Origin of the sequence: Pseudovibrio sp. Ad46, assembly GCF_001623065.1 — a bacterium.
In the GTDB taxonomy this organism is placed as follows: Bacteria; Pseudomonadota; Alphaproteobacteria; order Rhizobiales; family Stappiaceae; genus Pseudovibrio.
Genome location: NZ_LMCG01000052.1, coordinates 1 through 41089, shown reverse-complemented (window position 1 = coordinate 41089; position 41089 = coordinate 1). Strand labels below are relative to the sequence as shown.

Here is a 41089-nt window from a genome sequence, read left to right as displayed (position 1 = left end):
GCTCAAGAAAGGCAGAGCCGGCGCGATACTTGTCAATCAGATTGCCGAGCGTGCCCGGCCTGCTGGTATCAGCCACTGACATCAAGTTTGTTAGTCGCTCGCATTCTGCCAGAAAGGCAGCACTGCCAATTGGCGCTTTTTCCAGATTGATTGGTTCACCAGTCTTGCGATGATAACACCGCAGCTTGCCATGCTGGTCATTGAAGATCTTGAAGCCTTTGACCCGGATTATCGTCATTTCAAGCCCCCAGCTGATTGAGGAGATCATCATCCGATGGACGGCTATCTTCCTTTAAGCCTTCAATCCAGCGATCCAGATCCTTGACGTCCCAGACCTTACGCCCTCCGGGAAGAAGAACAGCGGGAACCGGACAGTTGGCCAGGAAGCTGGTTGCACTTAGACCGCAATAGGAAGCCGCATCAGCTCTCTTCAGCATGCGATACGGCTGAATACTCAAGTTCAACTGCGCTCTCGCCATATCGATCTCCTCTCGATCTTTAGGCTATAGATGTTTTGATGCCGATAGCATGGGCCTGTGATTTAATGAGCCAAAGCGATTATTCGCTCTCCTCACGCACCTTTGTGCAAGACACCAGCACTTTCAAAAACAAAGCACCACAATCGACAATATGATAGGCAGGCTGACGTTTTGAACTTCGCATAATTTGAGTGATCGCCTCCAGAAGCTCTTCCAGTCCGAGATGCATCTCTATCTGAATATTTTCCTCATCCATTGCATTGTTGCAAAGGCAGAAAACACTACTTTCTGTGCCAAGAATACCAGACCATTTGTTGGCCAGCTGCTGTGAGACAGTCCCGGCAATCAGCTCTGCAATCGTATTTGTGCAGTGAGAGCGTACCATGTTGTGGTAGGTGGCAACGGCCATCAGATCATTAAAGGTATATCGGGTCCAGCCTTGGCGCTCGCCCTCAAGCACCAACTGCTTCCGCCGCCTCCAGACCCGCAACGTCTCAATATTCATCCCAATGATCTTGGCAACTTCGGAAGCCGTATATGTACGGCTATAAGTGTCACTATTCCCAATCATGCTCGACTCACTTTTTGAATTGGGTCAAGAGTACTATTTTATTTAAATGGGTCAAGTGAAACGAAAAACACCTTCTAACTGATTGGTTTAGATGAAGTGTTGTGCGTTGGGTGTTATGAAGAAGCTTAAGAAATGGATTGAATGCTTCGTTTGCGATGTACCACTAACCAGACGTTCGTGTATTTCTATCAAGGATTGAGGCAACGTCAGGGGGGCAGGCGACTGGTTTGTGGGATAGGAAGTTCTCTACTCGGTATTAATACGCTCATTGCTGACGTTGGTCAAAGCACAGAGCCTCGCTGGTGTAGCAAGTCGCTTGTGACCATTTGTGGACATTCGCCTTAATGCAGAGATATCCCTGTTTTACGTTCTTGCTATTTCTGATTGTGTGCGTTTTGAACAATCCAGAGGTGGGAATGGCAGCGTACTTAAGTTTGAGCGATGGACCCAGTGCGGATTAAGCTGCCATTCGCTGCACTGCGAGAACTTAGGTAAATGAAAAGTCGCAGCTAGCGTCGAGGGCCAACTGTAAAATTTAGCCATTTCAATCACAGATTACTACTGTTCACAAACGGAGAGAAAGCGAAATTGGCTACCTCTAGTTTTGAATACTCATTTATGAGAGGAAGCTAAATTAAGTCATCTTGTCTTTCTGCTGCGCTGTTTGAGTTTGTACCAGAGTACTGCACGGTAAAATGCAACCGGTAGTCTGATAATACTGGTTAGCATCCACCAGAATGACTCATATATGGCAATGATTTGCTCAGCAGCTGCTTGATTGCTATTAATACGCTCTGGAAAATGTTCATGTCGCAACAATCCTCGGTTGAAGAGAAATGCCCGTAAGGACTTGGTCACTCTCCAACTTAAAGAGGTAGTTATGCGTGTCAGGTTTTCCTCTAGTGTACTGTCTGTTGTTGTTTTCTTACCTGTAAGAATTTTGAAGTAATAAGCTTTAGAGCGATTTACTTCCTTCCATCTCTCCGAGAAACCCGCGTTTGACAGCCAATCACTCTCCTTGAATGCGTCTTTGTTACGTAAAGCCACCGTGTTCTGGTGAAGCAATTTCTGATTACGTATGATTGCTTTTGAGATACGATAAACATCTGCATTCATGCGATCTGGGTTTTCCAACTCCTTCAATAGACGTTTCTCGAACCCTGAACGATACTTAAAGTGAAGCAGATGACCGCATGTATCTCCCAACGGAACAGGAGTACACAAGTGTGTTGAGCGAAGGTACTGGAAGTCTGCTTGCCAGTACACAAGCGGTATTTTGTAAGATCTTACAAGATAATTCCTCCTGCCAGACATATCCGCTCGAGCAGAAGAGCGAAGTTCAAAAAAAGGAAAAGCTTGGGTACGTTCTGTATGAAATTTAGAAAAGGGGACATAGTTGGGTGTGTTGGTAATGAGCTCATCTAGATCCACCGCACATTTGGGCGCGCTGGTAAGATCATCACAGAAAAAATCTATTAGAGGAGTATAAAGTGCAAAGGCTAGCTCGCTTTGTAAGGCATCTGCCGTCCCGTGTATTGATAGTTGGGGAGGCTGTAGAAACTCGTCCGCATCAACAACTGTTGTCCATTTGTCTTTGCAATACTTACTGCCAATTTCATTGACCCAATCAATTCCGGCATTTGCTTGCGGGTAACCCCCATTTTTTTCAAAGAGCTGAACATCATTTTGCTGAAGCAAAAACTCACGAGAGCCATCTGAACTACCGGTATCAACAATGTAAAAACAAGTAACTCCAATTGAGCGATAATGATGCAGGAACGCTGGTAAAATGTCAGCTTCGTCCCGTAATATGCAGATTAATGGATAATCTGTTTGTCTGGACTTATTGGAGTGTTTACTAGGTCTCAAATTTTTACCCTAATAAAATTCTGCGCTTTTCGTATAGCCGAACTCACTTTCCCTGGTCGGAAACTTGCTTTTTCAGCATCGCGTTGGTTACTGATAAGCTGAGACGCATCAGGGCGTAGTAAGAAAAGGCTTTTATCTTCAGCATCCATATTGTCCAGAAACGGTAATACCTGCTTGAAATCAGCCTCTTCTTTAATCTGATTTTTCAGCTTCATACTATCTGTACTTTGTCGATAGTAATATAATGGATCAGGATAGTAAGATATTTTTCGATTATCTAATATTAGGCGATTGTAAAATTCAATATCATCTTTTCCAACTCGATATCCTTCAGAATACCCCCCAGAAGCTGAAAAGGCTGTCTTTTTTACAAGGCAGGTTGCATCGCCAACCACATTTACCTTTGTCGCCCATGCTTTTGCAGGGCCTACAAAGCGTATCTGCGTTCCGAGTACACTATTGGACGAATAAGGTTCTCCTTCACCACTGAAACGTAATGAACTGCAAGTTAAACAATCAAGCCCTGCAAAAGTTGCTGCGCTCACAAGCTTGTCGACCATTTCAGGCATCATGAAATTGTCGTCATCAAAGAAAAGCAGAAACTCACCTTTGGCAACTTGAGCGGCCTTGTTTCTTGCTGCCCCTACATATCTATTTTCCTGATAGAGGATGCGCCATGACTTATCTTTGTACCTTTGAGCAAGGGCCTTAAGCGTTGCACGTGCAAGCGGCGAACGACTACCATCATCAACGACTATCACCTCAAAATTTCGATAGGTCTGGCGTTCAATGCTCTTTAAAGCTTGGGTTAGAAGATGGGGGCGTTCAAAATGAGTAAGACAGATACTGACTAGCGGATGATTGTCTTTCTTTGGTCTGGCTGCCTTTGACATTGATTGGTTTTGGCGGTGCCAGTTCTCCCAGACTGTCAGTGATCTCTTCAATCTATCATGTCTCACTGCAGGGGCTGGGAGTCGTTTGGTATAATGCTCAAGCCGGCCTGCTAGTGCCAGATGATGAGGTTCAAATAAGACTCCTTCTCGTCCGTCTTCATCAATCAGTTCATACGTCCCACCGGTATTTGCAGCAATAAACGGAACCTGTGCAGCTAAGCATTCATAAACAGCCAATGGAGAGTTTTCCAGTAAGGATGGGATCACTGCTAACCGGCCTTCGACACTAAGGTATTCGATTGCTTGAAAAGCATTGCAATTGACTTTAAATGTGACTTTGGTTTGCCACTTCTTGCTGTTTTGCATAATGAACTTCTGAGCATCAAACCGATGAGAATAACCTCCGAGAAAAGTGATTGGGGGAATTGAAATGCCTTTTGCAGCTAGCGCATTGAGAGCATTAACAAATAACAAGATACCTTTCCGAGGTTCCAATCGGCCAAAAAACACCCATTCCCCCACGAGAGAGCATCGTTTTGGAGTAACGCTGCTAAGGTCTTCTAGGAACACGTTGGGCCAGTAAAAACTTTTTGCAGGAAGTTTATAGCAATTACGAAGCATCCAATTCAAAAGATGCTGACTGCCGCAGATGAGCGTATCAGCCATTTCCACGCTCTGTCGCTCCATAAAAACCCAACCAAGTTGACGGTATTCTTCCAGGAACTGCGAATTTCCCTCCGCAGCCCAGAGTGTTGGAGAGGAACCTTTGACAACAAATTGTAAATTTAGAAATGCAATACCCAGTTTCTTGGCTAATAAAGCAACATACCCCAAACCACGCCACTCTGACACGTGCACCATATCAAAATGACTTTCGTGCTCTCGCAACCATTCATAGGCTGCATATGGAGGTGCCATTGTCTGAGCCATCTCAGTTTTTGCAAGTACCTGAGGAGCAACAGCAGAAAATTCAATACCATGTTCAGAATAAAAATCGCGAGTGATCCGCATTTTTTGTTGGTTTTTGGCATGCCCATTTACAAAGCAAATGGTTACATGATGCCCGGTACGTTTTAAAAACACTGCCAAATGAAAATAAGCAGTACCAATACCACCATTTTTTATAGGCCCGAAGATATCAGCAGTAATAATGCATATGCGTTTGCTAAGCATCGGGGCAATCGCATTTATGTCCTGCTGTAGTTCGATCATTCAAACGATTTCCTCACTGCGCAACCAACATCTCGGCAAGGTATCTTAGCTTGCCGTTACGAACTATGCTGCCGTCCTCTTTAACCTTTACCGTGACTTCGGCATTCACATCTCTTGCTTCCTTGGGGACCAACAGTATAAAGCCATGCTGAGCAAGCTTCTGGTTTCTGCTGCCAAATCTAGCAATGTATCGATCAGCTTTGGCTTCAGTCATGGCAACACCATTAACTTCCAGAATAACTGTCAACTTTTTTGAAGTATCTCTTCTATCCCATGCCCATCCTTCAATGTGAGTGGGGTTTAAGGCAAAAAGCTCCTTTGGCGGTATAGATGCTTTAATCGGAGAACCTGAGTAACCACGGAACAAGCGAAGGAGTTTTCTCTTAGGCCTATGCAAAGAAATAAGGCTATCAGCTGTAAGAAATAGCTTCCTCTTTTCTCCAGAGTACGCTGTTAGCTTATCCTGTTTCAGCGTTCGCTTAGTTGCTTCCTTCAACTCCGAAATTGATTCTGGTTGCTTTTTTTTTGCGGCAATGCTTGGAATTTTGAAAAGAGTATCATGCTGGCTAAACATCCTTTCGGCTGCATCTCGGTTTAAGATCACACTGCCCGATACAGCTACAAAAACATTTCTGGAGAGCTTGATAACTCGGATGAACTGCGAGCGCGTCCTGTCTTTGTTCGCTAAATGAAACTTAATATTGTATCGGTCACCTTCCGGCCAATCCTTTGGAATGTCAAAGGCATGCAGCGTTGTTTCGCCCGTTTGATTTATGAGTGAGATTTGTTGCTTTGTTCCATTAGCAAATAAAGAACGTTCTCCTGAACCAATCGCAACACAAAGTATTCGCGATGCACTCTCATCCAGTCCAATCGCAACTTTGGACCATCTATTTCTTAGTTTGCGAGATCTGTCTGCGTGCACAAGCCAAACCGGTTCATCATCTTGTCGTTTTTTATCCCGATATAGCTTTGGTTGGAGTTTGAGACTTCCGTGACCTGTGTGGGGCAAAAGAGCTAATTTACGATATGCGATGTTATCATTTTCGATCAATGGCATTGAGCGCAAATATGACGCGTTTGAGTTGTTTTGTTGCTCTGTTAGTTCTCCTAGCTCAAATGCGCAGGCCAAGCGGCATTCAGGGATCACCATAAGGTCAGTATTGTGTTCGTTTTTCGCTCGGAGCACATACTCTTGTAAAAGCCCAAAGCGAAGGTCATACGGTTGCAGTCCACTCAATTGGGCTATGAGTTTCTTAGGAATACAGACTACACTTGCTCCAACCGAATTTCCGAATACGACTTCTGAGACAATATCGCTTCCCATCGGCATAACAATTTTGTTGTCTGGCAGCTTAACAAAGCTTGAAATGATGGCATTCTTTTGGTGCTGAATCGCAACGCGAATATCGTTACAAAAACCTGAAGCAAAATGAACGGCCGTACCATCGCATAAAATGCAGGCATCAGCAGAACATTCATCCATTATTCGATTGAACGCTTGTCCTGCCGGGAAACCAATAAACGGGCATAATCTGGAGCTTATGCCATTACGTTGCAAATATTCGACAATGCCCCGAGCTGTCTCTTCAAGCTCCGGTAACGTAACCAGAATGCTTACTTTATCTGGGAGCTCGCTCAGCAAAGCTTTTGCAAATGCCATTGCAGTACCGCTTTCACGCAGCAAAACAACTATCTCTAAGGTTCCAGCGACTGTTTCTTGCCTCTCTTTCGCATTCAATACTGCTAGCTTGTTAAGCGTTACTGTTGCTTCCTTACCTGAGTTCCTAGCGTATAAATCTCCTAGGTAGGCGTGAAAGCCGTACCAGGTTTTTAAGTTGTCTTGATTACTGAAACTGGCACCCGCGATGGGATGGCCTTCCATGAGTGCGGATTTCAAACGGCCGGCCAGCTCGTATGCGTTCGGTGGTATCAGGCAAGCAGAATGATCTTCTTTTGCGATCAGTTCAGGTGTCCCACCAACATCTGTTGCTATAAATGGAATGTTATGTTCAAGCGCTTCATAAACAGCCATTGTAGAATTTTCGATAAGCGAAGGCATAACTGCAATCATGTCTCTCGAGCACAGAAATGAAAGAGCTTCTGGTTGGTTCAGGTGAGTTACACAGTTGACCTCAAAGCTCCAGCTTTTGGCTTTTCTGTTAATAAAATCAACTACTTTTTCATTATTCTGGTTTGAAAGTGCTTCGCCGTATTTACCGAGAAAATTCACTGTCTTAGGGGGGGTACCTTCCCGTTCTAAAAGATCCAGAGCTGTACAGAATAACTCAATCCCTTTGCGCATCTCCAAACGGCCGAAAAACGTTAGTTCTTGAGCATGAATCCTATCCCCAGTTTTTCGAGGAGGCCTCTGATCGATAACATCAATTTCTGAAAAATCTAGAATATTTGGTTGCACATAAGTAGCTGCAGGCAGCTGATAACCAACATGCTTCATAAAACACAGCAAATGTGCACTACCGCCAATGACAATATCACCAAGTTCAACGCACTTCTGTTCAGCAAAACTCGCTGGCAAAAGGTCGCGTTTAGCAATGGGTTGCATCTGGTAATGGCGGTTCCATAGATGTGGAGAAGAAGTTTTAATGATAAAAAGGGTCTCTTGAAACGCAAGGCCGAGCTTTTTAGCCATCAAAGCGTAAATTAGGCCTCCTCGCCATTCTGAAGAGTGAACTACATCAAATTTTTGTTGTTCTTTTAGCCAGCGATAAGCCGCGTTGTATCGCCCTTGCCAATTTTGAGACGGACCTACGATAGTCTCGGTTGTATGTTGTAAGTAGTGTAGAGCGACGCCAAATTCAGCAAAATGCTTAACCCAATGCTGAGGTGTTTCGTTCTCAACACTTTCCCCTTTAAGGTAGAGAATATGAACTTCATGATCACGAGCAGCTAGCCCTTTGGCTAGATGGTAGTAAGTGGAAGCAATGCCACCATTTCTGACTGGCCCAAGGATCTCTTCTGTAGCAATGCATACGCGAAGTTTGTTGCCTGATGTATGGCTCGCGTAGCTATCTAGATTGGGGAAAGCTTCGATCGCAAATGTGTCAATCTGCATGCTGGGGCACTCCACGCTCATCACTGATTGGCAAAGCGCTCAACTTATTCTGAAAATAGTCCCATGTTCTCTGGATACCAGTAATTAAGTCAGTCTGAGGCATAAAGCCCAAGTCTCTCCGAGCTTTTCTAATATCAGCGAAGTTATGGAGAATTTCGCCTGCCCTAAAACCATGATAGGCAATTCTTAGCGCATCATTTTGGCCCGAAACTATTTTTAAAATGCCAATAATTTCGTTGATCGAAGTTGGCTTTCCGCTGCCAAGCTGAAAAACCCCATTATGTTTAGATTTCAGTGACTGAAGGATGCCCTGACAAAGATCTTCAACGAACACGAAATCTCTGGTTTGGCTACCATCACCATACACTTGACACGGCTCACCCATAAGAATTGATCTAACAAACATCGCGATTGCGCTGCCCTTATGGATAGAACGAGGCCCATAGACATTTGAAAAGCGTAGCGACGTGATATCCATTCCGTAACTCTGTGAATAAGCTGCACAATAAGCCTCAGCAGCAGCTTTTGATGCACCATAGGCTGAAGCTGGGTATGCTGGCATGCTTTCGTGGACTGGTTGGGGGCCATCTCCAATAATTGCGCCACCAGTTGACGCATTAACAAGGCTTCTAACACCTTGTTTTCGCATAGCTTCCAAAAGGTTCAATGTACCTTTTACATTGACGTCAAAGTTATAGGTAGGATCTTCAATGGAATCTATTACACGCGTATCAGCAGCTAAATGTATGACCGCGTCGACGCCTTTTATCGCATCCTCAAGAACTGATTGATCCCTAATGTCCCCATGGATAAAATAATGAGGTACGCCACCTAACGAGCTTGCGTTTCCTGTGACTTCACTGTCCAAAACCAAGATTTCGTGAGCTGCCACCTCAGATGCGAGTGTTCTGACCAGGTTCGAGCCGATAAAGCCACAACCGCCAGTGATGAGGATACGATTAAACATGTCTCTAAAAACTCGTCAAAACTAGGAGGTGGTTATGGGTTGCTTAGTTTTCTTGCTCCAATAGGAGACACAGCGAATTTTTGAATGATCGGCTCTCTCTCGGTAGCGTTCAGTGATTTCTGTGACCTCTCGAAACAGGCTATCCTCCATGAGAGTCGGTTGCCAACCTAATGATTGCAGATGGTCGTTCTTAACCACTAGATCATTCTTTTCCGCCTCATTTCGAGGATTTTGCACATAACTGATTTCACATCCCGTGATTGACTGGATGCACTTTGCTAGCTCTGAAAGGCTACAGGTTTCAGACATTTGATTCAGGATAGCCGGACGGCTGCCAAGAGGCGGAGGTGCCAAAAGCGCATATTCAATGCACTTACACGTATCTGAGATGTGAATAAACGCTCTTGTTTGCCCCCCAGTTCCATGAATAGTGAGCGGTAGACCAACTGCCGCTTGCATTAGAAAACGATTTAGAACCGTTCCATAGTCGCCGTCATAATCGAACCTATTAATCAGCCGTTCATCTAAACTGGTATGTTGAGTTTGAGTACCCCAAACAATTCCCTGATGAAGGTCGGTGATGCGCAGCTTGTCATTTTTTGCATAATACTGAAACATCTGAGCATCCATAGTTTTAGTCATATGGTACACAGAGCCGGGATTTGGTGGATAGACAATAGAGTCCGTTATTTGGCGGTTGTCAGATGTATTGATCTGAACATCAAGATATCCTTCGGGAATTGGAATTGGTTCGTCGTGGCCATATCCATAGACCCCCATGGTACCTAAGTGCACCAAGTGGATATCCTGCTGGACCTCTACAATTGCATTCAAAATATTGTGAGTGCCACATATATTGTTGGTGATTGTGTAGTTTTTTGAGTAGCAGTTTTTCATTGAGTAAGGCGCTGCGCGTTGCTCAGCGAAATGCACAATACTGTCGGGCTTTTCATTTCTTAACAAGCTTATTAGCTTGTCAAATTCATGAGCAATATCAATTTCTATGAACTGAATGATGTGTCCGGTAAGCTCAAACCAGGCATGGACTCGTTCATTGATGGTACGAATTGGGGTAAGGGATCCAACGTTTAATTCAATATCGATACGCCTGCGAGATAAATTGTCTATGATTATAACATTATGCCCAAGGTTACTTAGATGAAGGGCTGTAGGCCAACCGCAAAAGCCATCTCCTCCCAACAAAAGTATCTTCACTATTCAAGTCTCCAATGGGTGATCTTTAAAACGACTTAGCATTTCATGTACTTAATTATAATGGTTGCATTCATTATACAATACACATGATATTCACGTTCTAAAAGACGTGTCTAACTAATCGCAATATCTCATTTACCTAGTGCTTTAATAAAAGAAATATTAGGTTGGTGATATGCTTGATATCACGAGGACATTAATGTCAGTCAAAGTGCCCACCCGCTTAGATAAATTTGAGTTAGGGAAACAAGCTGCTCTTGATGGCGACCTAGATAAAGCCAGAGAGTATCTGCATCCTTTAGCTGAAGCCGCTCCATATCACCCGGCTGCTTTCTTTCTATGCCAGATCGAGTCGAAAAAAGGCATACTCAATAACTGTGAGAAATATTGTCTGACTTTTCTAGCTAAGCATCCTCAGCATGCAGGCATGCGGACGATTTCAGCGTTGCTTCAGATTGCAAAAGGAGACCTCAATCAAGCAGAAAATGAATTAAAAATTGCGTTGAACACCAACCCCAAGCATAATCGGGCTCTGAAAGTGCGCCAACAGGTGGGATGGTTGCGAAAGCAAGGAGAAGCTCGTGATGCTCTTGAAGTTCTCGATTCGAAACACCTCTCCAAACTTTCGCGGCTCAAAGCAGGTCGGCAATTAAAAAAAATCACGCCAGCCGATGATTGGGATAATCACGAACTACAGGCTAAAATAGCTTTTTTTCATAATAGTGGTGACATGCGGCGAGCCCTCAGGAATTTCGACCCAGAGTTAATCGAGAAGGCTGTTGAACTTGGGTATTGCACTTGGCCTAAGAAAATCCAGAATTATGTTAAAGGCAAGAACATCTTAGATGTCGGTTGTGGTTTTGGCGGGTATGCGTTTGGTTATCTGTGTGCTGGCGCTCGGAGCTATACTGGGATCGATCCTGCAATGTTGCTTGAGGAAAAACGAATGCGCAACAAGCGCATACGGCAATGGGTAGAAGTTCCAAAAACCGCAAAAGAAATCGCGAATGCTATTGAAGACATTGAATTACTTCAAACATCAACAAGTGATTTAGTTGGCCAAAACACCTACGATATTGTCTGCCTGCATAATGTCACGGAGCACCTGACAGATATAAGAAGCGTATTTGCTGATATATCCAAATTAGTAAATAAGAATGGTAAGCTCATCTTTCTTCATCATAATTTTTATGGATGGAGTGGACATCACATGGCACCTCATAACCCCTCTGTATTAGATACCAGTAATCCCGAGCATAAAAAATTCTTTGACTGGAATCACATCAGCATCCTCAAGGAGTTACCAGAAGATCATTATCTATATACCAACCTTAACCGCATTCGCATTTCAGAACTGCGAGAATTAACTCAGGAGTTTTTCGATATAAAAATTTGGGACCATCGCCCCTCTCCAGATAGTGTGTTGCAGCGCATGACTCCTGAAATTACTAAGAAAGTAGAGGGTATTTTACCCGATATTACGACGAATGAACTGGAAACCAATGCGGTTTTTTGTGTTGCTGGAGCGCGTTAGTTGATCCAAGCGGAAGTGCAAAAACTCCGCCATATTAATGTCAGGGATTAACATCATGATCGACTTTGCGATCAAAAATGCTGTAGTTTCTCATGGGTGTTATCTCCATCCAAGTATCTCATTTCTTGGATTAGGTTTGCCTGAGAATGTGCTCACAGCATCTGGCATGCTCTCTGTTGCTGAGCGGAAAATGCTCTATAATTTAGCATTAAAAAGCTACTCAGCGCATGGGGCGGTCATTGACGCCGGGAGCTTTATGGGATCATCCGTGGTTTCTCTTGCTCAAGGCCTTCGCGATAATCCTAAATCTCAGCAGTTTTTGTCGCCCTTGGGCTTTAACACAAAACCAATTAGCAGCTACGAACTCGGTTATCTACCAAAACCGCGAAATGGCTCCGACATTGTGAGAAAGTTTGGAGATGTCGAATATCGTTTTGGGGATTCATTCCTTGGAATTCTCAAAGAAAGTATTGCACCCTATGAAGAGCTTATCGAACTATACGCAGGCGACTTTTGTGACTTTGAATGGAGCGGCACACCTATCGAACTCTGCTTCGTTGATCTTTGTAAAACGCCTAATCTAAACAGACACGTATCTAGCCAATTCTTACCAAATCTTATCGAAGATGCCTCCTTCTTTGTGAACCAGGATTTTTTCTTTGACCGACTTCCTTGGATCAAAGTTACAATGGGTTACCTTCACGACTATTTTGAATGGTATGGACAAGTGTTCACCAGCTCGATTTACCGAAGCAAGAAAAAGATACCAAAAGAAGTTGCAGAGTTTGATCCCTTCACGGAAGCAAGCTTGGATGAGTGTCTTAGATTCCACGATATACATGCGAGCGCCCACCTAAAAGATGCTGATAAATTTAGAATGGGGCTTTCGAGGTCATATTTGATTGCGATGAAAGGTAAAACTGCACATGCACTTGATTACTTAAAATATGTCGAAGAAGAGTTCAGCCATATTCTGGATGATGAGGCTACAAATGACCGAGGCAACAATTTTAGGTTTAAAAGAGCATTTAGGCAGATTGAGAGAGAAGTTGTTTAGTTGCTTGATATTATTTCAAATGAATGAGCATTGTCTGCATTAAATGGCAAGTTGGATGTTAGCGTTGTATAGGGCTATTCCCTAACCAAGCGAATGTTCGTAATGGCAAAGCTACATGTTGCACCTGCGAACTCTCCCTCTGTTAGACGCAGTGTCGAGCGTCAGCAAAGGGCTCGCAAACCGATCTGACCGTCTTACTCAGGTAATCGCATAGAGCTATGAAGGGCTTCCCGCTAAGCTACTGAGAATGCCTTCCATGTAGATAGCATCAACTCTTGATAGAAACGTTCTAATGTCCGGTGTTGGCCCTCGACGCTAGCCGCCACCTCTCACTGATCAGAGTTTTCTGCGTTGCAGCGAAGGGCAGCAATGTCCGCATCTTACCAGTTCAAAATCACCAAACTTGGGTGAATGAGATTCAATGTTCCCTTGTTGTTGTTCGTAACGCCCAAATGTGCACGCTCGGTCCAGTTGGGCCTATTAGGCTGCTATAACTCAGATGATAATCGAATATTTGGGATTATGACTTGAGTAATAGGAAAGTAAATTTGCTGGGTAGGCTTCCCTCTCTCAGAGCTTTTGAGGCGATTGTGAGATGCGGAAACATAGCAGCGGCGGCGGATGAGCTGTGTGTTACCGAAGGTGCGGTCAGCAAACACATCAAAGCACTGGAAGCGGAACTAAGGGCCAAGTTGTTCATCCGCGTTTCACGCCGCAACCAGCCGACACCAGCCGGAGAAAGGTTATTTCAGGAGACTCGAAGCGCCTTTGCTTTACTGCGGCAGGCCGAACAGAGTTTTTCTCACGACCTTTCAAACAGACCCTTCGTACTAGCTGCTCCTTCTACCAGCCTGCTGCGTGTAATCATCCCAAACGCCCGTCTGATACAAGAGGCCATTGGTGATCGCCCGTTGCAGTTCGTAGCAGATGATACACATTACGGCGCAGTGGATGCTTCTTACTCCCTCAGCCTGAGAGTTGAGGAGGTCCCCGATGTAAGCAATATGCTCCTGAAACTTGCAGATGAATAGTTTGGATTGGTGATCTCACCGCTGCTGTTGTCGTCAGAAGCAAACGATCCAGCCCACACCCTCACTCACTACAATCGTCTGCTTCCAAAAGACAGGCCGCATATATGGGAGAACTGGGTGGAGGAAAGCGGCGTTTCTCTGGAGCCAGCCGAAAACACAATCTACTTCGATGAGATGTACTTGGCCCTTCAGGGCGCCGAAGCCAGCCTCGGTCCCACAATCGCACCTCGGCCCCTCGTCACAGAAGCAATCGAAAACAATCGCCTCTGCGCACCCTTCGGCTTCCATCAACGCAAAGGAGCCTACTTCGCCATAGCTCCGCTGGAGACCGAACTGGATCCGGACTTCCATCGTGTGGGGGACGTTTTGACGAGAATGTTTAAGTCAACTTAGGGGGAGGTTATTCTACCTGCAGATACCGCTAGCTTTCTTGCTGGTATGTTTAATTGTAGCAGCTTTCCTTTGTACTTTGGGATTTATAAAAAGGTAACTTCTTCTTCTCGATAGGGTGATATTTACAAGTTAGGCAGGACTTACTTCGTATCCAGAAGTTTACTATCAAATAAAACCTACAATACGCTCATCAGAATGAAAAATTCTGAGCATGGCATGAATTCTGCTCGTTTGCCGTCTTTACCCTGTGTTCCCATAGTTTCTGAACCATTAGGGAGGGAACAATGGTTCAGAAATTTTCATGTAGTCGCCGTTTGTTTATCAAATCAGGCGCGGCAGCAACCGGCGCACTAGCTATGCCCAATATATTGCGCGCTCAAACCATAACTGAGTTGACCATGTTGGCGTGGTATGGGCAGGCGGAGCCTGACGCTGTCGCTGAGTTTGAGGAATTAAATCGCGTAAAGATTACACCAAAGTACTACGTTGGCGGCGAGCAGATGTTGGCGCTGCTAAGCCAATCTCCGCGTGGCACTTATGATCTGGTCCATGCGGATGCTGAGTACGTGCATCAATTGGTAGCTGCTGATTTTGTAGAACAGTTGGACCCTTCAGACTACCCTCTCGATGATTTCTTTCATGAGTTCCATAAGTTCCCAGGCCACTGGGTTGATGACAAACTTTACGCCATGATCAGCCGGTTTGGCTTTCTGGGTATCTCTCACAATTTAGACGCTGTTTCTCGCAAAGAAGCTTCTAGCTACAAACTCCTATGGGATACAAAACTGAAGGATAAGATCGGTCATTTCGATTGGCATTTGCCCAATCTTGGCGTGCTTAGTCAGTACAATGGTAACGAAGCCCCTTTCAATCTTTCAGAGGCCGGGTGGAGTAAACTTAAAGAGACGACACTGGAACTAAAGCCGCAGGTGCGCGGATTTTATGATTACGGCGGTGTGCTCTCTTCGCTAAAGAGCGGCGAAGTCTCTGTAATGCCAGGTATTGGTGAATGGATCACCGGAGTTTTACGCCGCGATGGGGCCAATGTTACTACTACCATCCCAGAGGAAGGAGGCCTTCAGTTTACTGAGTCCTTCTCAATCGGCAAAGGTTCTCGCAAGGCAGAACTGGTTCGCAAATTTATCCAATATATGGCAGGGCCCGAAGGTCAATTTCGTCTAGCAAACTTGAATGTGTTCCCGGCAGTTATCCCAAGCAAACGTGGTTGGAAACGAATGATCGAGGAAAGACCTGAGGATGCCCGTCATCTGGGTATGTTTGAAGGATCAGGGAACGCTATGGACCTTATTCGGGCAGGTCGGATCAAAATCCGCAAACTGCCAGTGCAGCAAGATCTGGCAGACTGGAATGACTTCTGGTCCGAATACAAAAGCACCTAGAAACTCAGCGATAATCCCGGAATAACACCATGCAAAAACCCGCGTTATCAGCTCGGAGGTTGCTTTATAGCAGCTTCTGGGTCTCACCCTTACCGTTCTGGCTTACTCTTTTCTTTCTCGGCCCACTTCTTCTTCTGGTTTGGTTGAGTTTCTGGGATGTGCGGAACTTCGTGCTGCAGCCTGATTTCCAACTGGATAATTGGGTGAAAATCCTGAGCGCCAACTATTTCTGGCAGGCATACGGGCGGACATTTCTAGGGGCCTCCTGTGTTGCTGCCATTGCCAGCCTGTTGGCTTTGCCGTGTTCGCTGGTTATTGGTTTTATTTTGTCAACGCGTGCTAAATTAACAGTATTGGGATTGTTCGTAGTACCCTTCTTCACAAGTTACCTTGTGCGGGTTTACTCATGGCAAATCTACCTGACTGATAATGGGGTAATATCCAATCTCCTTGCCGCTTTTGGTCTCGAAACCGGAAGCCTTCTTAGCTCAAAGTTTGCGATGCAGGTCGGATACGTCACGCTTACGTTACCTCTGGTGGTAGTAATCCAATCGATCTCTATGCTGTCTTTTAACAGAACACTGATCAACGCGGCTTATAATCTTGGATGTGGCCCAGTAAGGGTGTTTTTCTCAGTCCTTCTGCCGGGTACTCGTGCAGGTCTTATTCTGGGGGCACTCTTTGCTTTCATCTTCAGCTTTGGCGACTTTGTTTCTCCGACCTACATGGGCGGCGGTAAGTTCCCAACTCTCGCAATATTGATCACAGACACCGTCAAATCAGGCCAGCAATGGCCACGTGCAGCTGTCATTGCAATCGTGATGATTGGGACACTGCTTATTGTCGCTTTGACGAGTCTTAAACTCGCGTACCGGAGGAAGTAATGCACCTTTCTCAAGCAACAAGAATAACGCTCATGGTCCTGTGCGCAGGTGCTCTTGCGTTTCTCTATGCACCGATTATGGCGAATTTTGTGTTTTCGCTCACGACTGATCGTTTCCCAACGCTTCCTATCTCCGGCTTCTCAACCCAATGGTATGAGCTGGCATTTGGGGATGACTTGGTTATTCGAGCATTGCTCAATACAGCGTTGGTTGCTCTTATTGTAGCGCCACTCTCTACGTTTTTGGGGTTCACTGCTGCCTATACTGACTACCGTTTCAATTTTGTTGGTAAGAAGCTGCTGATGGTGTTTGCACTGTTGCCGCCATTGGTGCCTCTTGTCGTCTCTGGTCTGGCAATGCTGGCATATCTTTCCAGAGTGGGCCTCTCGGGCAATCTCTCTGCAATCGTCATCTCCCAGATTGTCCTTGCCTCTCCCTTTGCCATGGCCATTATCCGACTACGCCTCTCTCAGATTGATGATGATCTTGAGTTTGCTGCTCAAAACCTTGGAGCATCAAACTGGAGGGCATTTTGGGAAGTCATCATTCCCTTAACCAAAACGTCCGTTTTTGCGGCATTTCTGCTGAGCTTTGCAGTGTCTTTTGATGAGTATGCCGTCACTTGGTTTGTTGGCGGCCTTAATGAAACAGCATCGGTCCGCGTTCTCAGCTTCCTTCAATCTGCAGTCAGTCCCCGCATCAATGCGATTGGTTCATTCACATTCGTTGTGTCCATGAGCTTAATCCTGTGCGCCCAGTTTATTACTCTGCGCCGGTTTTCAAAGGAGAAACTGTGATGACCGCAAAGATCCAAACAAACACTTCTATGCAGGCTGATGAAAGCCCATCGCAGGATGTACACATCAAGCTTTGGGATATTCGTAAGAACTACGGCAAAGCCGTGGCTATCCAGGACTTGAACCTGAACATTGATCGCGGTCAGTTTACCGCCATCATGGGGCCCTCTGGTTGCGGCAAAAGCACATTACTGCGTTGTCTGGCTGGTCTGGAAAGCATTACTACCGGTGACATTTTGCGCTCTGGCCGTTCCATCAGGCATCAGGAAATCTGGGAACGTGAAATGCCTATGGTATGGCAGTCTCTTGCTCTTTTCCCATTTTTGAGCGTGCTGGAAAACATTGAGTTCGGGCTGCGCATGAGCGGCGTCTCCAAAGGTGAACGCCATCGACGAGCTCATGAGTGGGCATCAAAACTGGGGTTGGATGAATATGTAAACCGTTCAATCGACCAGCTTTCTGGTGGCCAGAGACAACGGGTAGCGCTGGCCAGATGCTTGGTAACTGAACCTTCGATTATTTTGCTGGATGAACCACTTTCCGCACTGGATGCGCACCTCTCGTTGCAAATGCAGGCAGAGCTAAAACGCCTGCAGCGCGAGCTGGGAATTACCTTTGTTTATGTAACGCACAGCCACTCAGAAGCATTCTCTATGGCCGACAAAGTCGTGATTATGAACGAAGGCCGAGTTGAGCAGGAAGGCGCACCGCAGGAGATTTACCTCAAACCGGCAACCAGCTTCGTGGCACGGTTCCTTGGTGGCAGCAGCATATTGAGCTGTACGGTTAAATCTACTGAAACGGACGAAGTGCTTGTTGATGGAAAGGATGGCACTTTCAGATGTACCTCAGATGAGTTCAGAACACTTCAGGTTGGCAGCAAGATCAATCTGATTGTGCGCGCTGATCAGATCTCATTGTCACAGGAAAGCGGATGGGCGGACAACGAAGTTTATTGCCGGGTCGTAGGTGAGGAGTTTGTGGGAGCGCTCGTCAACCTACAACTGGAAACAGCCTCCGGATCCAAGATTTTCGTACAACTTCAACAGCGTGACTTGAAAACCTTAGACATCGAAGTAGGGGCGGGCGTTTTCGCGAATTGGCACCCAGAAGACTGTCACATCATCAACTGATAAGGAGAAGAAGAATGACCTATAACGTGCTCGTTTATGGTGACTCAAACACGTGGGGCTGGAAGGGAGTTGAAGTTGCCTTCCCAAGTTCACGTTACGCAGATAATGAGAGATGGGCGGGTGTGCTGGCTGCGGAGCTGGGTGATAAGTTCAAAGTAAGTGTGGATGGGTTGACTGTCCGCTCAACTAATCTAGACGAACCAGCCGCATGGAACAGTGTGCCGGCAGATGCCTTCAATGGTGGAAAAAACCTGCCTGCTGCCATCGCTCGCGAAATGCCACTTGATCTTGTTGTCATCATGCTGGGAACCAATGATCTTAAGAATGATCTGGCTCGCAGTGCGGAAGATATCGCTGATGCGATCATTGAAGTTGCCAAGGTTGCAAAGGGGACAGAAGGGGGAGTGGCCTATACCTACAGGGCTCCCGAAGTGCTGGTTATCTCTCCGCCACCTGTTTCGACGATGGCACACCCGGACTTTGCCTTAATGTTTGAAGGCGGACAAGAAAAGTCACGGAAACTTGGGGCAGCGCTGAAAGCTGCAGCTAATGCTGCTGGCATAGAGAGCTTTGATGCAAGCGTAGTCATCCCAAAGGCTGCCGGGCTTGATGGTCTCCATATGTCTGCTGAGCAGCACAAGGTCCTTGGAAGAGCCGTTGCCAAGAAAATTCATGTGATGGCTGACGCTGCCGTAGACTGATCAATAAAGCGAACTTGCTAATAACAACAATAACATAATGCAAGTCAATACAGAGGTGAAGCCTGAAACAACAATGTTTCAGATTGAAAGGGAGGACAAACCTATGAATCTAATCAAGAAAGTCGTCACTGCGGCAGTATTCGCAATACCGTTGGTAGTGGCGCATGGAGAAAGTGCAATGGCAACACAACTCAACGAGGCTAGTGTTTTGGAATATGTAACTTTCACTGCAAAAGCAGGGACTGATGCAGAGAAGTTGGCTCAGGTTGCTGCGAGCATTAACAATAACCTGACAAATGTTTCCGGGTTCGTCGACCGTTATGTTTCACTGCAGGATGACGGGATATGGGTTGAGGTAGTATTCTGGAAAGATTTGCAAAGTGCAAAAGATGGTCTTCAGACATTTTTGGCGGATGACCGAAACAAGCCATTTCTGGATATGGTGAACGCAGATTCCGTGAAAATTACCTATTCTGATCTGAAACATTAAACACAAGCGTACGCAGAGCTGCTTGTTTTTGAGCCCTGCGTACATGCTTTTAAAAAACTGATTTACAACATGCAGATACTCACCTGCTAAACATGGTATGCTTGCAGGTAGGAAAGCAAGATACAAGGTAACTGAAATGCGCAGACGCATTCCTCCGCTGATCGCTGTCAGAGCATTTGAGGCAGCTGCTCGTCATGGCAGTTTCACAGATGCTGCTGACGAGTTGGCTGTCACACCAACAGCGATCAGTCATCAGATCAGGCATTTGGAGAAGCTGCTTAACCTTCAATTATTCGATCGGAATGGGCGGAACCTTAGCCTGACAGAGCAAGGAAAGCGCATCCTGCCAGAGGTGACACGTGGGTTTGATTGTCTTGCTGCTGCATTCTTCGAAACATACGGGGAAAAAGACAATAAGTCTGTCTATGTTAGCGTAACACGAGAGTTTGCCCGTTATTGGCTATTTCCTCGCTTAAACAATTTTTACGAACGTTATCCCGATTACGCCGTGAATGTCATTGCTTCTGAAAAATGTACCCCGCTTGATAGTAGCGAGGCTGATCTGGTTATTCGGTATGGCCCGAAAGCCCCCCCCGATAGTGTTGAAATTAATCTGTACAGAGAGGAGTATCTGGCTGTTTGTTCACCTAGTATGTTATCGGAAGGCAATCAGATAGAGAACTTGACAAGCAAGCGCTTATTGGATGTGCGTTGGGAGCTATCCAGCCTCAACTCTCCGACATGGAAACGCTGGTTCTCTGAAAATAATAATGAAGGCTATGAGGACTACATAATTTCGAATGTGGATGCCTATAATCTTGCACTTGATGCTGTCATCAGAGGAAATGCTGCAGCGCTGATCAGTAATACCATTTTTGAAGCTCAAGAACTGAGTGATAAAACTGTAGTGCTCAATGGAGCAAGGCTACCCGGTTACTTTTACAGAGCAGTTCTAACTATTGGTGGCACTCGTAAAAAAGCAGCACAGAACTTTCTTAGATGGCTTCAATATGAAGTAGGCACTACTATATGAAATTTATAAGATTTGACAGCATTAACGAAGTCTCGATAGTTCGAGTGCATTTTAAAGTACGGAAGAAGGTCAGTCCTTCTCCCGTGTGTTATTAGGCTATAACTGGCTCAAGCTGCTCGCGGAGTGTGGTAGCCAGATTGTGAGTTTTCTCACGCGCAGCGGCCACAGATCTCTCCCAACGTTCATCCTTAAACTCTTCATAGTCTGCACTGATCAAGTGGATGTCCTCCTGAGCGGCGCCGAGGTAGTGTGCACAGGCTGCAATTGCTGGGTCGAGTGCGTTTATGTGGAATCTGATCCCTTCCTTCTCAAAACCAAATTCGCCACGACTGGAAAGGACTACTAGTTTTTTACCGGAAAGAAGTGGTGCAATTGGATAATCTCCGCGCGAAAGATCAAATGAGAAAGTTTCTCCGATCCGCGCAATCAGATCAAACCACGCTTTCAGGCTTGCTGGCATAGAATAATTGTACATTGGTGCACCAAGTACGATTACATCTGCTGCTTTGATTTCCGCAATCAATTGATCTGATAGGGCGAGCTGCCTTCTCATCTCATCACTACGTTCGGTGGGGGGAGTAAATGCAGCAGCGATCCAGGTTTCAGAAATAAAATGCGGTGGTCGTAAGCCGACATCGCGACGACAGATGACCTCATCCCCGGATTGTTTCCAGTTATCTGCAAACAGTTTGGTCAGGGAACGAGTGATGGAACGTGTTTCTCGTGCGCTCGAGTCAACAATGAGTAGTTCTGGTGCGGATGCCATGATCATCTCCAATTTTTGCATTTATAACTATTCGGAAAAATGGGGTGACGACAAATGATTGAAGATCATCTCAGCATGACATTTCTTCATTATGAACTTTGTTTTGTGGCAAATTAAATTTGCTCTCAACCAACATTCTATACTTTGAAAAAGTGCAGTTTTAAGCCTAAACGCAGCACCTTTAGTTCAGCAAATGCTCAAGATGCAGACCAGCTTGTAAGACTTCATCGTCTGTCCCGTATGCGCCGCAAACAGAGTAACTCAAGCCAGGATCAGCAGGTTTCATCGGTATGGCCAGGGATGGAACGTTAAGGAAGGCTGTGAGCATAGTCAGTTTAAGTACATCTGCATTCTTTCGCTGAAACGTCGCACTGCTCTCTTGGACTTCTGCAAGATTAGGGGGACGACAAGCTACCGTCGGCATCAACATCAGATTACCTGATAAAGTTTCTTGCACAAGTTGGCAGAGCTTGGCACGAGTTGTCATTATATGTTGCAGAGTATCAGCTGAAACTGGGGTAAAGTCCCGCAAGCGTTTTTTGATTTGCGGATCAATCAGCTTATCCTCGAGTGCTACAAGCTGTGTGATCTGCTCATAAGCTTCATGGCCTACAAGTGGCCCAAATTCTGCAAAAAGGGCAAGTGTCTTATCAAAGGCGGGGAATGGTCTGCGTTCGATATCTATCCCGTGATGTTCTAACAGATTCACAGTATCCTCAAATGCATTGGAAATATCTTCATCAAGAACAGGGTGAGAAAAGACAGGTAAAATGAATTTTTGAGTGAAGGGTGTTGCATTCACCCGTTCTGGCAATGTCCCCCTCATCGCACAGTCAAGGGCTATGATGCCCTCTACGTTGCGCGCCATCGGGCCTAATACATCAAGAGAGGGAGCTAGTGGTACGACACCTTCCATTGCATAACGGCCCATAGTAGGACGATACCCGCAAATACCTTGAAATGCGGCAGGGATACGGGTGGAGCCTGATGTATCAGACCCGATCGCAAGATCGCATAAGCCTGATGCTATGGCGCTTGCGCAGCCTGAAGATGAGCCACCCGGTACAAGTGAAGTATCTAAGGCGTTCTCAGCTGTTCCGAAATGCGGATTTAGCCCAAGACCAGAGAAAGCAAGCTCAGTCATGTTGGCATGGCCAACAGGCATGGCCCCGGCATTAATGATAGCTTCTATCACTGTTGCATTCTCACCTGCCGGTCTCTCAGAAAGCAGTTTCGACCCAGCGGAGGTTGCAAGGCCTTTTAGCGCGATGTTTGCCTTGATCGCGACAACGGCTCCGTCAAGCTGTCCATGACCGCTGCTGGTTATCTTTCTTGGTATTGCCGCCCGACTGAGTTCATGGCGCTGTGCCTTGTTGTCAGAAATAAAAATTGAAGTAAAGGAGGTTGTTGCAAGCTGTGCTTCAAACTCCTCACAACCCATGAATGCTCCCATTTTACTTTGCACCCAGATGAACAGGTTGGTTGTAATAAGGCAATTCTTCCACGCGAATAGACTGATTATCACGCACAAACTGATTATTCACATGCTCTGCAATCTCATGAAGTGGTGCAAACCAGATATCACCTCGCTCCAGAATCGTTTCAAGCCATCTTTCAACCAGTGTCCAGCGAGCAAGGCGCCCTGTCAGAAATGGATGCCAAATTGCCATCCAAAAACCACCATGCTCATATTGAGCTTCAAACTCTTCCCAAAACCCTTCCAGTCCCCTCGAAGGCCCTGCGACGGGCATCATGTAATCAATCTCTGAGTAGTGTGCGAAGGGTGGCCAATCATCTGTCCCCCAATGCACCGGCAGTTCAACAAGGGATCCTTTAGCTGTATGAATTCTATAAGGAATATCATCTGCCATCAGTGAACTATCGTACAGAAAGTCATTATCGACCAGGAAATCAATCACCCCTTGTGATGCGTTGTAGACTGGAGCGCGATACCCTTTGGGTGTGTTGCCAACAGTTTTTTTATGGGCTTCAAGAGCTCGCTCAAACCAATAACGGTGTTCCGCATCCGAAAGGTTAGTCGGATCTTCATGGAGATAACCATGGTGGCCTATTTCGTGCCCATCTTCCTGGATTAGATCCATAGCCTCTGGATATTGCTCAACCACCCAACCTGGCACAAAAAACGACTGTTTCAGACCTAATCTGCGATAAGTGTCCAAAATACGAGGTAAAGCAACAGTGGGACCATATCGTCCCATAGAAATTGGATACAGACGATCAAACCCGTCTTTTGGGCGAGAAATGTGGATCAAGCTATCTGCGTCAACGTCGAATGTTATTGCGCAGGCACATCTGGCTCCATTTGGCCAGACAATTGGGTTTTGAATCATGCGTTCCCCCAAAGGGTAACGCGGTAAGCAAGGTCGGATGGAGCACAGTTCTCACCGTTTACTGGAGTGACATCTTGCGGACAAGCAGACATTACAACCAGTACGTCGACCTCAGCACGAAACTCGATTTCATCGTCCGGTCTTGAAACCGGTGCTGCCCATTCTGTTCTGCGGGCTGAGGTGATAGGAACGTTCATCCAGAGGTTAAACGGGTCTGGAATTACCTTTGCTTCTAGGCCGATGGACTTCAATGCCTGGCGCAGATTATCTGTACAGTTATCGTGATATTCTTTGCACCCAAGCTGTTGGTAACGAGCATGATCACACGCGGCAATGACTGTGTCATGCACACCTGAGGACGTGTCACGTACCAACGTAAGCATGGATCGCCTTGCATTGGATACGAGGATATCGCCGACGGTTGGCACTAAACTTGCCAAAGCGGTCCGACAATGGCTCATGGAAAGGTACTCATACAAGTTGCTCGGATTAAACGCCCAAAAATCACAAACTTGCGTGCCTGTTGGATTCACCACGATGAGAGATTGTCCAGCCTCAAGCCTTACAGCAACCCCTGTTCTAGCAGGTAATGTATAATGCTTGTTGAGCTCTGGGCTACCATCACTGGAAATAGCCCCTGTTATGCTGTCGTTCAGACCTGTGGGCATATCTAGGTAAAAATTGGGCATCCGTCACCTCCTTTGATGTGCCCTAATTTTAACATCACATCTCAGGATCACATCAAAACGAATTACTCTCAGTTAGGAATGATGAAATCTCGTTTAGATGGGTCACAATGTATGGACCGCCTGCGTTTCGCGAGAGAGTTTTTACTTGGATGCTTGAAGTCACAAAAGCAATGTTGAAAGCTATCTCTTTGTAGAGCCCGCTGATTTTTGCAACAGCGCCACTTATTCAGCCTGCGCTAATGTCTCAAACCAACTTTCCGTTCGGATAATGCCCAGTCAGAGAAAATGTCGATATGTGCTTGCATTGATGACGGGACACGTTTGGATCTGATGAGATAGTAATCTGACCCGTAGGTCATTCGGCGGTCTGAGAGCTGAACTAGAGCTCCTATCTCCAGATCCGGCTGTACCATCGCAAGCGGGCAAAGAGCGACGCCTTGTGCCGATAATACGGCAGCCCTGAGTAGGTTGAAATCTTCGTAAGTTGTCCCCTGTAAAGGGCCGAGGTCTTCGTTCCCGTTGAGATCAAACCAGCGTTGCCACCCCCATGTATCACCGTCATGCAATAAACCAAGACTGCACAAATCCGAGATGTGATCCAAAGACTTTCCGTGTTGTTCCAATAGGGCTGGGCAGCACACCGGAAGGCTGTCACCACTCAGGAAGAATGACGCGTCAACATCCGCACCCTGCGGTTCGTTCGACAAAAAGGAGAAAGCGATATGTACGTCTGAATAGTCGATCTCGTAACCATGGATTGCATAGATAATACGCGTCTCAATGCTCGGATGGGCTTCTTTGAATTTGGCAAGCCGGGGTATGAGCCAGCACATGGCAACGGATGGGATTGCGGCAATGACCAGTTCGTTGCGGCCATTGTCCGAACGGGCGCGGTGACATGCGGCATCGATCTCAGTCAGTGACAGAGACAGAGAATTTGCCAGTTCAACGCCACGCTGCAACAAGATTGCACGGTTACCCTCACGATGAAACAGCGGTGCCTCCAACCAGGTTTCAAAGTTCTTCACTTGATGGCTAATCGCAGATTGCGTGACAAAAAGGGCGTCGGCTGCGGCTTTGAAAGAGCCTAGTCGTGCAACTGCTTCAAAGGCACGAAGGGCGTTCAACGGAGGCAAGGTCATGATATTCCTTCTTCATTAGAAAAACTAAACCTATCCTGAAATAACATCGTTTGACGAAATCGTGCAACTTCCGGTTCATGTGTTTAGTTTTTAGCCGCTTTTGGCGACATTAAATTCAGGAGTCCCCTCATGGAACGCGAACGTCTACAGAACTACGTCGGTAACGGCGACAAGGCTCCCGGCACTTTCTCAGACGTCGAAATGCAGCGTCGCCTAGACGCCATCCGTGCACATATGGCGAAGGAAAACATCGATGCGGCTCTCTTCACCAGTTATCATTGTGTGAATTACTACTCCGATTTCATCTATTGCCAGTTTGGGCGCCGTTACGGGTTTCTCGTTGACCACAACATCGCAACGTCCATCAGTGCAGGTATCGATGGCGGTCAGCCCTGGCGCCGCACCTTTGGCGGCAAAAACATCACTTATACCGACTGGCAGAAAGACAATTATTTTCATGCCATTCGCCCCCTGATAGGTGGTGTTAAGCGTCTGGGAATTGAGTTCGATCACATCACCATCGACACGCTAAACCTGCTTAAGGCCGAGTTTCAGAACATCGAACTTGTCGATATCTCAGCAGCGTCCATGCGCCTGCGCATGATCAAGTCTGTCGAAGAAATTGCGCATACTGAAAAGATGACACGCATTGCAGACATCGGCGGTGTGGCCTGTGTGGAAGCAATTGCAGTTGGTGTGCCTGAGCATGAAGTAGCGCTGCACTCAACGGCAACTATGGTTCGCGAGATTGCCAAGGTCTGGCCTCATGGCGAACTTTTAGATACCTGGACCTGGTTCCAGTCCGGCGTGAACACCGATGGGGCGCACAACCCAGTCACCAGCCGCAAGATCCAGCGTGGTGATATCCTATCCCTCAACTGCTTCCCGATGGTCGCAGGCTACTACGTAGCGCTTGAGCGTACGCTGTTTGCCGAGCATGCGAGCGATGAGCACATCAAGATGTGGGAACTGAACTGCAAGGTCCATGATCGCGGCAAGGAGCTGCTGGTGCCAGGTGCGAAGTGCTCCGACATTGCCAAAGAACTGAACGAGATCTACGCCGAGGCCGATCTACTACAATACCGTAGCTTCGGTTACGGCCATTCCTTCGGGGTGCTTAGTCACTACTATGGTCGCGAGGCAGGTCTGGAGCTGCGCGAAGATTGCGAGAAGATTCTAGAAAAAGGCATGGTAGTGTCTATGGAACCGATGATCACTATTCCCGAGAACATGCCCGGCGCGGGTGGCTACCGCGAACATGACATCATCGTGATCGAGGACGAAGGCAATCGCAACATCACCAACTTCCCTTACGGACCCGAGCATTTGATCGTCAAATCAGTTCTCAAAGCGGCTTGATCTATATGAAACGCCCCGACCTGTGCATGGTCGGGGCGTTTCCGCATCTAGAGACATTTTAATCTGGGAGGAGCATATGTTTCTGAATTCATGGGTACTTGATTGGTTTGTCATCCTGAGTATGGCCACCATCGCCGCCGCGCTTGTTGCCTGGCTGTTAGATCGCGTTCGCAAAAACGACTGACCCCAAAGACCCGTTCCGCAACAGAAGGCGGTGCATCACTTACCAAATCTGGAGGAGGAGATCATGGAAAGTATTCCGTGGATCAACTGGCTGATCATGGCGACGTCTTTTATCGCATTAATCTGGCTGGGTTGGAAATCGAGCAAAGTTGTGCATTTCAATAACGATGACGAAAGCGGTTTTCTAGTCGCTGGCCGGTCGCTTGGCCCTTTTGTGGGTGCCGCGACGATCGTGGCGACGGGCTACTCCGGTTGGGGCTTCATGGGCTCACCCGGTGTAGCTTACGAGTTCGGTGCCATCGAAATTCTAGGCAACTTTATGTTTGCACCTGCAATGGTGATCGCTGTACTTTTCTTTGCTAAGTTCCTGTCGCAGCGCGCAGCGTCCATGGGCAGTAATACGATCCCGGAATATGCAGCCAACCTGCATAGCACCGGTGGACTAGCTCGTCTGGTTCAAGGCGTTGCGGCAATCGTCACAATTGTCTTGTTACTCGTATTCCTGACTAGTCAAATCAAAGCGGTTGGCATACTCGCGTCAGGGTGGCTTGATCTACCGCAGGTCTGGGGCGCTACGGTGATGATCTCAATCATCATCCTGTATACTGTTCTAGGTGGTCTGACGGCGGTCGCTTGGACTGACACGCTGATGCTGATAGGCATGTTGATTGCCGCGGTTATCGTGTGTGTTCAGATGTTCAGCGACATTCCCCTGATGCAGATGGTCACTCAGCTGAATAAGATCGACCCTAATCTCGTGAACCCTGTGTCTTCTGACCCTTACGGCCAGGCCAAAGGTGCAGTCTATCTGGTTTTGCCCTATGCGTTCATGTTTTCCGCTGTCCTGCCCTACATGGCAGTGCGCTTTCTGGCGTTTCGAGCCGACGTGAAGTTCTCGACTGTTGCGCTCTATGTGGCGCCTTTTGCGTGCATCCTGTCGCTTATCCCCATCGTCGGTCTCTACATGCGGCTTAAGATGCCGGATCTCGCCGAGGCCGATCAGGCCATGCCGGTCTATTTGGAGACGTTCCTGCACCCAGTTCTAGGCGGCTTCATTACGCTCTGCATCCTGTTTGCCATGCAGTCCACGGCAAACTCGTTGCTGCACACGGTCGCCTCTGCTGCATCTCACGATCTACGTCGAGCGCTGTTCCCGGGTCATGAAAACCCCAAGACAGTTTTGTTCATCAACCGAGCGGCAGTTGTGGTGTTTGGATTGGTCGGCTTGTTGATGATGATCTACGCGCCACCGTTCTTCCTGTCCTGGTTAGGTATTCTTGGTACAGGCACTCTGCTTGCTGCTTTGGTTGGTCCGGTCTTCATTTCAGCGTTCTGGCGCGGAAACGCATACGGCGCACTGGCTGCTATGGTTGGAGGCTTCTGCATTTCGGGCTACCTGTTGATCTGGGGTGCTACTGGATGGGTGGTAGGGCCTTTGGTTGGATGCGTAGTTTCGTCGGTCTTGTATGTCGGCGTGAGCATTCTGACATTCAGTCTGGATAGGCGGGCTGCAACCGCTTGATCATAACGCATCGCCAACAGCAAGGGTAGGACTTTGGAACTGCCCTTGCTGTTGAAGTTTGAGAGCGTGGAGTTCGTCACAGTTACCCGACAATTTGATTAAAGTTGCTATGCCGCCATTCTACAAGTCCTTTGTTCAATAGATGTGAAAGAGTAATGAAGGTTTATATGTGCTCTTCGTTCGGTAACTGTACATTTATTGAGTTGAGAAAAGTTCACCCCACAAAGATCTACGACATCGTCACCTTGATGTTACCTCAACCTCTACCAGAAACTCATGAATATCGTCTTCTAGCCCACTCTTGGAGCGGGCCAAAGTTGTCGGATATTCTTGATCGCCTTTTCAGTTGCCGCAAGGGCGGCCTTGTGGTTAGGTTTAAAAAAGATCTTCGCGTCTTATTCGGTGAGAGCTCGGAAGACGGGTTCCTGTTTTAGGAATGCTGCTTGTTGCTCGCCGCCAGCACGGTCGCTGTTTAGCTCGTTGCGGTAGCTAATGTAGCCCCAGTGGTGAGCGGAGACGTCTGAATCTGGCTTTACGCCTTCATCTACCCAGTTGGTCAACAAAGCTCCTTCTATCTCTTCAAAGAACTGGCGTGTTTTTACCAGCTGCTCAGTGGTGTAAGGCTCGCCTTCTTCTTCAGCACGGATGTAGAGAGTGAATTGGGCACCATCAGAAACACGTCGCGCCAGATTACTAGTATCTACGCTACCCTTAGTAGAGTCTAGATTGGTCACTTTCCACTTGTCGATTGGAGAGTCTGGAGACAAAAGCAGGCCGGAGATTGCATCAAATGCTTGTTCGAGGTGCTCTTTCTTTACAGAAATATGAACCTTATCGCCGTGGTTCTCGCCTTTAAACTGCCCTTCTTCGCGACCAAAGTTAATGAACGAGTTGACGCCCGGTAGATTGTAGTAGCTGAAGCTTTCGTGATCACCGAAGTTTTGCGATTTGATGTCGTTGTAGTTTGGCGTTGAGTTTGCGAGGCGGAATACTGGTGCGCGCTCTTGACGAAACACTTGTGCAACCTTTTCAGGGCCTTCAGCAGTTACGCCGTCCCCGTTTACTGAACTTGGCAGGCTATCGTAAGTTGGTTCGAAGGCATCTCCGTCAAAACCGCCTCCGATAAAGTGCGAAGGGCTAAAACCTGAAGCTCCATCTATTGGCATCTCATCTCTCCTCTAGATCACCCAGGTGGAGCGAACTGCGCCGCATTGCTGAGCATGCCCCACCATTTACTGTTGACTGTTATTTAAGAGGGCTGGATGCGGGGAAGTGTATCGTATGGAACACCTCGTCCAAACGTGATCGTATGGTTAAAGGGTTTGGGGATGAAAAGTTGTGCCGTATGCCGGCTGCCTAATTTGAGGTTGCCCCTTCAACTTCGGTGAGCTTGGACTGGTTCGAGAAAAGTGGAAGGACTTCGGGTTAGCGTGTCTCAACTCTTGATGGAAACGCTCTAATGGCGGCTTCTGGCCCTCGACGCTAGCAACGGTCTCTCACTGGCCGGAGTTCTCGCAGTGTTATGAATGACCACTTTCCGCCCATAGAGACAAGGTGAGTGGGAGCAATCTTAAGTTGATGTCTTGCTGCAGCTGAGGCTGCTCTAAGGTAGCGTGAGTGTCAGCTTATGGTCACTCAGCAACAAGCAGACCAAAATCTATCGGAGGTTGAGGTGGCACGCTGGCCAGAAGCTACTGGGTTGAGGCTGAATGGCAGTTATTGGTCAAAAATTGCGGTTCGACTGTAGGCTCACACCAGCGCTGAACAAGAATATCCTACGTTTTTCTTGTAGCCCAAGAGCAAGCCTGAACAGTGCGGGTTGAACATAAGAAAACCCGTTGCGAAAAGCATCGCAAGGTTGCTTCATGCCTCTGGTCTTTTCTTGCGGGCCTGCGTGGGCTTGGAGGCCCCTGATCAGAGACGCTAATATGACTTTCTCAAGCAGCACGATTCCGCCTAAAAGCGCTCTTCATCCTTAGCAAACGTGACAACACGAGCTGAGATATTGCGAAGCTTCAACTCTTCGACAAACGCCTTGCAACCTGCCTCATAGACACACCGCGATTTGTAAGGCAGTCCCAGCAACTGTAGGAGAGTAATAAAGTATCATACTCAGTAATAAAGATTCATACTGAGGAATATAGTATCATACTGACGAGGGCTTAGCGGACATTGCTGCCCTTCGCTGCAACGCAGAAAACTCTGATCAGTGAGAGGTGGCGGCTAGCGTCGAGGGCCATGAACTGCCATTCAAGTAGTTCTAGCATGGGTTGTGATATGCTCACCCTAAGGATTTTCAGTAGCTTTGATGGGCGATCTGAAACTACTCAACTGACCATGAGCGGACATTCACACAAATACATGACGGTTGCGACCATAGCTTAATCATTCGTTCACGGCAAAACATTCACTGCAGGAGCAAGACGCTATACACACTGGTACGTTTAATAAGAACCAAGTATCCTGTTCGTTACTAGTGACAGCTAGAGACTTGCAGTAACTAAGATTCGAGTTTGTAATTATCTTTGGCTATGGCCTGAATGTTTCTTCTGCATCTCTTTGTTTTTCAGATGCTATCTCTTGTTCTGTCCGTTCAATTTCATCCGCAACCCACCTTCGCACGCTTAATTTCTCGTTATTTAACAAGCTTTCTAGAGCTTCTTTTTCTTTCTCCAATATCGGAACTAACGAACCGGTATACCGTCTAGCATAGCGATTTGCCGATATTGCTGCTGGAACACTTTTAACATCAATCAATCAACGCGATACGCTGGCTTCTCAAAAGTCCCCCCATACACCAGATTTGGTTATAGTCCCAAAGTTTGGGAATCGACGTCTAAACACCGCTTACAATAGACTGCCTTATCAGCAGGTATGTGGGGGATAATTGAATGACACAGAGCCCGTCATCGAGCGTTGTATGCTCAACGCTATATAACTTTGGCGCTACTTTCCAAGACGGATATACACCAAATGGCCGCCTTACCATCGACCCTTCAGGCAATCTATATGGGGTTTTGAATACCGGAGGGTTAGATAGAGGTGATCCCTCGGGGCACGGCGTGGTATTCATGCTTGCGTCGGACACGCATGGTGATAGCTACCAATATAAAGTATTGTACAGATTCGCAGGCGGGACAGCGGATGGCGCCCGTCCGATTGGGGGTCTGGTCATGGGCCCAGACGGTAACCTATATGGTACGGCAGCCGGTGGCGGGACCGGCTGGACTGGGACTGTGTTCAAGCTTGCTTCCAATGGGGATCTCACCAACCTATACAATTTCAACCCGGTTGTGGGGCACAAAAATTCGGACGGAGCGGCACCGAGAAGCCATCTGGTCATAAGCGCAAATGGAACGTTGTTTGGAACAACCTCCGCGGGAGGCACCAATGGCGGAGGGACTGTGTTCTCACTTACGCCAAAAGGTGGGGGGGGCTATTCCTTTAAGAACCTGCACAACTTTGCACCTATTAGGGGCAACAATTACTCCGTTGGCGGGCTGGTGATGGATGGGGCCGGAAACTTTTACGGACTCGTCTCCGCGGGAGGTGAATATTCGAGCGGCGAAATCTTCGGGCTGTTCGTCTCCGGTGATCAGACTTATACCTACAAGAGACTCTACAGTTTCCCGCTAGACCATACTGATCCTGTCCTGCCCTACGGCAGTCTGGTTATGGACAATTCCGGAAAAAAGATGTTTGGTACGACCAGCCGAGCCGGAGTTTCGGGCACAGTCTTCAGTTACCCGAGCGGAGACCCGAGCAACCGGAAAACGCCCGCTCAGCCGACCACCCTACACCAATTCGATGATATGAACGGATTATCCTCCCCCCAAGCAGGGGTCATCATCGACAGCGCGGGCAACCTGTTCGGGACCGCGCAGTATAGCCCGAAAGGACAAGGTGGAGTCTATAAACTGACAAAGAAAGACAATGGGACATATAGCTACGCTTCGTTGTACGAATTCAACGGGAACGCAGGGGAATATCCGGAAAACACTCTGGTCGCAGGTCCAATGGGTGGCATGTACGGAACGACGGGCGAAGGCGGCAAGCACCAAAATGGGACCATTTTCAGAATCGAGACAGCTGAACCTATGGTAGTGTTGTAAGGCGGTAGCGTTTTACAGATCGTCGTCACCAACCCGGGGCGCGGCTATGCTTCGCTTCGGGTTGGTGATGACCACTAAATTTGTGCATAATCCGGCTCCGAAATACTGCCTAGGTGTTTAGTCCCGTTGTGTGATGGGGTGGGTTGATTTTGAAACGATCTGGATCATTTGTCCAGATTTTGTAGATGTATTCGAATGGTGTGAGGCCCTGCAACGTCTTCAGTCGCCGGGCATAGTTGTAAGCGGCAATGAAGGTAAGCGGGGCTAAGACAACACCTTGACTGCTCACTGAGCTAACGCTCTAAGAGCTTTAGTCATACAAAAGCCATGGTGGTGGACGCCGAGCGCTCACGAAGTTCTGCCCAGCCCAAGCGAGTTCAACCTTTGCAGGAGTCGGTCGAACAGCAACTTGGGATCCTCAACGTCAAGCTGACTAAGGTCAATCCTAAGTTGACCTCGCGCTCTGGATGGGCTGTACCGTAATTAGGCGAATGGCTGCAGAGGTCCCCAAGCACCATGCTGCACTCGTGAAACTCTTTGCTCTAACCAATGTCAGCAACGGGCTCGAAATGAAACGGCTCCAAAGCGTATATGTGTCCAGGGACGTTTGTCAGAAAAAGAGTACAGTGTTTCCGCTAAGACTGGCGCAACCTTTAATGGAATTGCCCGAATGACGGTTCTTGGCCCCTGTTTGACTTGGTTATCAGCTACAAAACATCTGATTTGCTTTCCTCATTGCTTGGTCTGGTTCGCACGCACGTCAAAGTCCTGAGCTAGTTATCAGAGTCTCACATTTGATGTCGACTGCGCATTAACGTCAGGGTGATCACTGTCCAAACACCTATCCGTACGGCCAAGGCCCCTACAGTTCGCATCTCATATGCCACTCCTTGAAAAACCAGAAATCCGAACCCCAAAGCAATCAGGCCCGTTGCCACTGCGATAAACGCAGACAGACCAAGTGCCCAGTTACGCTGTAGCCAGATCCCAATTGCAGCACCGATGTAGAGAAAGCCTGCTAGAAAATTGAACCAGAGCACGACTGGCATGTAGTCGCCCGCAGCCACTTGAACCTCCACTGGCCCAAATAAGACGCTCCCACCGGAAATCAGAGTCAGCACCCCAAAAATCCCAGCGAAGAGTGCCAAGGACCTCCGCCAAAACGTTGAGCCGTATGATCGGGGTTCTGTTGAAGTCATTTTTTGGGAACCTCTGTGAGAGCGGCTTGTGCGTCAAATAAAGGATATAGGATTGGTTATAGAAATATAACTCCACAATGTGCCTCTTTCCTATTGCACAGAGCCTCTGATAGCTCTTCTTACTGCAATTAAATTGTGCGACTCAAAATGTCGTCGCCCGACTTAATGTGCGTCGACGTTAAATAGAGAACCAAATTAGAAACACCGGAATCGCGACGAGCAGAAATACCCCTGCAATTCCGGTCCATGTGGGTACTATCAGGTAGGATTTGTGGGGCAGAGCAGGGTTGTAGAATACAGTAACACAGTCGCCTTCATGCTTTTGAATACCACCCTTCTGCCACTCAGCCATTCTGGTTCCAGTGGCCCTAATAATGAACGGACTTAACCGCTTGCCGGTATAGGATATGTCGTTGACAGAATATTCATACCTCACGCGTGCCGTGTGCATTCTCTCATCAGAGCTTCCAATGCTTGAAACCCCATCTTCCGTGAGTTTTCCAATCGTCTGAGGCCAGCGGCGTATGCGAAAACATGCGGTGATGCTAACGATCCCCATGAGCAAAGCATAGGCAATACACGCAGACAGAACCGCGTAATGTTCCCCATTAAGTAAATCAGTCCATAATTCTTGCATGCATTAAATTACCGCAAATGAGATTGGGAGAAATAGCGCAGAACACGCTCACGGTTTTGGGAGTTATACTATGTCGCTTGTGGTTGCACTTGAAACCAGCCCTTGTTCCTAGCTGGATGTATCGATCTTGAGTAGCGAGCTTTGCGATTCCTAACTTAGAACATGCCGAAAAACTATGATCAGCCGCCCTCCAAGCTATGACGCGATTAGTTTCAGCGTCAAGCGCGCAACAGCCGTCATTCATACTCGTTGCAGCATCTATTGCTTTGGGCTCTTTGCAACCTACTCGGGCGGATGCATCAATCTGTGCTCGAGCGATCCAATAAGGTTCTCAGAATATCTTTTATGCAAACAGCATCACCCCTTGGAGGATCTGCTCGAATTCCCACAGTTGGTCCTCTGCTAGTGGCTACTGCGTCCGGCTTCTTAGTTGCCCCCATTTTGACTAGCTTTCGCGTAAACAGATCTACTTCCACTTTATTGAACAACCCATGCTCGGGATCTGATGCTTCGGTCCGCAGCTGGTTTTGGCAACCTGACGCATGGCATTGAGAAGTTCTGGTGTGCGGTTTGTTGGGTCGTCGAAGCCAGCATCATCCAAGCGGCCACGGTATTGCAGCTCACCCTTGTTGTTGAAGCCGAAGAAATCTGGCGTACAAACTGCGTTATATGCTCTGCCAACTTCTTGTGTCTCATCCAGCAAATACGGAAACTTGAAGCCAAATTCCTTGGCAAACTTTTTCATGAAGCTCGGTCCATCAGCAGGCACTGAGCGATAATCATTGGACATGACAGCAAGAACGCCGAAGCCTTCGGCTTTGAGCTGTTTCATGTCTTCTGCCAAGCGATCTGCAATGGCCTGCACATAAGGGCAATGATTGCAAATAAAGGCGATGAGCAAACCGCTTTCACCAATCTGGTCAGACATGGTGAAGCTGGTGCCATCAGCATCTTTGAGCGTAAATTCTGGCGCTTTCCAACCAAAATCGCAGATTGGTGTGTTCAAAAGCATGGGAGCCTCTCAATTTCTTGTATTTGATCTTAAATGTGCAAATGACGAGCTGTTTGAACCCGTCAGTCACATCCGTTTCTTTGAAACTTATTTGCCTGGAACCGGAAAACGCATCACGTAGAATGGAGCCTTTGCACCATTGACGCCTTGATTGAAAGCCGGGTGCTTATGCAACTGGTTTTGCGTAACATAGACATATCCGTCTTGAGCAACATCAAAGCCATCCGGCCAGGAAAGCCGTTCGTCCTGAATGAGCACTTCGTACTCTCCAGCGGTGGTCAGGCCAATGGCTGAGTTCTCGATATCAGAAACGAAGAGACCACCATTGGGATTGAAAGTCATACCATCGCTAGGCTTTTTGGGACCGTATTCTTCAATGAAAGTATTCAGATCGGCGGAATTTACGGAGGGATCTGCAAGTTTTGCAGCCGGGATGCGGAAGATCTGCTCGCCATTCACAGTGCCGAAGTAGACCCATTTGCTGTCATCAGAGATGGCAATTGGGTTGAGGCCGAAGCGTAGATTGTTGAGGGAGCCATCTTCTCCTTTGGCTGCCATCAGGCCACCGTCAATCACCACATCGCGGTCTGGGGAGATAAACTGCTCTGCCGCTTCCAGCAGGCGGCGGGCTTCGCCGGTCTTCAGGTCCACGATAACGATGGCTGGCTTGGATGGCCCCGCCAGATTGCCGAGGGTCATATCCGCGATATAGATCTGACCACGTTTTTCATCGATCACAAAGTCCTGAAGGAAGGAGTTTGCTGTCAGAGCAGATTTGTCAATCTGCAAGTCTGCGTGAAGCGTGTTGGTCTCAGAGTTCCAGCCCAGCAGACGAGGTGCAGAAGTATCGTTTCCCATGTCCAGCATCCAGACCACGCCATTGGAGTCTGTGTCGACACCAATCACAGCAGACAAGCCGAGTTCGCCTACTTCCGGACCATCTGCCCAATCTTGAGTTGGGAACGGGGCCTTGCTGCCATCTTTCAGAACTTCAACCACCTTCAACGCCGGCCCATCCAACGGCTGCATGCTGACAATCATGCGTCCGTTTGGCGTTACGGTGATGTTACCCGGGCGGGTTTCAGAGAATTTTGCTACTTCTTCCAACTGAAGCGGCTCGCCAGCTACAGCAGATAATGAGAGGAAAGACAGAGCAGAGGCTGCCAGCACAGATTTTAGCATGAATAAAATTTCCTTATTGATTATTGACGTTCTATGAAACATATGGCTAAACACGATCAATTAGTAAAACTAGAAAAATAAATAGGTCCTATGAGTAACGCCAATAGATCTCCCTTCCGACTTGATACGGACCTGACTGTGCTTCGCTCTTTGATCGCTGTCATTGAGGAGGGTAGTTTTTCCGCTGCAGCAGAAAAAGTGGGGCGGACGCAATCGGCGATCAGTCTGCAAATTGCCAAGCTGGAAGAGCGGTTGGATGTGAAACTATTTGAGCGTACGAGCCGTTCTCTTTCCCAAACCAGCGAAGGTGAGATTTTTATCGGCTATGCCCGAAAGATTTTGGAGTTGGCCGATGAGGCTGTGTTGAGCGTTTCTGCGCCCAAGGAGCAAAGCATGCTGCGCGTCGGGTTTGCAGAGTATCTGGTACCGCAGCACCTACATATTCATCTGGCCCGCTTCAAACGAGCACACCCCACTTGTGATCTCAACTTGATCCTCGGCGGCGGGGCTGACTTGTTGTGTCTTTTAGATGCCGGGGAGCTGGATGTGGTATTCGCCGGACCAGAGGCCTCTGGCGGCAAGCAGTTATGGCAGGAGCCGCTGGTCTGGTGCGGGCAGCTGCCTGCGGCTGATAAACCACTGGAACTGATCTTGATGCAGGAACCATGCAGCTATCGCGCTATAGCAATCTCTGCCATGGAAGCCATGCCCTCTGACTGGAAGATCTCAATCACTGCGAACTCCATTCAGGCTGTACAGTCCGCCATAAAAGCAGGGCTTGGAGTTTCCATTCTACCGGCCTCTGCATTGCTGGAGGACATTCCTGTGATTGAGAGCGCCCTACCAGGGCTGCCAGTAACTATCGTCTTAAGTTATTTGTCCGCACAGGAAGAAAATCCACTGGCGCAGCGCTTCATTGATTACTTGCTGTGTTATTTACAAAAGACGAGTGCTCTGCAAACTGCTTAGTTTGATGAATGTATTGACGAGATTTCATATAAGTGCTCCCTACTATTGGTCACACGTGCAGTCTTTGGTTCGCTTCGCACGACACACTCCACACTAGTGTACTCAAGGGTTATGAAGGGTTATTTATCAAGCCGAATGAGAGGATTTGCTGCTAGCAATCTCAACCCTTGGTGGAACCAGCCGAATGGCTGCTTGTGGCCCTCGACGCTAGCAACGGTCTCTCACTGGCCGGAGTTCTCGCAGTGTTATGAATGACCACTTTCCGCCCATAGAGACAAGGTGAGTGGGAGCAATCTTAAGTTGATGTCTTGCTGCAGCTGAGGCTGCTCTAAGGTAGCGTGAGTGTCAGCTTATGGTCACTCAGCAACAAGCAGACCAAAATCTATCGGAGGTTGAGGTGGCACGCTGGCCAGAAGCTACTGGGTTGAGGCTGAATGGCAGTTATTGGTCACGAGCGATTTGCTGCACTCGCGAAGGCAGATCGTGTGGCGTATGACTGCAATGGGCTCCCGAGCTGTCATAGGACAGTTCATAAACTTCCCGCGCTTCTTTCTCCCTTCCTTTCTGTCGTTTTAATCTGAGGTTCTGCAGCAGGGCTCGCGCCCTCACGCGAACTAGATCGTCTCTCTCCTGACTACAATCTTCCTCACCTTTCAGGCTCCGGGAGATCATGGACAGCCTCACTCCTCACCAGCTCCCGCTCACCCGTTTTATTGGCAAGGAAAGTAGAAACGGACCTTCCAGAGACGGAGCAAACACCATGAAAATTTCAGACGCCCTTTCCATCCTCGGACTTTCTTCAGGTGCAACACAAGAGGCAATCAAATCCGCCTACAAGGGTGCTGCCAAGAAATACCATCCAGACCTGAATCCGGCTGGGGCTGAGATGATGAAGCTTGTTAATGCTGCCTTTGATGTGCTGCGCGATGCAACCAGCACACAGACCCAAGAGGACAGCGATTGTAATTACGGCGAAGAACTCAACGCGGCCATTAACGCCATTATTGATCTTGATGGGCTGGAAATTGAAATTTGTGGTGCATGGGTGTGGGTGGGTGGAAATACCCGAGAACATAAAGAGACCCTGAAACAGGCAGGCTTCAAGTATGCCAAGAAAAAGCAGAAGTGGAATTATCGCCCGTCCGGATGGAAGTCTCGCAGCCGTGGCACCTATTCAATGGATGATATCAGGGACGCACATGGCAGTACGCGCCCGTCTCGTCCTAGTCGCCGTAACTATGCACTTGGAGCGGCGGCATGACACTGGAAGAAACGGTTTTACCGGTCGCCAGAATGTTGTTTGAGGGGGAGGGGACAATCCTCTCCCAAGGCCACCTTGTCACGGTTGAGGCTCCCATGGGAGCCTTGGTCATCAGCTTTATGAAAGAGCGCGGCCGCATACGAACCAATGCCAGCCTGCGGCATGATTTGGGAGACAGTCACTATTGGCGCAATCTGAAAGAATATGCTGCGTGGGGAGAGCAGCCAGCATTACGGCGAACGTTTGCGCCTGACCGGTTTACATCCCATCCTGAGCAAGTCCTGAAGGAGATCAACCGTCACATCACAGAGCCAGCGTTCCCGCTGGCCTTTAAGGCACTGGCGGCGATTGCTGATCATCACGATAAAAAGCGCAAGATTGCAGACGCGATCAAGCGGGCAGCTCCATCAGAAGCGCATGTGAATATTCACGGCAGGTACAGTTTGCGCAAGGCTATTCAAAGCTTTGATTGCAGTGCTCGCGGTGCTTTCGAGATCCGGCCAGACAGCACTTATTGTGATCTGGAAATTCAACATCTGTCTTTAGAGAAGATGGAACAGCTCATCACCTTCCTGAATGCCTCCTGACGCGGGGAGGCTTTCATCCGCCTTATTGTCTTATTTGGAACTAACCGTGCGCAGGCCGGTGCCCTGCGGGATCTGCCGATCCCACGACGCACACTCTCTCCAAAGTCTTCATCTGGGAAAGTATGAAAGCGGCGCGCCCTGGCTTGCAAGCCCTTCGCGGGATCAGCAGATCTCACTTCGAACTTACAATCCAGCTCACTCATGTTTGTTGATGGGTTGGAAGCTGGCAAGCGATGGCCGCACCCACCACATGCCAGCTTCCAACAAGCCGAAGTTCTGACCATTCTTTTCTGTCGTTTTGACCTGAGGGACAGCTTTAAGGGCTTTGCCCTCACGTGACCTAGATCGTCGCTCGCCTGACCACAATCTTCCTCGCCCTTAGGGCTGCGGGAGACTATGGACAGCCTCTCTTCTCACTAGCTCCCGCACACCCGTTTGTTTGGCAAGGGAAATGAAACGGACCTCATTGAGACGGAATGAACATCATGGTTTTTGCAAGCCGTTCAAGTCTCTTGATCACAAGGGAGCACAACATGAATGCCAAGATCCTCACATTTCCAACAAAGCAGACAGCAATTAACCGCGCTGAAGTCATCTCATTTTCTGAGGTGCTGGAGGCGGCTTGGGATGCTTCATTGGAAGCCACACTGGAGTTTGTTGAACAGAACGGCGATTATTTTGAGGAAGGTGGAGCCCATGTTGTGTTTGCTGATCTCAATGCCCCGTTCGTGCGCCTTTTAAAAGTCAAAGGCGTAGGGGAGGCCATGAGCACAGGAGAATGGAAAGTCTCGCTGTTGCTGGGACTGCCTTAGAAATCGCGGTGTGTCTATGAAGCGGGTTGCAAGGCTTTTGTCGAAGAGTTGAAGCTTCGCAATATCTCAGCTCGTGTTGTCACGTTTGCTAAGGATGAAGAGCGGTTTTAAGTGGAATCGTGCTGCTTGAGAATGCCATATATTAGCGTCTCTGATCAGGAGCCTGCATCCTGACGAGTGCCCGCAAGAAAAGACCAGAGGCATGAAGCAACCTTGCGATGCTTTTCGCAACGGGTTTTCTTATGTTCAACCCGCACTGTTCAGGCTTGCTCTTGGGCTACAAGAAAAACGTAGGATTTTCTTGTTCAGCGCTGGTGTGAGCCTACAGTCGAACCGCAATTTTGACCAACACCGGCCATTCAGCCTGCTGTTGGAGACAGCCAAGCAGCCCGATGTTTCAACTCTAGGTTATTCTGGTTTGACTTACTATAGAGAGAGGAAAGTTAGATTTTTCCGTTGAATTTCCTCTCTAGCTAGCCGACCCCAATTAACCGAATGACTTCCCTAAGGGAAGGAGCAAATTTAGATCGTTGATACCAGTTTCAAAGGTTGGCCCAACTCTCATTGCGGT

Annotated in this window: 35 protein-coding genes and 2 pseudogenes; 18 read left to right on the top strand and 19 right to left on the bottom strand. The window is 47.8% G+C overall.

Translation table 11 applies throughout. The features are described 5' to 3' along the window. The 8 genes and pseudogenes from PsAD46_RS16960 to PsAD46_RS16925 form a co-directional block, all read right to left on the bottom strand. Positions 1-238, bottom strand: a pseudogene (locus PsAD46_RS16960) (integrase); the annotation flags it as partial. Between the two features lies 1 nt (position 239). After that, the gene (locus PsAD46_RS16955; RefSeq protein WP_208609212.1) at positions 240-479 is read right to left on the bottom strand and encodes a hypothetical protein; all 240 of its coding nucleotides are present in this window, start codon (positions 477-479) and stop codon (positions 240-242) included. Between the two features lie 79 nt (positions 480-558). Further along, positions 559-1050: a MerR family transcriptional regulator gene (locus PsAD46_RS16950; RefSeq protein ID WP_063307447.1), complete on the bottom strand. Its 492-nt coding sequence runs from the start codon at positions 1048-1050 to the stop codon at positions 559-561. Positions 1051-1689: 639 nt separating this feature from the next. Continuing rightward, a complete protein-coding gene (locus PsAD46_RS16945; RefSeq protein ID WP_208981893.1) occupies positions 1690-2919 on the bottom strand; it encodes a glycosyltransferase family 2 protein in 1230 nt (409 codons plus the stop codon). After that, positions 2916-5024, bottom strand: a complete 2109-nt coding sequence (locus tag PsAD46_RS16940) for a glycosyltransferase (RefSeq protein WP_063286990.1) — start codon at positions 5022-5024, stop codon at positions 2916-2918. Before PsAD46_RS16940 ends, PsAD46_RS16945 begins: the two co-directional genes overlap by 4 nt. Before the next feature lie 13 nt (positions 5025-5037). Next, positions 5038-8100 carry a glycosyltransferase family 4 protein gene (locus PsAD46_RS16935; protein WP_063286991.1) on the bottom strand — a complete coding sequence of 1021 codons (3063 nt, stop codon included), beginning with the start codon at positions 8098-8100 and terminating at the stop codon, positions 5038-5040. Next, positions 8090-9067, bottom strand: a complete 978-nt coding sequence (locus PsAD46_RS16930) for an SDR family NAD(P)-dependent oxidoreductase (RefSeq protein ID WP_063286992.1) — start codon at positions 9065-9067, stop codon at positions 8090-8092. Before PsAD46_RS16930 ends, PsAD46_RS16935 begins: the two co-directional genes overlap by 11 nt. 21 nt (positions 9068-9088) lie before the next feature. Next, on the bottom strand, positions 9089-10282 hold the full coding sequence (locus tag PsAD46_RS16925) for an NAD-dependent epimerase/dehydratase family protein (RefSeq protein WP_063300824.1): 1194 nt from the start codon (positions 10280-10282) through the stop codon (positions 9089-9091). Between the two features lie 175 nt (positions 10283-10457). Between PsAD46_RS16925 and PsAD46_RS16920 the strand changes: the two genes are divergently transcribed. The 11 genes from PsAD46_RS16920 (at position 10458) to PsAD46_RS16875 (ending at position 20735) form a co-directional block, all read left to right on the top strand. Continuing rightward, positions 10458-11816: a class I SAM-dependent methyltransferase gene (locus PsAD46_RS16920; protein WP_208981892.1), complete on the top strand. Its 1359-nt coding sequence runs from the start codon at positions 10458-10460 to the stop codon at positions 11814-11816. 55 nt (positions 11817-11871) lie between these two features. Further along, positions 11872-12873 carry a hypothetical protein gene (locus PsAD46_RS16915; RefSeq protein ID WP_057462699.1) on the top strand — a complete coding sequence of 334 codons (1002 nt, stop codon included), beginning with the start codon at positions 11872-11874 and terminating at the stop codon, positions 12871-12873. 527 nt (positions 12874-13400) lie between these two features. After that, complete coding sequence (locus tag PsAD46_RS28405) at positions 13401-13904, top strand: LysR family transcriptional regulator (RefSeq protein ID WP_343229277.1); 504 nt, start codon at positions 13401-13403, stop codon at positions 13902-13904. Positions 13905-13913: 9 nt separating this feature from the next. Next, positions 13914-14297, top strand: a complete 384-nt coding sequence (locus PsAD46_RS28400; protein WP_244271781.1) for a LysR substrate-binding domain-containing protein — start codon at positions 13914-13916, stop codon at positions 14295-14297. Between the two features lie 284 nt (positions 14298-14581). Next, complete coding sequence (locus PsAD46_RS16905; protein ID WP_063292511.1) at positions 14582-15697, top strand: spermidine/putrescine ABC transporter substrate-binding protein; 1116 nt, start codon at positions 14582-14584, stop codon at positions 15695-15697. Between the two features lie 170 nt (positions 15698-15867). Continuing rightward, the gene (locus PsAD46_RS16900) at positions 15868-16581 is read left to right on the top strand and encodes an ABC transporter permease (RefSeq protein ID WP_244272084.1); all 714 of its coding nucleotides are present in this window, start codon (positions 15868-15870) and stop codon (positions 16579-16581) included. Then, positions 16581-17378, top strand: coding sequence for an ABC transporter permease (locus PsAD46_RS16895; protein ID WP_063289886.1), 798 nt, complete (start codon positions 16581-16583; stop codon positions 17376-17378). The genes PsAD46_RS16900 and PsAD46_RS16895 overlap by 1 nt, the downstream gene beginning before the upstream one ends. Beyond that, entirely contained in the window at positions 17378-18511 is a 1134-nt protein-coding gene (locus PsAD46_RS16890; protein ID WP_244272085.1) for an ABC transporter ATP-binding protein, read from the top strand. Before PsAD46_RS16895 ends, PsAD46_RS16890 begins: the two co-directional genes overlap by 1 nt. 14 nt (positions 18512-18525) lie before the next feature. After that, positions 18526-19212: a GDSL-type esterase/lipase family protein gene (locus PsAD46_RS16885; protein ID WP_063292513.1), complete on the top strand. Its 687-nt coding sequence runs from the start codon at positions 18526-18528 to the stop codon at positions 19210-19212. Between the two features lie 73 nt (positions 19213-19285). Continuing rightward, positions 19286-19702, top strand: coding sequence for a hypothetical protein (locus PsAD46_RS16880; protein ID WP_153040769.1), 417 nt, complete (start codon positions 19286-19288; stop codon positions 19700-19702). Between the two features lie 136 nt (positions 19703-19838). Continuing rightward, a complete protein-coding gene (locus tag PsAD46_RS16875; protein WP_063289883.1) occupies positions 19839-20735 on the top strand; it encodes a LysR family transcriptional regulator in 897 nt (298 codons plus the stop codon). 91 nt (positions 20736-20826) lie between these two features. Here the strand turns inward: PsAD46_RS16875 and PsAD46_RS16870 are convergent, their stop codons facing one another. The 5 genes from PsAD46_RS16870 to PsAD46_RS16850 all read right to left on the bottom strand — a co-directional run bounded on the left by PsAD46_RS16870 (position 20827) and on the right by PsAD46_RS16850 (position 25683). Continuing rightward, positions 20827-21501: an NAD(P)H-dependent oxidoreductase gene (locus tag PsAD46_RS16870; RefSeq protein ID WP_153040768.1), complete on the bottom strand. Its 675-nt coding sequence runs from the start codon at positions 21499-21501 to the stop codon at positions 20827-20829. 181 nt (positions 21502-21682) lie between these two features. Beyond that, complete coding sequence (locus tag PsAD46_RS16865; RefSeq protein WP_193776959.1) at positions 21683-22942, bottom strand: amidase family protein; 1260 nt, start codon at positions 22940-22942, stop codon at positions 21683-21685. A gap of 13 nt (positions 22943-22955) precedes the next feature. Then, positions 22956-23852, bottom strand: coding sequence for a polysaccharide deacetylase (locus PsAD46_RS16860; protein ID WP_063289880.1), 897 nt, complete (start codon positions 23850-23852; stop codon positions 22956-22958). Next, entirely contained in the window at positions 23849-24541 is a 693-nt protein-coding gene (locus tag PsAD46_RS16855; protein ID WP_084404443.1) for an urea carboxylase-associated family protein, read from the bottom strand. Before PsAD46_RS16855 ends, PsAD46_RS16860 begins: the two co-directional genes overlap by 4 nt. Positions 24542-24777: 236 nt before the next feature. Further along, positions 24778-25683 carry a LysR family transcriptional regulator gene (locus PsAD46_RS16850; protein WP_063289878.1) on the bottom strand — a complete coding sequence of 302 codons (906 nt, stop codon included), beginning with the start codon at positions 25681-25683 and terminating at the stop codon, positions 24778-24780. Between the two features lie 129 nt (positions 25684-25812). Here PsAD46_RS16850 and PsAD46_RS16845 point away from each other — a divergent pair, with 129 nt between their 5' ends. Both PsAD46_RS16845 and PsAD46_RS16840 read left to right on the top strand, forming a co-directional pair. Then, complete coding sequence (locus tag PsAD46_RS16845; RefSeq protein ID WP_063289877.1) at positions 25813-27042, top strand: aminopeptidase P family protein; 1230 nt, start codon at positions 25813-25815, stop codon at positions 27040-27042. A gap of 247 nt (positions 27043-27289) precedes the next feature. Continuing rightward, positions 27290-28747 (top strand): sodium:solute symporter family protein, encoded by a 1458-nt coding sequence (locus PsAD46_RS16840; protein ID WP_063307445.1) that lies wholly within the window; start codon positions 27290-27292, stop codon positions 28745-28747. 395 nt (positions 28748-29142) lie between these two features. Here the strand turns inward: PsAD46_RS16840 and PsAD46_RS16835 are convergent, their stop codons facing one another. Then, positions 29143-29913: a hypothetical protein gene (locus tag PsAD46_RS16835; RefSeq protein ID WP_063292515.1), complete on the bottom strand. Its 771-nt coding sequence runs from the start codon at positions 29911-29913 to the stop codon at positions 29143-29145. Between the two features lie 1363 nt (positions 29914-31276). After that, entirely contained in the window at positions 31277-31504 is a 228-nt protein-coding gene (locus PsAD46_RS28270; RefSeq protein WP_153040767.1) for a hypothetical protein, read from the bottom strand. Positions 31505-31638: 134 nt separating this feature from the next. On the opposite strand from PsAD46_RS28270, the gene PsAD46_RS16825 reads away from it, so the two are divergent. After that, a complete protein-coding gene (locus PsAD46_RS16825) occupies positions 31639-32859 on the top strand; it encodes a choice-of-anchor tandem repeat GloVer-containing protein (protein WP_063307443.1) in 1221 nt (406 codons plus the stop codon). A 109-nt stretch (positions 32860-32968) separates the two neighbouring features. Here PsAD46_RS16825 and PsAD46_RS27695 read toward each other — a convergent pair. From PsAD46_RS27695 to PsAD46_RS16805, 4 genes and pseudogenes are all read right to left on the bottom strand, one after another. Next, positions 32969-33112 (bottom strand): annotated as a pseudogene (locus PsAD46_RS27695) (IS481 family transposase); the annotation flags it as partial. 535 nt (positions 33113-33647) lie between these two features. Next, on the bottom strand, positions 33648-33926 hold the full coding sequence (locus tag PsAD46_RS16820; RefSeq protein ID WP_208981889.1) for a hypothetical protein: 279 nt from the start codon (positions 33924-33926) through the stop codon (positions 33648-33650). A gap of 1235 nt (positions 33927-35161) precedes the next feature. Then, positions 35162-35707: a thioredoxin family protein gene (locus PsAD46_RS16810; RefSeq protein WP_063292507.1), complete on the bottom strand. Its 546-nt coding sequence runs from the start codon at positions 35705-35707 to the stop codon at positions 35162-35164. Positions 35708-35794: 87 nt separating this feature from the next. Next, on the bottom strand, positions 35795-36889 hold the full coding sequence (locus PsAD46_RS16805; protein ID WP_084404441.1) for an L-dopachrome tautomerase-related protein: 1095 nt from the start codon (positions 36887-36889) through the stop codon (positions 35795-35797). A gap of 90 nt (positions 36890-36979) precedes the next feature. Between PsAD46_RS16805 and PsAD46_RS16800 the strand changes: the two genes are divergently transcribed. The 4 genes from PsAD46_RS16800 to PsAD46_RS16780 all read left to right on the top strand — a co-directional run bounded on the left by PsAD46_RS16800 (position 36980) and on the right by PsAD46_RS16780 (position 40518). Continuing rightward, positions 36980-37858, top strand: a complete 879-nt coding sequence (locus tag PsAD46_RS16800) for a LysR substrate-binding domain-containing protein (RefSeq protein WP_063292506.1) — start codon at positions 36980-36982, stop codon at positions 37856-37858. A 760-nt stretch (positions 37859-38618) separates the two neighbouring features. Next, on the top strand, positions 38619-39119 hold the full coding sequence (locus PsAD46_RS16790) for a J domain-containing protein (RefSeq protein ID WP_063307448.1): 501 nt from the start codon (positions 38619-38621) through the stop codon (positions 39117-39119). After that, positions 39116-39706, top strand: coding sequence for a hypothetical protein (locus tag PsAD46_RS16785; protein WP_063307441.1), 591 nt, complete (start codon positions 39116-39118; stop codon positions 39704-39706). The genes PsAD46_RS16790 and PsAD46_RS16785 overlap by 4 nt, the downstream gene beginning before the upstream one ends. A 533-nt stretch (positions 39707-40239) precedes the next feature. Continuing rightward, on the top strand, positions 40240-40518 hold the full coding sequence (locus tag PsAD46_RS16780; RefSeq protein ID WP_153040765.1) for a hypothetical protein: 279 nt from the start codon (positions 40240-40242) through the stop codon (positions 40516-40518). Positions 40519-41089: the final 571 nt, after the last annotated feature.

Excerpts from the sequence above, each read along its gene's own strand:
- PsAD46_RS16955 (WP_208609212.1), bottom strand. The coding sequence starts at position 479 with ATGGCGAGAGCGCAGTTGAACTTGAGTATTCAGCCGTATCGCATGCTG.
- PsAD46_RS16905 (WP_063292511.1), top strand. The coding sequence starts at position 14,582 with ATGGTTCAGAAATTTTCATGTAGTCGCCGTTTGTTTATCAAATCAGGC.
- PsAD46_RS16785 (WP_063307441.1), top strand. The coding sequence starts at position 39,116 with ATGACACTGGAAGAAACGGTTTTACCGGTCGCCAGAATGTTGTTTGAG.
- PsAD46_RS16780 (WP_153040765.1), top strand. The coding sequence starts at position 40,240 with ATGAATGCCAAGATCCTCACATTTCCAACAAAGCAGACAGCAATTAAC.
- PsAD46_RS16950 (WP_063307447.1), bottom strand. The coding sequence starts at position 1,050 with ATGATTGGGAATAGTGACACTTATAGCCGTACATATACGGCTTCCGAA.
- PsAD46_RS16800 (WP_063292506.1), top strand. The coding sequence starts at position 36,980 with ATGAGTAACGCCAATAGATCTCCCTTCCGACTTGATACGGACCTGACT.
- PsAD46_RS16835 (WP_063292515.1), bottom strand. The coding sequence starts at position 29,913 with ATGCCAATAGATGGAGCTTCAGGTTTTAGCCCTTCGCACTTTATCGGA.
- PsAD46_RS16840 (WP_063307445.1), top strand. The coding sequence starts at position 27,290 with ATGGAAAGTATTCCGTGGATCAACTGGCTGATCATGGCGACGTCTTTT.
- PsAD46_RS16885 (WP_063292513.1), top strand. The coding sequence starts at position 18,526 with ATGACCTATAACGTGCTCGTTTATGGTGACTCAAACACGTGGGGCTGG.
- PsAD46_RS16875 (WP_063289883.1), top strand. The coding sequence starts at position 19,839 with ATGCGCAGACGCATTCCTCCGCTGATCGCTGTCAGAGCATTTGAGGCA.
- PsAD46_RS16940 (WP_063286990.1), bottom strand. The coding sequence starts at position 5,024 with ATGATCGAACTACAGCAGGACATAAATGCGATTGCCCCGATGCTTAGC.
- PsAD46_RS16870 (WP_153040768.1), bottom strand. The coding sequence starts at position 21,501 with ATGGCATCCGCACCAGAACTACTCATTGTTGACTCGAGCGCACGAGAA.
- PsAD46_RS16860 (WP_063289880.1), bottom strand. The coding sequence starts at position 23,852 with ATGATTCAAAACCCAATTGTCTGGCCAAATGGAGCCAGATGTGCCTGC.
- PsAD46_RS16810 (WP_063292507.1), bottom strand. The coding sequence starts at position 35,707 with ATGCTTTTGAACACACCAATCTGCGATTTTGGTTGGAAAGCGCCAGAA.
- PsAD46_RS16850 (WP_063289878.1), bottom strand. The coding sequence starts at position 25,683 with ATGACCTTGCCTCCGTTGAACGCCCTTCGTGCCTTTGAAGCAGTTGCA.
- PsAD46_RS16825 (WP_063307443.1), top strand. The coding sequence starts at position 31,639 with ATGACACAGAGCCCGTCATCGAGCGTTGTATGCTCAACGCTATATAAC.
- PsAD46_RS16790 (WP_063307448.1), top strand. The coding sequence starts at position 38,619 with ATGAAAATTTCAGACGCCCTTTCCATCCTCGGACTTTCTTCAGGTGCA.
- PsAD46_RS16890 (WP_244272085.1), top strand. The coding sequence starts at position 17,378 with ATGACCGCAAAGATCCAAACAAACACTTCTATGCAGGCTGATGAAAGC.
- PsAD46_RS16805 (WP_084404441.1), bottom strand. The coding sequence starts at position 36,889 with ATGCTAAAATCTGTGCTGGCAGCCTCTGCTCTGTCTTTCCTCTCATTA.
- PsAD46_RS16935 (WP_063286991.1), bottom strand. The coding sequence starts at position 8,100 with ATGCAGATTGACACATTTGCGATCGAAGCTTTCCCCAATCTAGATAGC.
- PsAD46_RS16880 (WP_153040769.1), top strand. The coding sequence starts at position 19,286 with ATGTTTCAGATTGAAAGGGAGGACAAACCTATGAATCTAATCAAGAAA.
- PsAD46_RS16855 (WP_084404443.1), bottom strand. The coding sequence starts at position 24,541 with ATGCCCAATTTTTACCTAGATATGCCCACAGGTCTGAACGACAGCATA.
- PsAD46_RS16895 (WP_063289886.1), top strand. The coding sequence starts at position 16,581 with ATGCACCTTTCTCAAGCAACAAGAATAACGCTCATGGTCCTGTGCGCA.
- PsAD46_RS16845 (WP_063289877.1), top strand. The coding sequence starts at position 25,813 with ATGGAACGCGAACGTCTACAGAACTACGTCGGTAACGGCGACAAGGCT.
- PsAD46_RS16865 (WP_193776959.1), bottom strand. The coding sequence starts at position 22,942 with ATGGGTTGTGAGGAGTTTGAAGCACAGCTTGCAACAACCTCCTTTACT.
- PsAD46_RS16920 (WP_208981892.1), top strand. The coding sequence starts at position 10,458 with ATGCTTGATATCACGAGGACATTAATGTCAGTCAAAGTGCCCACCCGC.
- PsAD46_RS16930 (WP_063286992.1), bottom strand. The coding sequence starts at position 9,067 with ATGTTTAATCGTATCCTCATCACTGGCGGTTGTGGCTTTATCGGCTCG.
- PsAD46_RS16915 (WP_057462699.1), top strand. The coding sequence starts at position 11,872 with ATGATCGACTTTGCGATCAAAAATGCTGTAGTTTCTCATGGGTGTTAT.